Source organism: Aggregatibacter sp., assembly GCF_057314075.1.
In genome coordinates, this window is record NZ_DBHLAR010000011.1 from 171,973 (window position 1) to 216,738 (window position 44,766).

The 44,766-nt window shown below is 42.6% G+C and carries 45 protein-coding genes, 1 pseudogene and 2 riboswitches (1 of these 48 only partly in view); of the genes and pseudogenes, 29 read left to right on the top strand and 17 right to left on the bottom strand.

Going from position 1 to position 44,766, the window contains the following annotated elements; all coding sequences use genetic code 11:
* A protein-coding gene (locus ACO5E4_RS08295) for an amidohydrolase family protein (RefSeq protein ID WP_006719629.1) crosses the window boundary here: on the top strand, positions 1-119 show its 3' end. It extends 871 nt beyond the left edge of the window; the window shows 119 of its 990 coding nt (coding positions 872-990); its start codon lies off the left edge, out of view; its stop codon occupies positions 117-119.
* 60 nt (positions 120-179) lie between these two features.
* On the opposite strand, the gene mazG is transcribed toward ACO5E4_RS08295, so the two are convergent.
* Entirely contained in the window at positions 180-980 is an 801-nt protein-coding gene (gene mazG, locus ACO5E4_RS08300; RefSeq protein ID WP_485862709.1) for a nucleoside triphosphate pyrophosphohydrolase, read from the bottom strand.
* Positions 981-1,139: 159 nt separating this feature from the next.
* Between mazG and uspA the strand changes: the two genes are divergently transcribed.
* The 9 genes and pseudogenes from uspA (at position 1,140) to ruvX (ending at position 8,419) form a co-directional block, all read left to right on the top strand.
* Entirely contained in the window at positions 1,140-1,565 is a 426-nt protein-coding gene (uspA, locus tag ACO5E4_RS08305; RefSeq protein WP_485862710.1) for a universal stress protein UspA, read from the top strand.
* Positions 1,566-1,778: 213 nt separating this feature from the next.
* Positions 1,779-4,403, top strand: a complete 2,625-nt coding sequence (gene alaS, locus ACO5E4_RS08310) for an alanine--tRNA ligase (RefSeq protein WP_485862711.1) — start codon at positions 1,779-1,781, stop codon at positions 4,401-4,403.
* A 139-nt stretch (positions 4,404-4,542) separates the two neighbouring features.
* Positions 4,543-4,728, top strand: coding sequence for a carbon storage regulator CsrA (gene csrA / locus ACO5E4_RS08315; RefSeq protein ID WP_021615192.1), 186 nt, complete (start codon positions 4,543-4,545; stop codon positions 4,726-4,728).
* Positions 4,729-4,823: 95 nt separating this feature from the next.
* Positions 4,824-5,091, top strand: a pseudogene (locus ACO5E4_RS08320) (phosphomannomutase CpsG); the annotation flags it as partial.
* A gap of 165 nt (positions 5,092-5,256) precedes the next feature.
* Positions 5,257-6,144, top strand: a complete 888-nt coding sequence (gene galU, locus ACO5E4_RS08325; RefSeq protein ID WP_454904929.1) for a UTP--glucose-1-phosphate uridylyltransferase GalU — start codon at positions 5,257-5,259, stop codon at positions 6,142-6,144.
* A gap of 150 nt (positions 6,145-6,294) precedes the next feature.
* Positions 6,295-6,612: a met regulon transcriptional regulator MetJ gene (gene metJ, locus ACO5E4_RS08330; RefSeq protein WP_109433200.1), complete on the top strand. Its 318-nt coding sequence runs from the start codon at positions 6,295-6,297 to the stop codon at positions 6,610-6,612.
* A gap of 80 nt (positions 6,613-6,692) precedes the next feature.
* Positions 6,693-7,427: a 16S rRNA (uracil(1498)-N(3))-methyltransferase gene (gene rsmE / locus ACO5E4_RS08335; protein WP_485862712.1), complete on the top strand. Its 735-nt coding sequence runs from the start codon at positions 6,693-6,695 to the stop codon at positions 7,425-7,427.
* A gap of 15 nt (positions 7,428-7,442) precedes the next feature.
* On the top strand, positions 7,443-8,000 hold the full coding sequence (locus ACO5E4_RS08340) for a YqgE/AlgH family protein (RefSeq protein ID WP_454904951.1): 558 nt from the start codon (positions 7,443-7,445) through the stop codon (positions 7,998-8,000).
* Entirely contained in the window at positions 8,000-8,419 is a 420-nt protein-coding gene (gene ruvX / locus ACO5E4_RS08345) for a Holliday junction resolvase RuvX (protein WP_314954655.1), read from the top strand. Before ACO5E4_RS08340 ends, ruvX begins: the two co-directional genes overlap by 1 nt.
* 101 nt (positions 8,420-8,520) lie before the next feature.
* On the opposite strand, the gene eno is transcribed toward ruvX, so the two are convergent.
* The 3 genes from eno to pyrG form a co-directional block, all read right to left on the bottom strand.
* Positions 8,521-9,831, bottom strand: coding sequence for a phosphopyruvate hydratase (gene eno / locus ACO5E4_RS08350; protein WP_485862713.1), 1,311 nt, complete (start codon positions 9,829-9,831; stop codon positions 8,521-8,523).
* A 201-nt stretch (positions 9,832-10,032) separates the two neighbouring features.
* Positions 10,033-10,695, bottom strand: a complete 663-nt coding sequence (gene thiE, locus ACO5E4_RS08355) for a thiamine phosphate synthase (protein WP_485862714.1) — start codon at positions 10,693-10,695, stop codon at positions 10,033-10,035.
* Positions 10,696-10,753: 58 nt separating this feature from the next.
* Positions 10,754-10,853, bottom strand: a riboswitch (TPP riboswitch).
* A gap of 142 nt (positions 10,854-10,995) precedes the next feature.
* Positions 10,996-12,630 (bottom strand): glutamine hydrolyzing CTP synthase, encoded by a 1,635-nt coding sequence (gene pyrG / locus ACO5E4_RS08360; RefSeq protein ID WP_314954649.1) that lies wholly within the window; start codon positions 12,628-12,630, stop codon positions 10,996-10,998.
* 227 nt (positions 12,631-12,857) lie between these two features.
* Here pyrG and brnQ point away from each other — a divergent pair, with 227 nt between their 5' ends.
* On the top strand, positions 12,858-14,156 hold the full coding sequence (gene brnQ, locus ACO5E4_RS08365; protein WP_485862715.1) for a branched-chain amino acid transport system II carrier protein: 1,299 nt from the start codon (positions 12,858-12,860) through the stop codon (positions 14,154-14,156).
* Positions 14,157-14,206: 50 nt separating this feature from the next.
* Here brnQ and nfuA read toward each other — a convergent pair whose 3' ends face one another.
* Together nfuA and ACO5E4_RS08375 are read right to left on the bottom strand one after the other, a co-directional pair.
* A complete protein-coding gene (nfuA, locus tag ACO5E4_RS08370) occupies positions 14,207-14,791 on the bottom strand; it encodes a Fe-S biogenesis protein NfuA (RefSeq protein ID WP_109128801.1) in 585 nt (194 codons plus the stop codon).
* Positions 14,792-14,900: 109 nt separating this feature from the next.
* Complete coding sequence (locus tag ACO5E4_RS08375; protein ID WP_485862716.1) at positions 14,901-15,587, bottom strand: phosphoribosyltransferase family protein; 687 nt, start codon at positions 15,585-15,587, stop codon at positions 14,901-14,903.
* Positions 15,588-15,742: 155 nt separating this feature from the next.
* Here ACO5E4_RS08375 and ACO5E4_RS08380 point away from each other — a divergent pair, with 155 nt between their 5' ends.
* Positions 15,743-16,558, top strand: a complete 816-nt coding sequence (locus ACO5E4_RS08380; RefSeq protein WP_314954641.1) for a Cof-type HAD-IIB family hydrolase — start codon at positions 15,743-15,745, stop codon at positions 16,556-16,558.
* 34 nt (positions 16,559-16,592) lie between these two features.
* Here the strand turns inward: ACO5E4_RS08380 and purN are convergent, their stop codons facing one another.
* Positions 16,593-17,231: a phosphoribosylglycinamide formyltransferase gene (purN, locus tag ACO5E4_RS08385; RefSeq protein WP_485862717.1), complete on the bottom strand. Its 639-nt coding sequence runs from the start codon at positions 17,229-17,231 to the stop codon at positions 16,593-16,595.
* The gene (purM, locus tag ACO5E4_RS08390; protein WP_485862718.1) at positions 17,231-18,271 is read right to left on the bottom strand and encodes a phosphoribosylformylglycinamidine cyclo-ligase; all 1,041 of its coding nucleotides are present in this window, start codon (positions 18,269-18,271) and stop codon (positions 17,231-17,233) included. Before purM ends, purN begins: the two co-directional genes overlap by 1 nt.
* 184 nt (positions 18,272-18,455) lie before the next feature.
* Between purM and ACO5E4_RS08395 the strand changes: the two genes are divergently transcribed.
* On the top strand, positions 18,456-18,956 hold the full coding sequence (locus ACO5E4_RS08395; RefSeq protein ID WP_485862719.1) for a surface-adhesin E family protein: 501 nt from the start codon (positions 18,456-18,458) through the stop codon (positions 18,954-18,956).
* A 106-nt stretch (positions 18,957-19,062) separates the two neighbouring features.
* Here ACO5E4_RS08395 and clpB read toward each other — a convergent pair whose 3' ends face one another.
* Positions 19,063-21,633 carry an ATP-dependent chaperone ClpB gene (gene clpB / locus ACO5E4_RS08400; protein WP_485862720.1) on the bottom strand — a complete coding sequence of 857 codons (2,571 nt, stop codon included), beginning with the start codon at positions 21,631-21,633 and terminating at the stop codon, positions 19,063-19,065.
* A gap of 245 nt (positions 21,634-21,878) precedes the next feature.
* On the opposite strand from clpB, the gene ACO5E4_RS08405 reads away from it, so the two are divergent.
* A complete protein-coding gene (locus ACO5E4_RS08405) occupies positions 21,879-22,493 on the top strand; it encodes a ComEA family DNA-binding protein (RefSeq protein ID WP_485862721.1) in 615 nt (204 codons plus the stop codon).
* A 59-nt stretch (positions 22,494-22,552) separates the two neighbouring features.
* Here ACO5E4_RS08405 and asd read toward each other — a convergent pair whose 3' ends face one another.
* Complete coding sequence (gene asd, locus ACO5E4_RS08410) at positions 22,553-23,665, bottom strand: aspartate-semialdehyde dehydrogenase (RefSeq protein WP_485862722.1); 1,113 nt, start codon at positions 23,663-23,665, stop codon at positions 22,553-22,555.
* A 252-nt stretch (positions 23,666-23,917) separates the two neighbouring features.
* On the opposite strand from asd, the gene pyrR reads away from it, so the two are divergent.
* The 9 genes from pyrR (at position 23,918) to ACO5E4_RS08455 (ending at position 32,544) form a co-directional block, all read left to right on the top strand.
* A complete protein-coding gene (gene pyrR, locus ACO5E4_RS08415) occupies positions 23,918-24,454 on the top strand; it encodes a bifunctional pyr operon transcriptional regulator/uracil phosphoribosyltransferase PyrR (RefSeq protein ID WP_314954712.1) in 537 nt (178 codons plus the stop codon).
* Positions 24,455-24,524: 70 nt separating this feature from the next.
* Positions 24,525-25,448, top strand: coding sequence for a peptidylprolyl isomerase (locus ACO5E4_RS08420; protein WP_485862723.1), 924 nt, complete (start codon positions 24,525-24,527; stop codon positions 25,446-25,448).
* A 78-nt stretch (positions 25,449-25,526) separates the two neighbouring features.
* Positions 25,527-26,390 (top strand): 16S rRNA (adenine(1518)-N(6)/adenine(1519)-N(6))-dimethyltransferase RsmA, encoded by an 864-nt coding sequence (gene rsmA / locus ACO5E4_RS08425; RefSeq protein WP_485862724.1) that lies wholly within the window; start codon positions 25,527-25,529, stop codon positions 26,388-26,390.
* A gap of 15 nt (positions 26,391-26,405) precedes the next feature.
* Positions 26,406-27,233 carry a bis(5'-nucleosyl)-tetraphosphatase (symmetrical) ApaH gene (gene apaH / locus ACO5E4_RS08430; RefSeq protein WP_485862725.1) on the top strand — a complete coding sequence of 276 codons (828 nt, stop codon included), beginning with the start codon at positions 26,406-26,408 and terminating at the stop codon, positions 27,231-27,233.
* An 8-nt stretch (positions 27,234-27,241) separates the two neighbouring features.
* Positions 27,242-27,874 (top strand): glucose-6-phosphate 1-dehydrogenase family protein, encoded by a 633-nt coding sequence (locus ACO5E4_RS08435; RefSeq protein WP_485862726.1) that lies wholly within the window; start codon positions 27,242-27,244, stop codon positions 27,872-27,874.
* 117 nt (positions 27,875-27,991) lie between these two features.
* The gene (gene leuS, locus ACO5E4_RS08440; protein ID WP_485862727.1) at positions 27,992-30,580 is read left to right on the top strand and encodes a leucine--tRNA ligase; all 2,589 of its coding nucleotides are present in this window, start codon (positions 27,992-27,994) and stop codon (positions 30,578-30,580) included.
* Between the two features lie 60 nt (positions 30,581-30,640).
* Positions 30,641-31,144, top strand: coding sequence for an LPS-assembly lipoprotein LptE (locus ACO5E4_RS08445; protein WP_485862728.1), 504 nt, complete (start codon positions 30,641-30,643; stop codon positions 31,142-31,144).
* The gene (gene holA, locus ACO5E4_RS08450; RefSeq protein WP_485862729.1) at positions 31,144-32,190 is read left to right on the top strand and encodes a DNA polymerase III subunit delta; all 1,047 of its coding nucleotides are present in this window, start codon (positions 31,144-31,146) and stop codon (positions 32,188-32,190) included. The genes ACO5E4_RS08445 and holA overlap by 1 nt, the downstream gene beginning before the upstream one ends.
* Positions 32,191-32,283: 93 nt before the next feature.
* On the top strand, positions 32,284-32,544 hold the full coding sequence (locus ACO5E4_RS08455; RefSeq protein WP_212510031.1) for a DUF5339 domain-containing protein: 261 nt from the start codon (positions 32,284-32,286) through the stop codon (positions 32,542-32,544).
* 60 nt (positions 32,545-32,604) lie between these two features.
* Here ACO5E4_RS08455 and mutT read toward each other — a convergent pair whose 3' ends face one another.
* From mutT to secM, 3 genes are all read right to left on the bottom strand, one after another.
* Positions 32,605-33,003 (bottom strand): 8-oxo-dGTP diphosphatase MutT, encoded by a 399-nt coding sequence (mutT, locus tag ACO5E4_RS08460; RefSeq protein WP_032998008.1) that lies wholly within the window; start codon positions 33,001-33,003, stop codon positions 32,605-32,607.
* 86 nt (positions 33,004-33,089) lie between these two features.
* On the bottom strand, positions 33,090-35,798 hold the full coding sequence (gene secA, locus ACO5E4_RS08465; protein ID WP_485862730.1) for a preprotein translocase subunit SecA: 2,709 nt from the start codon (positions 35,796-35,798) through the stop codon (positions 33,090-33,092).
* 77 nt (positions 35,799-35,875) lie between these two features.
* The gene (gene secM, locus ACO5E4_RS08470; RefSeq protein ID WP_109128815.1) at positions 35,876-36,193 is read right to left on the bottom strand and encodes a secA translation cis-regulator SecM; all 318 of its coding nucleotides are present in this window, start codon (positions 36,191-36,193) and stop codon (positions 35,876-35,878) included.
* A 91-nt stretch (positions 36,194-36,284) separates the two neighbouring features.
* Here secM and ACO5E4_RS08475 point away from each other — a divergent pair, with 91 nt between their 5' ends.
* Both ACO5E4_RS08475 and ACO5E4_RS08480 read left to right on the top strand, forming a co-directional pair.
* Positions 36,285-36,596, top strand: a complete 312-nt coding sequence (locus ACO5E4_RS08475; RefSeq protein ID WP_485862731.1) for a DciA family protein — start codon at positions 36,285-36,287, stop codon at positions 36,594-36,596.
* 39 nt (positions 36,597-36,635) lie between these two features.
* Positions 36,636-37,043: a MerR family transcriptional regulator gene (locus ACO5E4_RS08480; RefSeq protein WP_485862732.1), complete on the top strand. Its 408-nt coding sequence runs from the start codon at positions 36,636-36,638 to the stop codon at positions 37,041-37,043.
* Positions 37,044-37,107: 64 nt separating this feature from the next.
* Here ACO5E4_RS08480 and ACO5E4_RS08485 read toward each other — a convergent pair whose 3' ends face one another.
* From ACO5E4_RS08485 to nadR, 3 genes are all read right to left on the bottom strand, one after another.
* Positions 37,108-38,331: an aromatic amino acid transporter gene (locus tag ACO5E4_RS08485; protein WP_485862733.1), complete on the bottom strand. Its 1,224-nt coding sequence runs from the start codon at positions 38,329-38,331 to the stop codon at positions 37,108-37,110.
* A gap of 111 nt (positions 38,332-38,442) precedes the next feature.
* Positions 38,443-39,129, bottom strand: a complete 687-nt coding sequence (locus ACO5E4_RS08490) for a metallophosphoesterase family protein (protein WP_454906739.1) — start codon at positions 39,127-39,129, stop codon at positions 38,443-38,445.
* 12 nt (positions 39,130-39,141) lie between these two features.
* Positions 39,142-40,413: a multifunctional transcriptional regulator/nicotinamide-nucleotide adenylyltransferase/ribosylnicotinamide kinase NadR gene (gene nadR / locus ACO5E4_RS08495; RefSeq protein ID WP_109859745.1), complete on the bottom strand. Its 1,272-nt coding sequence runs from the start codon at positions 40,411-40,413 to the stop codon at positions 39,142-39,144.
* Positions 40,414-40,648: 235 nt separating this feature from the next.
* A riboswitch (FMN riboswitch) is annotated at positions 40,649-40,796 on the top strand.
* A 108-nt stretch (positions 40,797-40,904) separates the two neighbouring features.
* Here nadR and ribB point away from each other — a divergent pair.
* Positions 40,905-41,549 carry a 3,4-dihydroxy-2-butanone-4-phosphate synthase gene (gene ribB, locus ACO5E4_RS08500; RefSeq protein ID WP_212510024.1) on the top strand — a complete coding sequence of 215 codons (645 nt, stop codon included), beginning with the start codon at positions 40,905-40,907 and terminating at the stop codon, positions 41,547-41,549.
* 69 nt (positions 41,550-41,618) lie between these two features.
* Here ribB and tusA read toward each other — a convergent pair whose 3' ends face one another.
* Complete coding sequence (tusA, locus tag ACO5E4_RS08505; protein WP_485862734.1) at positions 41,619-41,858, bottom strand: sulfurtransferase TusA; 240 nt, start codon at positions 41,856-41,858, stop codon at positions 41,619-41,621.
* An 86-nt stretch (positions 41,859-41,944) separates the two neighbouring features.
* Between tusA and ACO5E4_RS08510 the strand changes: the two genes are divergently transcribed.
* The 3 genes from ACO5E4_RS08510 to hemG are packed head-to-tail and all read left to right on the top strand — an operon-like array spanning position 41,945 to position 44,541.
* The gene (locus ACO5E4_RS08510) at positions 41,945-42,553 is read left to right on the top strand and encodes a YigZ family protein (RefSeq protein WP_485862735.1); all 609 of its coding nucleotides are present in this window, start codon (positions 41,945-41,947) and stop codon (positions 42,551-42,553) included.
* A gap of 12 nt (positions 42,554-42,565) precedes the next feature.
* Entirely contained in the window at positions 42,566-44,029 is a 1,464-nt protein-coding gene (locus ACO5E4_RS08515; RefSeq protein WP_485862736.1) for a TrkH family potassium uptake protein, read from the top strand.
* Entirely contained in the window at positions 44,029-44,541 is a 513-nt protein-coding gene (hemG, locus tag ACO5E4_RS08520) for a menaquinone-dependent protoporphyrinogen IX dehydrogenase (RefSeq protein ID WP_485862737.1), read from the top strand. The genes ACO5E4_RS08515 and hemG overlap by 1 nt, the downstream gene beginning before the upstream one ends.
* The last annotated feature ends 225 nt before the right edge of the window (positions 44,542-44,766 follow it).

Below are 44,766 nucleotides of genomic sequence, written 5' to 3' on the forward strand. Positions count from 1 at the left end.
GTGAAGGCGATATGTGGCAAGAATTAAGCTTACTTGCTGCAGGTTGTCGTTTCCCGGATTTAGATGCTATGGTGAATATTGCCAGTATCAACGGTCGTAAAGTTTTGGGATTGGATTAACTCTCTGAGTTCATATCAAAAATACCGAGCAATTGCTCGGTATTTTTGATTAAAGTGCGGTTATTTTTGGTGGAGTTTTTCTTCTTTCTTCACTTCATCCCAAAGCACATCCATTTCCATTAAGCTTGTGTCTTCAATGCGACGGTTTCGTTGTGTTAACTTTTCTTCGACCTTACGGAAGCGTTGTTCAAACTTTTGGTTGGCTTTGCGCAGGCTTTCTTCTGCTTGACAGTGTAAATGACGACTGAGATTTACTGTTGCAAAGAGCAAATCGCCCATCTCTTCTTCAATTTTTGCCTGGTCTTGTGGCTGACGTGTGAGTTCTTGTTTGACCTCTTGTAATTCCTCTTCTACCTTGGAAAAGACCGGCGCGATGTTATCCCAATCGAATCCGATTTTTGAGCAGCGTTTTTGTAATTTTTCCGCCCGCATTAAGGCGGGAAAAGACCGTGGAATATTATCTAAAATCGAAGTATGTCCAAGGGTCTTGCGTTCTTCAGCTTTCATCGCATTCCAATTCTGTAAAGCCTCTTGCTCATTTTTAGCGTGTTTATCCCCAAACACATGAGGGTGTCGCCGAACAATTTTCTCGGCTACGTTTTGTACGACGTGGTCAAACGTAAATTTATTTTCTTCCGTCGCAAGTTGACTCAGAAATACCACTTGGAGCAATAAATCGCCCAATTCTTCTTTTAGATTTTCAACATCATTTTTTTCAATCGCTTCAATGACTTCATAAGTTTCTTCTTTTAAACAAGAAATCATGGAATGGTAATTTTGTTTAATATCCCAAGGACAGCCATTTACAGGATCACGTAATTGGGCAATTAATTTTAAGAAATCATTTATTGAATAGGTCATATTTTTTGAAAAGTTAAGGAGAAAAGAGGACAAAATAATAACATAAAAGACATTTAGGATCTTTTTCCTAAAATGTGATCTTGCACATATTTTTTCTTGAAGTCTAGTGATACTATACTAATGAAAATTAATTAACCTTGATCAGATAAGGAGTCGATTATGTATAAACATGTATTAGTTGCAGTAGATCTTTCAGAAGAAAGTCCAATTCTCTTGAAAAAAGCCGTGAGTGTTGCAAAACGCCATGATGCAAAGTTATCTATTATTCATGTTGATGTAAATTTTTCGGATCTTTATACAGGGCTGATTGATGTAAATATGGTGTCGATGCAAGATCGTATTTCCAGTGAAACGCAACAGGCATTATTGCAATTAGCTGAGCAGGCAGATTACCCAATTAATGAGAAACTCAGTGGTAGCGGGGATTTAGGTCAAGTATTGACAGATGCTATCGAAAAATATGATGTCGATTTATTAGTAACAGGACACCATCAAGATTTCTGGAGTAAATTGATGTCTTCTACTCGTCAGGTGATGAATTCAATTACCATTGATATGCTCGTAGTTCCTCTTCGTGAAGAATGATCGCAAAGCGTAGCCAGTTATTAAAAATATTATAAAAAACCGACCGCACTTTCACGAGTTCAGAGCGTAAGTGCGGTTTTATTTTCTTTACTATTAGGAAAATAAAGTTTGCGGTATAAAAAGTTTTTTTATAAATTTTAAAAATATGTAACAATACAAAGTTACTCCGTGAATTGACGGTATTTAATAAGATTTAAAAGCTAAGGCGTGTACATGAAAACAACAGCACAAATTCGACAGTCATACCTTGATTTTTTCCATAGTAAGGGGCATCAAGTTGTAGCAAGTAGTTCTTTGGTTCCAGATAATGATCCGACGTTATTATTTACCAATGCCGGGATGAACCAATTTAAAAATGTTTTTTTAGGACTAGAAAAACGCCCTTATACCCGAGCAACCACTGCACAACGTTGTGTGCGTGCCGGGGGGAAACATAACGATTTAGAAAATGTGGGCTATACCGCAAGACACCATACTTTCTTTGAAATGTTAGGGAACTTCAGTTTCGGTGATTATTTTAAACATGATGCCATTCATTACGGTTGGGAGTTTTTGACTTCTCCACAGTGGCTAGGGTTACCAAAAGAAAAATTATGGGTAACCGTGTACGAAACCGATGATGAAGCCTATAACATTTGGCATCGGGAAATCGGTATTCCGGCAGAACGCATTATTCGTATCGGTGATAACAAAGGTGCGCCTTATGCTTCGGATAACTTCTGGCAAATGGGTGATACCGGTCCTTGTGGTCCTTGTACGGAGATTTTCTACGATCATGGCGATCATATTTGGGGTGGACCTCCTGGCTCTCCTGAAGAAGATGGTGACCGTTATATTGAAATTTGGAACATCGTGTTCATGCAATTTAACCGCCATGCTGACGGTACCATGGAGAAACTTCCAAAACCGTCTGTGGATACCGGTATGGGCTTGGAACGAATCAGTGCGGTATTGCAACACGTTAACTCCAACTATGATATTGATATTTTTAAAACCTTAATTGCCAAAGTGGCAGAGTTAACCGGTGAGAAAGATTTAGCCAATAAATCATTACGTGTTATTGCCGACCATATTCGTTCTTGCGCTTATTTAATTGCTGATGGTGTTGTACCTTCTAATGAAGGTCGTGGTTATGTGCTTCGCCGTATTATTCGTCGCGCCGTACGTCATGGGCATTTACTCGGTGCAACAGAAGCATTCTTCTATAAACTCGTCCCAACACTGATTGATGTGATGGCAGAAGCCGGTAAAGAAGTGAAAAAAAATCAAGCGACAGTGGAAAAATTCTTGCGCTTAGAAGAAGAACAATTTGCTCGCACATTAGAACGTGGTTTGACCTTGTTGGATGACGCGTTGGCCAATGTAAAAGAGAATGTCCTGTCCGGTGAAGTGGCGTTCAAGTTATATGATACCTATGGTTTCCCACTGGATTTAACCGCAGATGTTTGCCGTGAGCGTGGCATTGTGATTGATGAAGAGGGCTTTGAGCGTGAAATGGAATTGCAACGAGTTCGCGCACAATCGGCAAGTCAATTTGGTATGGACTATAACAGCGTTATCCGTGTTGATGGGACAACCCGTTTTGAAGGATATACCGAGTCAGAAACACTGGCAAAAGTGACCGCACTTTTCCATGAAGGAAATCCGGTGGAATCGATTTCAGCAGGTCAAAGTGCTGTGGTTATTTTGGATAATACGCCGTTCTATGCAGAATCCGGTGGTCAAATTGGTGATATCGGTCGTTTAGAAGGCAATGGTTTTTGTTTTGACGTAAAAGACACCCAAAAATATGGTCAAGTGTTTGGTCATATTGGTGAGCTTACCCAGGGTAGTTTATCTGTTGGGCAGTCTGTAAATGCAGTGGTTGACGATGTTCGCCGTCAACGTATTTCGTTAAATCACTCTGCAACACATTTGTTGCATGCTGCATTACGTCAAGTATTAGGTGAACATGTCGCACAAAAAGGCTCACTTGTTTCCGATACGTTGTTACGTTTTGACTTTGCTCAACATGAAGCCATTAGCAAAGCACAGTTAGCTGAAGTTGAACGTATTGTGAACCAGCAAGTAAGAGCCAATAATCCAATCCAAACCGACATTATGGAGTTGGAAGCCGCAAAAGCAAAAGGGGCGATGGCGTTATTCGGCGAGAAGTATTCCGAACAGGTTCGTGTCTTAACGATGGGTGATTTCTCTATTGAGTTGTGTGGTGGTATTCATGCAAAACGCACGGGAGATATTGGATTATTTAAAATCGTAACAGAAACCGCTGTGGCAGCAGGTATTCGCCGTATTGAAGCGATTACCGGTGAAACGGCGATTGAATGGTTACAACATCAACAAACTTTATTGAATCAAAGCGCTGAATTACTGAAATCTGATGTGAATTCTATTGTGGATAAGATTTCTCTGTTGCAAGATAAATGTAAGAAAGTTGAGAAAGAGTTACACACGTTAAAAGAGAAAGCTGCACTTCAAGCCGGTAATGAGTTGGCGCAAAGTGCGGTCGAAATTAATGGTGTTTCTGTGATTGTGCAGCAGCTTGATGGTATCGAAGCGAAGTCTTTACGTGCAATGGTAGATAGCCTGAAAAATCAATTAGGCTCTGCTGTCGTGGTGTTTGCTTCCGCGTTGGATGAAAAAGTTAACTTAATTGTTGGCGTAACGCAGGATCTAACAGCCAAAGTGAAAGCCGGTGAGCTCGTGAATTTAATGGCTCAACAAGTCGGTGGTAAAGGCGGTGGTCGACCTGATATGGCGATGGCCGGTGGTACTGAACCGCAAAATATCAACAAAGCATTATCTGTTTGCTCTGATTGGTTAAAAGCAAATTTATAATCTTTGTTTCCTGTTAATTAATTGTCGGCACTTATGATGTCATGAGTGCCAAAGTACAAAGTATTGTTTAATGTTTGATAGGGATGTTGGAAGCAAAATAGGGAAGTTGGAAATAAACTATAAAAGGTGAGGAGTTTATATGCTGATCTTAACCCGTAAAGTTGGCGAGAGCTTGCTCATCGGCGATGATGTTTCTATCACGATTCTTAATATACGAGGCAACCAAGTAAAAATTGGTGTGCAAGCCCCGAAGGATGTTTCTGTTCATAGAGAAGAAATTTACCAGCGTATTCATCAAACTAAGGATGAAAACAAAGTATCGTAATTTTTATTTTATGGGCAGTTGAAGTCAGTCGGTGATAAGTCAATTGACTTGCCAAGAGCTTGCGGCATCTATGTTTGTTCAAGTGAACTTCATAGGATATTGTTTATTGTATAGGTCGTGTATGTGGGTGGTTTTTTAGGCTCAAAATTATTGTCGTTGCCGGTGATGTTCGTTTAACGAGCGAAGAACTAAAAAATACGGTGACAAATGGATTATTGAATTCCGGTGTTAATGTAATTGATTTTGGTGAAACGGGGACAGAGGAAGTCTATTTTGCTACATCATTTTGAAAAAACAATGGCGGTATTAAACTGACTATAAAACAACAATCCGACTGAGTATATCGGACTTAAATGCGTGAAGCGTCATGCGTTAATCGTAGTTTAGAAGTATTATTTTCATAAGGTAAATTAACCTCAACTTGCAAACGAAAGATACGCTTTATTTCACCAGTAGAAATTCATAAAAAACTTACCGCACTTTTTTGAAGTGGAAAGGTGCGGTCTTTTTATATTAAGGAAAATAAATATGAAAGCAATTATTCCTGTGGCCGGCTTAGGCACACGTATGTTGCCTGCAACAAAGGCAATTCCAAAGGAAATGTTAACGCTGGTGGATAAACCACTTATTCAGTATGTTGTTAATGAATGTGTTGCTGCAGGTATTAAAGAAATTGTATTGGTTACCCACTCTTCTAAAAATGCTATAGAAAACCATTTTGATACCTCTTTCGAGTTGGAAACCATGTTAGAAAAACGGGTAAAACGCCAGCTCTTAGAAGAAGTTCGTTCTATTGTACCAAAAGATGTCACCATTATGCATGTTCGCCAAGGGAATGCAAAAGGCTTGGGGCATGCGGTATTATGTGGTCGTCCGTTAGTCGGAGATGAGTCTTTTGCGGTGATCTTACCGGATGTGTTATTGGCGGAATTTTCGGCTAATCAGAAAAAAGAAAACCTCGCGGCCATGTTAAAACGCTTTAATCAAACCAAAGCCAGTCAAATCATGGTAAGTCCTGTCGCACCTGAAGCGGTAAGTAGCTACGGTATTGCCGACTGTGGTGGCATTGAAATTCCGCCGGGTGAAAGTGCAAAAATTAATAGTATTGTGGAAAAACCAAGTGTTGAGGAAGCGCCATCTAACTTAGCGGTTGTGGGGCGTTATGTTTTCTCTGCAGCAATTTGGGATTTATTGGAAAGAACACCGATTGGCGTTGGTGATGAAATTCAATTAACCGATGCGATTGATATGTTAATTGAAAAAGAAACGGTGGAAGCATTCCATATGACCGGTATTTCCTATGATTGTGGCGATAAAATTGGGTATATGAAAGCGTTCGTAGAATATGGCTTACATCACAATAAACTGGGTGGCGAATTTAAATCTTATTTAAAAGATTTAGTGAAAATGTTTTAATTATTATTGAATAAAAGGCATCAATAAGATGCCTTTATTTTTTATATTTTTACTGCTAGAAATCTAGCAGTCTTCACGGCTAGATTGTTATTTTTATTATTTTTTATTAGAATATCTGGGCAATTAATAAGGTTATTTTAGGAATCAATTATGGCGGATTGGAACGGACAATATATCAGTCCTTATGCGGAGCACGGTAAAAAAAGCGAACAAGTTAAAAAAATTACAGTATCTATCCCGATTAAAGTGCTTGAAATTTTGACCAATGAACGTACCCGTCGCCAAATTCGTAATTTGCGTCACGCGACCAACAGTGAACTGTTATGTGAAGCGTTTTTACATGCTTTTACCGGTCAACCTTTACCAACGGATGAAGATTTGTTAAAGGAACGTAGTGACGAAATTCCAGAAGAAGCAAAAGCGATTATGCGTGAGTTAGGTATTGATCCTACACAGTGGGAATATTAATTTTTCATTTCGTATTTTACGTTTTGCCATCCGCTTTTCTGCTATGATAGAACAAATTATTTTTACTTATTTGTTCTATTATGCGAATACCTCGAATTTACCATCCCACTTCTCTTAATTCACTCACCTCTTGCACACTTTCTGAAGATGGTGCTAACCATGTTGGTCGTGTTTTGCGTATGCAACCGGGCGATCAACTTGAACTTTTCGATGGCAGTAACCATATCTATCAAGCTGTCATCAATGCGGTAATGAAAAAATCCGTTGATGTCGATATTTTGAGTCGTCAGTTAGATGATCGTGAAAGTCCACTTGCGATCCATTTAGGACAAGTGATTTCCCGCGGGGAACGCATGGAATTTACGATTCAGAAATCCGTTGAACTGGGGGTAAATGTCATTACGCCTTTGTGGTCAGAACGTTGCGGTGTGAAATTAGACGGTGAACGCATGGAGAAAAAAATTCAGCAATGGCAAAAAATTGCCATTGCCGCTTGTGAACAGTGTGGGCGGAATACCATTCCGGAAATTCGTCCGTTAATGAAGTTACAACAGTGGTGTGCCGAACCGGATGATGCACTCAAATTAAATTTACATCCAAGAGCCAGTTATTCCATTCGCACTCTGCCGGCAATCCCTAAGGCGGGGGTTCGCTTGTTAATCGGTTCGGAAGGCGGTTTATCCCCACAAGAAATTGCACAAACCGAGGAACATGGTTTTGTGGAAGTATTATTAGGAAAACGTGTATTACGCACTGAAACCGCAGCGATGGCGGCAATTACCGCCTTGCAGGTGTGTTTTGGTGATTTAGGATAGAGAAAACGAAATATGATGGATTTACAAGATCATCTCTTGATTGCCATGCCCAATTTAGATGACAGTTATTTTTACCGCTCGGTTATTTATATCTGTGAACATAATGAAAAAGGTTCTATGGGATTGGTGTTAAATCAACCGACAGATTTAAGTATTGCGGAGTTGGGCGCTAAAATGAATTTCATGATGGTTAGCAACCGCACTTATAGTGATAAGTTGGTACTTGCCGGCGGGCCGGTCAATGTTGATCGTGGTTTTATTTTGCACACCAACACCCATGAACCTTTTGATCACAGTTATCGGGTGAACGACAATCTCATGCTCACCACTTCTGCTGATGTCGTGGATACTTTTGGTACATTATTAGAGCCGGAAAAATACTTGGTCACACTTGGTTGTGCAAGTTGGGAACCACATCAGCTAGAGCGGGAAATTATGAATAATTCTTGGTTGGTTGTGCCGGCGACGGAACAAATTCTGTTTGATTTGCCATATGATCAGCGTTGGTTCGCAGCCAATCAGTTGCTTGGCATTGATGGGCATAACTTTGTTAGTCAAGTTGGGCATTGTTAATGGGCATTACCGTTTTGGCGTTTGATTTCGGCACAAAAAGCATTGGCTGCGCGGTTGGTCAAAGCATCACTGGTACGGCGCAGTCTTTGCCAGCGTTTAAAGCGCAAGATGGCATTCCCAATTGGGACGCCATTGGCAAAACCATTAAAGAATGGCAACCGGCTCGAATTGTCGTCGGTTTGCCACTGAATATGGATGGCTCCGAACAAGAGCTGACCTTACGCGCCAAAAAATTCGCCAATCGCCTACAAGGGCGCTTTAACTTGCCGGTGGAGTTACAAGATGAACGCCTCACTACCACGGAAGCCCGTAGCGAAATTTTTGGGCGCGGTGGTTATCGTGCTTTGAATAAAAGCAAAGTGGATGGCATTTCCGCCTGTTTAATATTGGAAAGTTGGTTTGAGCAATACGGTGAATAAATTACTTTAAAAAAATACATAAAAAATCACCGCACTTTTTATCTTTCAACAAAAAGTGCGGTGTTTTTTTAGCGCGTTTTAATAACTGCGACGGTTATGAATTAAGCTTGACCTTTAACCGCTTTTAAACCTAAGAACGGAGCCGGTGTACCCGCGCGTTCTAATGCTTCTTCAATACGGATTAATTGGTTGTATTTCGCAATACGGTCAGAACGGCTCATAGAACCGGTTTTGATTTGACCTGCTGCGGTACCCACTGCTAAATCAGCAATAGTCGCATCTTCAGTTTCACCGGAACGGTGAGAGATCACAGCGGTATAACCTGCATCTTTCGCCATTTTAATCGCAGCCAAGGTTTCGGTTAAAGAACCGATTTGGTTGAATTTGATTAAGATGGAGTTTGCGATACCTTTTTCGATACCTTCTTTTAAGATTTTGGTGTTGGTTACGAATAAGTCATCACCCACTAATTGAATGCGATCGCCCAATACTTTAGTTTGGTAGGCGAAGCCTTCCCAGTCAGATTCATCTTGACCGTCTTCGATAGACACGATTGGGTATTGTTTGGTTAATTCTTCAAGATAGTGTGTGAATTCTTGAGATGTGAATGAACGGCCTTCGCCTTTTAATTCATATTTACCGGTTTCTTTGTTGTAGAACTCAGAAGAGGCGCAGTCCATGGCTAAAGTCACGTCTTTACCTAATACATAACCTGCTTTTTCTACTGCTTCTTTGATACAGGCTAATGCGTCAGCATTAGAGGCTAGGTTTGGTGCGAAACCACCTTCATCACCAACCGCTGTGCTCATGCCTTTAGATTTTAAGACTTTCGCAAGGTTGTGGAATACTTCAGCACCGATACGAAGGGCTTCACGTAAGGTTTTTGCGCCAACCGGTTGGATCATGAATTCTTGGATATCAACGTTGTTGTCGGCGTGTTCACCACCGTTGATGATGTTCATCATTGGTAATGGCATAGAGTAAACGCCTGGCGTACCGTTAAGTTCTGCGATGTAAGCGTAAAGTGGTAAACCTTTAGACGCTGCGGCTGCTTTTGCGTTTGCTAAGGATACCGCTAAGATAGCGTTTGCACCGAAGTTAGATTTGTTCTCCGTGCCGTCTAAATCGATCATGATTTGGTCGATTTCCGCTTGATTAGACGCCTCTTTACCAAGAATGGCTTCAGCAATCGGGCCGTTTACTGCGGCAACCGCTTTCAATACACCTTTACCTAAGAAACGAGATTTGTCGCCGTCACGTAATTCTAAGGCTTCACGAGAACCGGTCGATGCACCTGATGGCGCCGCAGCAAGACCGACGAATCCGCCTTCTAAATGCACTTCGGCTTCCACTGTTGGGTTACCACGAGAGTCGATAATTTCGCGACCAATGACTTTAACGATTTTTGCCATTTTATTTTCCTCATTAAGTTAATTAAAACGGGTTAGTTTGCTCTAAAAACGTCGGTATCATAAAGCTATTTTGTTCTTTTGTCTTGCAAAAACTACTGACAAATTGATTTTACGCCATGTTTTCCGTCATCTTAAGTGCGGTTCAATTTTAAGATAAATTTTTCGCGCTATTTCACCATCAATGTAAACGAAAATGCGCCATTATTCGGCAAAATATTGCAGTAAATTTTTCACCGCACTTTGCCAGTCTTGTGCCTTGGTGACGGCAGAAATCACAGCAATGCTGCCCACTCCGGTGGGTAAAATATCAGGAAAATGCGAAGCACAAATACCCCCGATGGCGACGGTCGGTATCTTACCTACGTTTTTCACCTGTGCCGCTAAATTGGCAATGCCTTGAGGCGATGAAGGCATCGCTTTGGTTTGCGTTGGGAAAATATGCCCGAGGGCAATATAGGACGGACGCAACGGTAACACCAGATCGACTTCTTCCTGGTTGTGGGTGGAAACACCGAGACGCAGTCCCGCTTGTTGGATGGCGTTTAAATCGGCCGTGAGTAGATCCTCTTGCCCAAGATGGACGCCGTAAGCCTGATACTTAATTGCCAACTGCCAAAAATCATCTACAAATAACCGTACTTGATGCTGTTTGGCTAAGGCAATGCAGCGGGCGATTTCCTCTTCTGCTTGTTCCGCTGAGCGATCTTTAATGCGAATTTGCAAGGTTTTCACTCCGGCGTGAATGAGCCGTTCAACCCATTCATAACTGTCCAAGATAACATACAATCCCAACTTAAATTCAGTGGGCGCAAAAGGGGCGTTGGGTGGGGTTATTTCTGATAAATGAGACACGGCTTCCGACATGGTAATCTCCGATAAGGTGAAGAAAAAGTGGCTTGTGTAGAAGGCGTGATGAAATGCAAACTGGTGGTAACTTGTTCCCTACGTGGGGATTAACCCACAGGTTCCACGGATCTCGCGTTCATTGCGATCTCAGCCTTCCGGCACTCCGACAAGAGGGTTTCAATATAGTGAAAGGCAAGAGTCATAACAAGGGGATAAGCCATTTTTTGTGAAGTGGATCACGGAGAGTAAACAAAAAGTGCGGTCAAAAATCTAAGAGTTTTTCTGACCGCACTTTTATTTCAATTTTTCAGAAAGCCGTTAGTCGGATTTTTTCTGATTGGTTTTTGCCGCTTTCACAAAGCCTTCGAATAATGGATGCCCATCACGTGGCGTGGAGGTGAATTCCGGGTGGAATTGGCAAGCAACAAACCAAGGGTGATTAGGCACTTCAATAATTTCCACCAGTTTTTTATCGGCGGATAAACCGGTCACTTTCAAGCCGGCTTTTTCGATTTGTGGAAGCAAGACATTATTAACTTCGTAACGGTGACGATGACGCTCTTCGATAGTTTCAGCACCATATAATTTGCGTGCTAAACTGCCTTCTACTAAATGGCATTTTTGTGCGCCAAGACGCATGGTGCCACCTAAATCAGATTCATCGCTGCGGACTTCCGTATTGCCTTCTGCATTTTGCCATTCGGTAATTAATCCCACCACAGGTTGTTCACAAGTGCGGTCAAATTCGGAAGAGTTTGCATGGCTCATGCCGGCAACATTACGAGCAAATTCGATTAACGCCACTTGCATGCCTAAGCAAATGCCTAAATACGGAATGTTGTTTTCACGGGCATATTGGGCAGTCAGAATTTTGCCTTCAACACCGCGATAGCCGAAGCCACCCGGCACTAAAATACCGTCTAAACCTTTTAAGATGTCTACGCCTTTGGTTTCCACATCCTGTGAGTCGATGTATTTGATGTTGACGTTCAAGCGATTTTTCAAACCGGCGTGTTTTAACGCTTCGTTTACGGATTTATAGGCATCAGGCAATTCGGTGTATTTACCTACCATCCCAATGGTGACATCGCCTGTCGGGTTGGCTTGTTGATACAACACTTGTTCCCATTCAGATAAATCGGCTTCCGGACAAGTTAAGTGGAAACGATTGCAAATAAAATCATCCAATCCTTGAGATTTCAAGAGTGCCGGAATTTGGTAAATGGAAGACACATCTTTCAATGAAATCACGGCGCGTTCCGGCACGTTACAGAATAACGCGATTTTCGCGCGTTCATTCGGTGGAATCATGCGGTCGGAACGGCAAATTAGCACATCCGGTTGAATCCCGATGGACAACAATTCTTTCACGGAATGTTGCGTCGGTTTGGTTTTGACTTCGCCGGCGGTCGGAATATAAGGAACAAGCGTTAAATGCATGAAAATCGTGCGTTCACGTCCCACTTGTACGGCAAGTTGGCGCAAGGCTTCCAAGAACGGGAGGGATTCGATATCGCCCACGGTGCCACCTACTTCTACGATGGCCACATCATGCCCTGCGGCGCCATCAATCACGCGCGCTTTAATTTCGTTGGTAATGTGTGGAATCACTTGAATGGTCGCGCCGAGATAGTCACCGCGACGCTCTTTGCGTAACACTTCGGAATAGATTTTACCGGTCGTGAAGTTGTTACGCTTGGTCATTTTGGTGCGAATAAAACGCTCATAATGGCCTAAATCTAAATCGGTTTCTGCACCGTCTTGGGTCACGAAAACTTCACCGTGCTGGGTTGGGCTCATGGTGCCCGGATCGACGTTGATATAAGGGTCAAGTTTCATAATCGTGACGTTTAAACCACGCGCTTCTAAGATTGCCGCAAGTGATGCCGCTGCAATGCCTTTACCAAGCGAAGAAACTACGCCGCCTGTGACGAAAATATAATTGGTAGCCATAAGAAACCTATTTGTTGCTATTGGGATGGATGGAAAATTAGGATAAATATAATCTATCAAGACGGGAGCGTAGTTTACAACAAAGGCAGAATGAACTCAATTGCCGGGCTTGCGGATTTGACAGAAAGTGCGGTGGAAAAATATCACACTTTTTTATGTTTTATTACGAAATTCGCCATTTTTGGTGTAAAATCCGCCGAATTTTTATAACAAAAGAGAAATTTATTATGTTTTCACGTAAAGATATTATTGTTTTGGGTATGATGATTTTTGCCCTGTTTTTAGGGGCGGGAAACATTATTTTTCCACCGATGGAAGGTTACACTGCGGGACAACATTGGGCGACAGCGGCATTAGGTTTTGTAGTGACTGGCGTGTTAATGCCATTTATCACCTTAGTGTTAGTGTCTGTTTTAGGACGTGGCGAAGAACTCACTCGCGACCTACCCAAATGGGTGGAAGTTTTGTTTTTAGCCACCTTATATTTAGTTATCGGTTCTACGTTTGCGATGCCACGAATTACCAACGTAGCCTATGAAATGGCGTTAGTGCCGTTAGAGATTGTCACAGATACACCGACAAATCACCTGATTTTTGCCGTGGTCTTTAACATTATTGCTATGTTATTCATGCTAAAACCAAACACCATTATTTCCAGCGTGGGCAAATTTATGACCCCGGCCTTATTGGTGTTACTGGTCGTAGTGACCGTGACAGTCTTTATGTCTCCCTTGTCTGACATTGCTGCACCAAGCAAAAGTTATGCGGACAGCTCAGCGTTGACCACCGGTTTAATTAGTGGTTATCAAACCATGGATGTCTTGGCGGCAATTGCTTTCGGCGGCATTGTTGCCCGTGCGTTAAGTGCGAAAAACATCACTGAACCGAAAAAAATCATGCGTTACACTATTTCTGCCGGCTGCATTTCAGTGGTTTTATTAGCCGCACTTTATTTTTCTCTTTTCTATCTTGGTGCGACCAGTGACCAAGTGGCGCAAGGCGCAAGTAACGGTGGTCAAATTTTCTCTCGTTATGTAAACGTGTTATTTGGCAAAGAAGGTTCTTGGATCATGTCCGGTATCATCTTCTTGGCAAGCTTAACCACCTTAGTGGGGGTGACCAGTGCTTGTGCCTACTACTTCGCCAAATTCTCTAACCGCTTGCCGTATTCTTTCTGGGTGGTGGTGTTTACTATCATGACGACCATCATTTCCGAAAACGGTTTAACGAAATTATTACAAGTCACCATTCCGGCATTGTTATTAATTTACCCGGTAGCAATCATGTTGGTGGTATTGCAGTTCGTCCGTGCTAAATTACCATGCGTGCAATTAACCTATAACACTACGATTGCAGTCACCGTGTGTTTTAGTCTGTGCGACAGTTTAAATAACGTGGGACTCTTGTCTGACGGCATGAAACAATTCCTTGGCAATTTCCCCTTATATGATAATGGTTTGGCATGGTTAGTTCCTTCGTTAGGCGTGTTGTTCTTGACTATGTTGCTTGGAAAAAAAGCAAAATAGTTTCCAAAGACAATAAAAAAACCACCTTTTCGGTGGTTTTTTATTTGGGCTTAATAATAAGAATGTTCGCCGCGTTGGTGTTCTGTCACATCTTTCGCGCCTTTTAATTCATCCGGGAAGAGGCTGATTAATTGTTTTTCTACGCCATCTTTTAAGGTGACATCCACCATGGAGCAACCGTTACAACCACCACCGAATTGCAGAATGGCGTAGCCGTCATCGGTGATTTCCAATAACGTGATTTTGCCACCGTGACTTGCCAATTGCGGGTTGATTTGGGTTTGAATGACATATTCCACACGTTCGATTAATGGTGCGTCATCTGCCACTTTACGCATTTTGGCGTTTGGTGCTTTTAAGGTGAGTTGTGCACCTAATTCTTCCGTGACATAGTCGATTTCTGCGTCTTCCAAAAATGGCAGACTGATGTCATCCACAAAGGCAGAAAAGGTGTCGTATTTAAATTCGGTATCGCTAGCTTCCACAGAATTTGGTGGACAATAAGACACACCACATTCGGCACTTGGCGTGCCCGGGTTGACGACGAAAATACGAATGTTGGTGCCTTCTTCTTGCTGATCTAATAAACGGCGGAAATGTGCTTGTGCTTCCGCTGAAATGGTAATTTGTTGCATAACGCTCCCACAATAAAACCTAATTAAATTTGTCGGATATGATACGCTTCATGTGGTTTTTTTTCTACCTTTTGGTGTAATAAAAAATGCCGCTGCCTTATCGTACGTTTTATGCTCGCGCCAGCCCCCACACTTGAATATGTGTCACATTAGCTTTGCGTAATAGCTTGGCGATTTCGTTTAATGTAGCGCCGGTGGTGATCACATCGTCTATTAAGGCAACGTGACGATAAGGAAAATCTTTGGCTTTAGCGGAAAGTTGAAAAGCATTTTTGAGATTTTGTCGTCGATCTTTGGCACTAAGGCCTCGTTGGGTCGGTGTGCGTTTGGTACGAGTAATTAAGTTGTTTTTGACGGGAATGTTGATCCATTGGCTCAGTTGACGCGCCAATAAATCTGCTTGGTTATATCCCCGTTGCCATTGCCGAACATGATGTAACGGTACGGGTAGGAGCACCTCAGGCAAAGGCAGTTGATGATTTCGTCGAGCTTCGCGGATGGCCAAATACAGCAGGCGCGCTAAAGTGCGGTCGAGTTGAAATTGTTTTTGAAATTTAAACCGATGAATCAGCGTGGAAAGTGGTTCGTTGTAACGCCCGATAATCACCATGCGATCCCACGCCGGTTCCTGCTGCAAACAGTTGCCGCAGTGCAAGGCGTTTTCCATCAGTTCTGAACCACAGCAACCGCAATAAGGAAAACGTCGAATCATTCGATTACAACGGCTGCATAAGCCATGTTTGGCAAGTTTAAGAGGCGCATGGCAATGCATGCAGCTGGATCGGAAAACGTTCATGAAAGCGACCGTACTTAATGAAGAAAACCGGCACATCATAAAGTGCGTCGCTTTTTTTCGTTGCTTTTTTGCCCGATTTTAGGATCTGCCTCGCAAAAATGCTAAAATCAGGCAACATTTCCGCCAAATGTTGAATTTAAAGAGAAGAGAAAAGCATGACAATCCCGAATTATCGCGACCAAATTAAAGTAGTCTTTTTTGATATCGATGACACGTTGTTTATGAAACAACGTGATTTTCTGCCGGCAACGGTGCCTGTGTTTATGCGTAAATTGAAAGAAAACGGCATTATTCCTGCCATTGCCACAGGGCGTACCCGCTGTGCTTTTCCGCATAAATTGAATCAGGTGATTGAGCAGGAAGGCATTGATTTATTTGTGACCATGAACGGGCAGATGGCAAGTTATCGTGGGCAAGTCATTGAGAAACACGTGATTCCAACAGAAAAAATTCGCCGTTTGGTGCATTTTTTTGAGCAACATAATATGCCTTATGCGTTTGTGTCGGATCATACGGTCGCGGTTTCGGAGCGGAATTCAGTGGTACAGTTCGCGATGGATCCGATCTTGAAAGATTACATTGTGGATAAAGCTTTTTTTGAAGGAAACGATATTGGGCAAGTGTTGCCGTTTTATCGCGCGGAACAGGATGAGTTGGTGCGGAATTCAGGCGTATTGGATGGCTTGCGTGTGGTGCGTTGGCATGAAGACTCTGTGGATTTATTTGACGCGGAAGGCTCCAAAGCACGTGGCATTCAAGCGGTGGTCAAACATTTGGGACTACAGATGGATAATGTGATGGCGTTCGGTGATCAATTAAACGATTTCGAAATGTTAAGCACCGTGGGCGTAGGGGTTGCCATGGGCAACGGCCATGAAAAACTCAAAGCGATCGCGGATCATGTGGCGGAACCGCTTGATCAAGACGGCATTTATCGATTCCTCATCAAAGCCGGATTAATTGATGAATAAAAATAACGCGCTGAAAAGCGCGTTTTTTATATCTTTAGTCAATCGCATAACCTTGCGGTGGTAAGCGGTTGCCGTCTAAATAGGCGTGGTTGTCGGTAAAAGTGAGGCGCCCTTCTACAAACCATTTAATTGCCAAGGGATAAAAGCGAATTTCCTGTTCTTTGACCCGTTGTTCAATATCCGCAATGGCGTCTTCGGCAAAAATGGGCACTTTGGCTTGTAACACAATGGCGCCGCCATCTACTTCTTCATTTACAAAATGAATGGTCATACCATGCTCTGTTTCACCGGCTTCGATGGCTCGTTGGTAGGTATGCAGCCCGGGATATTTGGGCAATAAAGAAGGGTGAATGTTGAGAATTTTTCCCGCAAAACGTTGGGTAAATTCTTCCGTAAGGATTTTCATATAGCCGGCAAGTACAATTAAATCCGCACCGAGATTGTCGATTTCATCTGCGATATGGCGATCCATGGCAAGATTGTCGGCATAGTCACTACGTAAAAAAGTGCGGTGAAAAATACCCGCACTTTTTGCCCGCTGTAGCCCAAAGGCATCCGCTTGATTGCTGAACACGCCAACGACTTCACCGTCAATATAGCGCGATTCACAAGCATCAATAATCGCCTGTAAATTCGCGCCATAACCGGAAATAAGAACAACGATTTTTTTCATTAACGAATAACAACTTGCGGTTCGTTTTCATCAGTGAGATGTTGGATATCCCCGATGACCCAAGCGGTTTCCCCAGCCTGTTGTAGCAGACCTAATGCGGTTTCTACGTCTTCTTGTGGCAATGCAATCACCATACCCACGCCGCAGTTAAAAGTGCGGTACATTTCGTAGTCGGTGATATTGCCTTGTTGTTGCAACCAATCAAACACTGCAGGCCATTGCCAGCTGTTTTCATTGATCACCGCTTTGACGCTGTTTGGTAATACGCGCGGGATATTTTCCCAGAAACCACCACCGGTTAAGTGAGCGATAGCGTGAACATCCACGTGTTTGATTAATTGCAAAATGGATTTTACGTAGATTTTTGTCGGTGCCAGCACATGATCGGCTAATGGACGGCCTTCTAACTGTGCTTCGGCTGGATTTACGCCGGCAACATCAATCACTTTCCGAATTAAAGAGTAGCCATTGGAATGTGGACCGCTAGAAGCGAGGGCGATTAACGCATCGCCAACTTTGACTTGACTGCCATCAATGATTTCGGATTTTTCCACCACACCGACGCAGAAACCGGCAAGGTCGTAATCGCCTTCGTGGTACATTCCCGGCATTTCAGCCGTTTCGCCGCCCACTAAAGCACAGCCGGATTGTTCACAACCGTTTGCAATGCCTTTAATGACGTTGGCGGCCACATCCACATCTAATTTGCCGGTGGCATAATAATCCAGGAAGAACAATGGTTCGGCACCTTGTACCACCAAATCGTTTACACACATTGCCACCAAATCGATACCGATACTGTCATGACGATTTAAATCAATGGCTAAACGCAATTTTGTGCCGACACCGTCAGTGCCTGATACCAAAATCGGCTCTTTATATTTAGACGGAATGGCACAAAGTGCGCCGAAACCGCCTAAACCGCCCATGACCTCAGGACGAGTGGTGCGTTTCACTTCCGGTTTAATGCGTTCAACTAATTCGTTACCTGCATGAATATCCACGCCGGCATCTTTATAACTTAAGGATTGTGTACTCACGATGGCTTCCCGTTAATGATGACTAAATTAATTAGGGCTCCATTGTACACGCTTACGCAAACGTTTGCGATAAGTATAAAGGATTTTTCTCCAAAAGCCGGCTTTCAATTAGCTATTGAATAAGAATTGTGCCAAAATGAAAGACATAGGAATATTGCCCTTGGGCGTGAATAAGGAGTCTGATATGAAAAAAACGTTTGTATTTTTAACCGCACTTTTATTGGCTGCTTGCTCTTTCTCGCCTTCCACCAAGCCTGTGTTAAATCCTCAAGCCAATGCAGAAGTGCAGGGCGATGTGCCACTTGTTCCACCAAAAGAGACGAAAAACGGTTTTTTACAACTTGTGCCGGGTATTTTTTATTATGTGGATACTAATTCCGTTTGGGTGGATAACAAGGATAAACGTCTGATTCATTTTGATGTGGTGATTAACTTGGATAAAGGGTTATATGTATTCAAAGATCATCCGACGCTTTATGCCAAATCCATGCGCCAATATAAAATTTTAAATTGTGAGAGCCACTATTTCACTCACGTGCGCAGCGATTTCTACGCTGATTTTTGGGGTGACGGTATTCGCACCGCGCCGAAACGCCAATCTCAACATACTATCGCGTTACAGCCACAATCTTCCCTTTATACTTTAGGGCAAGTGATGTGTGCGAACATGTACCGTCGGAAATAAGAAAAGAAAAAGTGCGGTGGATTTTGGCCGCACTTTCTGTCATCGAGATAACAAAAAAGCCATTTAGCATTTACTAAATGGCTTTTGTTTTTAGCGTATTTGGGGCTTATTGTTTAGCCACAATTTTTCCGTCAACGTAATCGACGCTAATCGGTTTTTCCGGTAACAAACTGCCGGAAAGGATTTGTTGCGCTAACGGGTTCTCAATTTCTTGCTGAATCGCACGTTTTAACGGACGCGCGCCGTAAATCGGGTCATAGCCGATTTCGCTGATGAAATCGAGGGTGCTATCCGTAAAGTGCAACACATAGCCACGACTTTCCATGCGATTGATTAAGCGTTTTAACTGAATTTCCGCAATGGCGCGAATGTTGTCTTTATGCAACGGATGGAACACCACAGTTTCGTCAATTCGGTTAATAAATTCCGGACGGAAATGTTGGCTCACCACGGACATCACCAAGGCTTTCATTTCATCGTAGCTTTCGGTTTGATTACCTTGAATCAAATCAGAACCTAAGTTAGAGGTCATGATCACCACCGTATTGCGGAAATCCACGGTTCTGCCTTGTCCGTCGGTTAAACGGCCGTCATCTAACACTTGCAATAAAATGTTGAACACATCATTGTGTGCTTTTTCCACTTCGTCGAGCAAAATCACAGAATATGGACGGCGACGTACGGCTTCGGTTAAATAACCGCCTTCTTCATAACCCACATAGCCCGGAGGTGCACCAACCAAGCGAGACACGCTGTGTTTTTCCATGAATTCGGACATATCGATACGCACCATGGCGTCTTCGCTATCAAACAAGAATTTCGCCAAGGTTTTGCACAATTCGGTTTTACCCACGCCGGTTGGTCCTAAGAACAAGAAGGAACCAATCGGACGATTTGGATCGGAAAGACCGGCACGACTACGACGAATCGCATTCGCCACAGCGTCCACGGCTTCATTTTGTCCGATAACACGTTTGTGCAATTCTTCTTCCATGCGCAAGAGTTTTTCTTTTTCGCCTTCCATCATTTTGGAAACCGGAATGCCGGTGGCACGGGAAAGCACTTCCGCAATTTCCTCGTCAGTCACACGATAACGCAACAGGCTCATTTCTTTGCCTTCCGCACCTTCTGCTGCCGCTAATTGTTTTTCTAATTCCGGAATTTTGCCATATTGTAATTCGGACATTTTGTTCAAATCACCGGCACGGCGGGCTTGTTCCATTTGCGTACGGGCGTTTTCCAATTCCGCTTTAATGTGTTGCGCACCGGAAAGCGCCGCTTTTTCGGATTTCCACACCTCTTCTAATTCAGCATATTCCCGTTCTTTTTCCGCCAATTCTTTTTCTAACATTTCCAAGCGTTTGCGGCTGGCATCATCATCTTCTTTTTGTAACGCCTGTTGTTCCAATTTGAGTTGGATAATACGGCGATCTAAGCGATCTAACGGCTGTGGTTTGGAGTCAATTTCCATCCGAATGCTGGAAGCCGCTTCATCGATTAAGTCGATGGCTTTATCCGGCAACTGGCGATCGGAAATGTAACGATGGGACAAGGTTGCCGCCGCCACAATAGCCGGGTCAGTAATTTGTACGTGGTGGTGGATTTCATAACGCTCTTTCAAACCACGCAAAATAGCAATGGTGTCTTCCACGCTCGGTTCATCCACAAACACTTTTTGGAAACGACGTTCAAGTGCGGCGTCTTTTTCAATGTATTGGCGATATTCATCTAATGTGGTCGCACCGACACAATGTAATTCACCACGCGCCAAACTTGGTTTTAACAAGTTGCCCGCATCCATGGCGCCATCGGTTTTACCCGCACCCACCATGGTGTGAATTTCATCGATGAACAAAATGACGCGACCTTCTTCTTTGGCAAGTTCATTTAACACGGCTTTTAAGCGTTCTTCAAATTCACCGCGATATTTTGCTCCGGCGATTAACGCGCCCATATCAAGGGAAAGCACGCGTTTATTTTTCAAACCTTCCGGCACTTCGCCGTTCACAATACGCTGCGCCAACCCTTCCACAATGGCGGTTTTACCCACGCCTGGTTCACCGATAAGCACCGGGTTGTTTTTGGTGCGGCGTTGCAATACTTGAATGGTGCGGCGAATTTCTTCATCACGCCCAATCACCGGATCCAACTTCCCGCTTTCCGCGCGGGCAGTTAAGTCGATAGTATATTTTTCTAAGGCTTGGCGGCTTTCTTCCGCATTTTGATCATTCACGTTTTGTCCTCCACGAATATGATCGATGGCTTGTAAAATTTGTTCTTTTTTCGCACCGCACTTTTTCAGTATCTCGCTGACGGCGCCTTTTTCTTCCAAGGCAGCAAGTAAAAAGAGTTCGGAGGAAATAAATTTATCCTGCCGTTGTTGCGCTAATTTGTCGCATAAATTCAACAGGTTAAGCAACTGACGGGAAAGTTGTACATCACCGCCATTGCCGGAGACTTGCGGAAGTTTGGCAAGTTCGTTGTTGAGTTCGTTACGCAATGCGGCAACATTCACGCCATTTGCGGTTAAAATCGGCGCCACTGAACCGTCTTGTTGATTTAACAAGGCGCTTAATAAATGCACCGGTTCAATAAATTGATTATTCTTGCCAATCGCTAAAGATTGCGCTTCAGCAATGGCTTGTTGGAATTTAGTGGTAAATTTTTCAATATTCATAAGTATTTCCTTCTTCGTTCCATGGATGTTCTGTTGAACATTTGTTCGCCAAATTTAAATAAGATCGTTTTGAGGGATTTCAAGAGAAAAAATGAAAAATTTAGTTTTGCCGATTAATTTTTTAGATTTGATAGGTTTTATTTGTTTGAACTTTTAGTACATCTTTTGCTCTAACAAAAGCGTTTATCATAGAAAAGTGCGGTGTTTTTTCGCCGTCTTTTTATTTAGTAAAAAAGGAAGAAAACATGAAATCATTAAAATCTTTGTTGGCGTTAGCGGTTGCTATTGCTGTTTCCTCTACTGCATTGGCGGAAGAAAGTGTTTTATCTGAAATGAAAGAAGGCGCAAAATCTGCATGGCAAACTGTGAAAGAAGACAGTAAAGCGGCTGGCACTAAAATAAAGAATGGTGCAGTGAAAGTAAAAGAGACAACGAAAGAAAAATTCGGTGAAGCCAAGGATGCAACCAAAGAGAAATTTAGTGAAGCTAAAGATGCAACAAAAGAAAAGTTGACTGAGGCGAAAGAGGTTACTCAAGAAAAAGTTGCAGAAGGTAAGAAAGCGATAAAAGACAAATTACGCAATGACAAACCGGCACAGGTGGAAGATAAATCTACCGCGAAAGAAAAAAGTGCGGTGGAAAATAAAGCCAAAATGACGCAAAGTAAAAAAGTGGATATTAATACAGCAGATGCGGCGACATTAGAAAGTTTGTCCGGTATTGGTGAAGCGAAGGCTAAAGCGATCATTGAATATCGCGAGAAAAACGGCAAGTTTAAAAATCTCAATGATTTATCCAACGTGCCTGGTATTGGCGATGCGACGTTAGAAAAAATGAAATCCCATGTGCGTTTTAATTAATTTTCCAAGATAAAAAGAAGGGCTGTATTGAACAGCCCTTTGTTTTTAGAAAATAGAGATTATTTTACTAATTGCACTAAAATACGGCGAATTGGTTCTGCTGCGCCCCATAATAATTGGTCGCCGACAGTGAATGCTGCCAAATATTCCGGCCCTAAGTTGAGTTTGCGTAAACGTCCTACCGGAACGCTTAATGTGCCGGTGACCTTGGTTGGTGTGAGTTCACGCAAGGTACTTTCTTTATCGTTTGGAATGACTTTCACCCACTCGTTGTGTGATGCCAAAATTTGCTCGATTTCTGCCAGTGGGATGTCGCGTTTTAATTTGATGGTGAATGCTTGGCTATGGCAACGTAATGCACCGATGCGCACACATAAACCATCTACCGGAATTGGATTGTCGCTTAACCCTAAAATCTTATTGGTTTCCGCATAGCCTTTCCATTCTTCTTTGGTTTGACCACTTTCTAATAATTTGTCGATCCAAGGGATTAAGCTGCCTGCGAGAGGTGCACCAAAATTATCAATAGGGAAATTCTGATCACGCATTTTCGCGGTAACTGCGCGTTCAATATCTAAAATAGAGGAATTCGGATCTGCTAATAAGCCTGTGACTTCACCGTTTAATTCGCCCATTTGCACGAGTAATTCACGCATGTTTTTCGCACCGGCACCACTGGCAGCCTGGTAAGTCGCAACGGAAATCCATTCTACTAAATCTTTCTCGAATAAACCGCCTAATGCCATTAGCATTAAACTTACGGTACAGTTACCTCCCACATAGGTTTTTACACCGTTTTTCAAGCCTTCGCTGATGACGTGCTGGTTTACCGGATCCAATACGATTATCGCATCTTTTTCCATACGTAGTGCAGATGCTGCATCGACCCAGTAGCCATTCCAACCGGTAGATTTTAATTTTGGATAAACTTCGTTGGTGTAATCGCCGCCTTGGCAGGTGACGATAATGTCGAGTTTTTTCAGTTCTTCAATATCGAATGCATTTTTTAAGGTGCCTGCGTTTTTGCCACCGAAAGTTGGTGCAGGCTGTCCTGCTTGGGAAGTGGTAAAGAAAACCGGATTGATATTTGCAAAATCATTTTCTTGCTGCATGCGATCCATTAAAACGGAACCGACCATTCCGCGCCAACCGATAAAACCAACGTTTTTCATAAGTTTGTCCTTCTAAATAAGATTGAAAATATGTTGTGTAAGCGCTTAATTAATAGCAAGAGAACGCAAATAAAAGCAAGTGTTTTTCCGATATTTTTTAACTTTTTAAAATAATCCCAAAACTGACCGCACTTTTTCTTTTATTTATCTTAATGTTAAGGTCAAAAAACGGGGAATTGATATGAGCAAAGCGATTGAATTTATGCTATGTTAAATATCATTTTTATTGTTTTAATGGGCGGCTTTAAGTTTATGGAAAAAATCATTATTGATGAAAATCAGTTTTTTAGAACGATTTCCCGTATTTCGCATGAGATCATTGAAAAACATCAGACGTTAGATAATTTAGTGATTGTCGGTATCAAACGGCGGGGCGCGGAAATTGCGGCGTTAATTAAACATAAAATTAAAGAATTAACTCAAGTTGAACTCCCATCTTTTGATTTGGATATCACCTTTTATCGCGATGATCTTGAGCCAACCCAAGAAGAGCAGGTGCCGATTTATAGTGGCGCTTCCGATTTTATTAATATCCAACATAAAGAAGTGATTTTGGTGGACGATGTGCTGTTTACCGGTCGCACGATTCGAGCTGCATTGGATGCGTTAGTGGATTTTGGGCGGGCAGCAAAAGTGGAATTGGTGATTTTTGTGGATAGAGGGCATCGTGAATTGCCGATTCGTGCCGATTATGTAGGGAAAAACGTACCAACCAGTCGTAGTGAAAATATTCAGGTGCGCACCATGAAGTTTGACCAATGTTATGAAGTCGCGTTATTAACGAAATAAATTTGTGAACCTTTATTAAAATTGATAATCTAACCAACAATTTCAACCCTATAACGGAATATTAACGAAGATGAATTTGAAGTCTGTTTTGTTTGTCGCACTTGGTTTTTTGGCATTTATTGCAAATGCGCAAGCTGAGGAAAAAGTGGTTGCGACAGTAAACGGCGTTCCTGTGTTGGAAAGCCAAGTAAAAAGTGCTTTAACTAAGAAAAATAATCGCCAAGCAGCTTTAGATAAAGTGATTGATGATATTTTGGTTGCGCAGGCAGTAAAAGAATCCGGTGTCTCTGTTAACAATGCGCAAGTGGATCAAATTATTGAAGGCATCGCAGCGCAAAACGGTTTAACGTTCGGTCAGTTACTCGATGCCCTTGATTATCAAGGCATTAGTTATGCGGCATATCGTCAACAAATTGCGCAACAACTGATGATGTCGGAAGTACGTAATCGCGCAATTAGCCAAAGCGTTGATGTCTCTCGTGAACAAGTTGAAGCGTTAGCGAAAAAAATGTTGGCGGAAGCTAAGGCAAAAGGCAACGTGGCGAGACTGACGGATACCCAATACGAAGTGCGTCATATTTTGTTAAAACTCAACCCGTTGTTAAACGATGCACAGGCCAAAGCGCAGCTTGAACAAATCCGTGCGGATATTCTTGCTGGCAAAACAACGTTTGCTGATGCCGCATTAAAATATTCAAAAGATTATTTATCTGGTGCTAACGGCGGTAGCTTAGGTTATGCTTTCCCGGAAATGTACGTGGGGCCGTTTAATAAAGCAGTACGTACAACAAAACAAGGCGTGATTAGTGCGCCGTTTAAAACCGAATTCGGCTGGCATATTTTGGAAGTGACCAATACCCGTCAGGCGGACCGTACAGAAGATGCTTATCGTCAAAAAGCCTACGAGCAAATCGTCAATCAGCAATTGCAAGATTCCGCACGCGACTGGGTACAAGCATTGCGTAAACGAGCCAACATTAAATATATAAATTAACGGAAATCCCGACCCAATGGTCGGGATTTTGCTTTATAATACACCGCACTTTTCGTTATTTTTATAAGATCTTATTCAATGAATTCAAAAAAGCATTTAGGCCATACGGCGCGTAAACGGTTCGGGCAAAATTTCTTGCACGACAATAATGTAATTCAAAATATCGTGGCGGCAATTTACCCGCAAGCTAACCAATTTTTAGTGGAAATCGGTCCTGGGTTAGGCGCATTGACAGAGCCGGTTGCGGAGCAGGTAGATCGCTTGACCGTATTGGAGCTTGACCGCGATTTGGCGGAACGTTTACGTCACCACCCGTTTTTACATCAAAAACTCAATGTCATCGAAACCGATGCTATGCAGTTTGATTTTTCTACGCTTTATGAACAAGAACATTTAGCAGAGAAAAACCAAAAACTGCGCGTGTTCGGTAACTTGCCGTATAACATTTCTACGCCGCTAATGTTCCATTTGTTTAAATATCACAACATCATTCAAGACATGCACTTCATGTTGCAAAAAGAAGTGGTGAAACGCCTATGTGCTGCCCCAAACAGTAAGGCTTACGGAAGATTGACCATCATGGCGCAATATTTCTGCCAAGTCATGCCTGTGTTGGAAGTGCCACCAAGTGCCTTTAAACCTGCGCCAAAAGTGGATTCTGCGGTGGTTCGCTTAATCCCGCATGCCACACTGCCGCATCCGGTGAAAGATTTATATTGGCTTAATCGCGTCTGTTCTCAGGCATTTAATCAACGCCGCAAAACGTTGCGTAATGCCTTGTCCGGCTTATTTTTACCGGAAAATCTGACCGCACTTAACATCGATTTAAATGCACGTGCGGAAAATCTTAGCATTGCGGATTATGCCCGTTTAGCGAACTGGTTGGCGGATAACCCGCCGGCAGAGGTGAGCAAAGAGGATGTGGTGGAGTCGGAAGAATAAAAAGAGCGGTCAAAAATGGCGACATATTTAGTAGGCGACCTACAAGGTTGTTATGACGAATTGCAGATGTTATTGGAGCGAGTGAAATTCGACCCAACACAAGATACACTTTATTTAACCGGTGATTTGGTGGCACGCGGTGATAAATCGCTAGAATGTCTGCGTTTTGTTAAATCCTTGGGAACTGCCGCTTACACCATCTTAGGTAATCATGATTTACATTTAATTTCCACCGCACTTGGCATTAAAAAAATCAAACCTCGTGATCGTGTTGCACCGATTTTTGCAGCCCCCGATTTTTTTGAATTAATTCATTGGTTACGTCAACAACCTTTGTTGATTCACCACGAACAACTGAATTTCGTCATGACGCACGCCGGTATCTCGCCCGATTGGGATTTAGCAACCGCCAAAGCCTGCGCCAATGAAGTGGAGAATGTGCTGCGCCATGGCAATTATCGCTATCTCATTGAAAATATGTATTCAGAACAGCCTGATTGTTGGTCGCCAAATTTAAAAGGACTGGATCGTCTGCGTTACATTATTAATGCTTTTACCCGTATGCGTTTTTGCTATCGGGATCATCGTCTCGATTTTGCGTGTAAACAGCCCATCAAGGATGCGCCGAAGAACCTTGCCCCCTGGTTTGCTTTAGACAATCCGCTGTATCAAACCGAAAATATTGTTTTTGGTCATTGGGCGAGCTTAGTGGATGAAATCACGCCACCGAATATTTATGCCCTCGATACCGGCTGTGTTTGGAATAATCGCCTCACTCTGTTGCGCTGGGAAGATAAGCGCTATTTCACCCAAAGTGCGGTCAAAAATTACAGTGATTTTTAGGAAGAATTATGAATTTCATTAATGCCGATGCGTGCGATCTCTTTAACATTCCCTTCTTCCAATTTGCCCAAATGAAAAAGTTTTGTCCCGAAGATATTCCGCATATTAAGGCGGATTACAAAGCTCATTGGGATCGGTGGAAAGCCACCATTTTGCAGGTGGCTACAGAACTCGGTACGCCCTTTGCCAAGCCGCATATTGAAAGTTGGACGAACGGTTGGCAAGTACGAGGCCATTTCTTTGCCTATTTTAAATATGAATATAACCTCAATTCCGCCGCGATTTTGTCGGTGTTACTGAATCGTCGTCGTTTATCGGTGAGTTTAGATTGGCATTGTTATCGCGCTGATCGGTCACAAATTAACGTGCAGCAATATAACCAATGGCTCGAGCATGTTGATTTTGCTCGCTTTGCCGAATTCGATATTTGGCGTGGTGATGAAAGCGAATACGATGATTTCCGTAAAGTCAGCCAGTTGAGCCCAAAAGACTTAACTTTGCGTTCTGAGGCTGATTTTTGGTGCATTGGGCGAAATGTAGAAAAAGCGGAATTGGATAAATTAGATGTGACGCAATTTATTGTGGAAAGCATTCGTGATTTATTGCCATTATATGAGGCTTGCCACCAAGTTAAGCCGTAAAAAATATCCGAAATTCCCACCGCACTTCCTGTTATTTTTCCCCATTTTACGCTATTCTATGGCGTATTTTCTCAGTTAAAACCCGCTAAAGTGCGGTCTATTTTAAGGTGATTTTTTATGCAAGAACAATATCGTCCTGATTTGCTTGAGCCGGAAGTGCAAAAATTCTGGCAGGACAATAAAACTTTCAAAGCGGTACAAGATAACAACAAAGAAAAATATTACTGTCTTTCCATGTTGCCCTATCCATCCGGTCGTTTGCACATGGGACATGTGCGTAATTACACCATCGGTGATGTGGTTTCCCGTTATCAACGCATGATTGGTAAAAACGTGTTACAACCAATGGGATGGGATGCGTTTGGTTTGCCTGCGGAAGGCGCTGCGGTGAAAAATAATACTGCACCGGCAAAATGGACTTACGAAAATATTGAATACATGAAAAACCAGTTACAACTGCTCGGCTTCAGTTATGACTGGGATCGCGAAGTAACCACCTGCCGTCCGGAATATTATAAATGGGAACAATGGTTCTTTACCGAGTTATACAAAAAAGGCTTGGTGTATAAGAAAACCTCTACGGTGAACTGGTGCCCGAACGATAAAACCGTCTTGGCAAACGAACAGGTGCATGAAGGTTGTTGCTGGCGCTGTGATACGCCGGTGGAACAAAAAGAAATTCCACAATGGTTTATTAAAATTACCGACTATGCCGAGCAATTATTGAATTGCTTGGATGACTTGCCACAATGGCCGGATCAAGTCAAAACCATGCAACGTAACTGGATCGGTCGTTCTGAAGGCGTGGAAATCACCTTTGATATTAAAGACACCAACGAAAAATTAGCGGTTTATACCACCCGCCCGGACACGTTCTACGGCGTGAGTTATGTCGCTGTTGCAGCAGCTCATCCATTGGCGACACTTGCTGCGCAAAATAATCCTGAATTAGCAGAGTTCATTCAAGAAGCGAAAAACACTAAAGTTGCGGAAGCGGACATCGCCACCATGGAGAAAAAAGGTATGGCTACCGGTTTGTATGCGGTACATCCGTTAACCGGTGAGCAAGTGCCTGTGTGGGTGGCGAACTTTGTGTTAATGCATTACGGTACCGGCGCGGTAATGGCCGTGCCGGCACACGATCAGCGCGACTATGAATTCGCACAAAAATACGGTTTGGCAGTGAAACAAGTGATCGAACCGATGAACGGTGAAGAAATTGATTTAACCAAACAAGCCTTTACCGAACACGGCAAACTGATTCATTCCGCTGAGTTTAATGGCTTGCCATTTGATGCGGCATTTAATGGCATTGCCGACAAATTAGAAAAATTAGGCGTGGGCAAACGCCAAGTGAATTACCGTTTACGCGACTGGGGCGTTTCCCGTCAACGTTATTGGGGCGCGCCGATTCCAATGTTAACCTTGGAAAATGGCGATGTGGTACCGGTGCCAATGGAAGATTTACCCATCATTCTGCCGGAAGATGTAGTGATGAACGGTGTGAATAGCCCGATTAAAGCGGATCCTGAATGGGCGAAAACGACTTATCAAGGCAAGCCGGCGTTAAAAGAAACCGACACCTTCGATACCTTTATGGAATCCTCTTGGTATTACGCCCGTTACACTTGCCCGGAATATCAACAAGGCATGTTAAACAGCGAAGAAGCGAACTACTGGTTGCCTGTGGATCAATATATCGGCGGTATTGAGCATGCGACCATGCATTTATTGTATTTCCGCTTCTTCCATAAATTATTGCGTGATGCAGGCTTGGTGACCAGTGATGAACCGGCAAATAAATTGTTATGCCAAGGTATGGTGTTAGCGGATGCGTTCTATTATACCAGCCCGACTAACGAACGTATTTGGGTGTCACCGACTAAAGTGACTTTAGAGCGTGATGACAAAGGTCGTATTGTGAAAGCGGTGGATGACGAAGGTCATGAGTTGGTGCACGCCGGTATGACGAAAATGTCGAAATCCAAAAATAACGGTATTGACCCGCAAGAAATGGTGGAAAAATACGGCGCGGACACTGTGCGCTTGTTCATGATGTTTGCCTCTCCTGCAGAAATGACCTTGGAATGGCAAGAATCCGGTGTTGAAGGCGCGAAACGTTTCTTAGCGCGTGTATGGAATTTGGTGTTTGAATACAGCAAAAATCCAACAAAAACAGCCGTCAATCCGACCGCACTTTCTAGCGCTCAAAAAGCGTTACGTCGTGATGTCCACAAAACCATTGCGAAAGTAAGCGATGACATTGGTCGTCGTCAAACGTTCAATACGGCGATCGCGGCAATCATGGAATTAATGAATAAACTCACCCGCGCGCCGTTAGATGATGAGCAAGATCGTGCTGTGATGGCAGAAGCCTTGAGCGCAGTTGTGCGTATGCTTTATCCAATTACGCCACACATTTGTTTCCGTTTATGGAAAGAACTGGGCAATCAAGACATTATCGACTTTGCCCCTTGGGTGGAAGCGGATCCTGAGGCAATGATTGAAGATGAAAAATTGATTGTGGTTCAAGTGAACGGAAAAGTGCGTGGTAAAGTCACTGTTGCTGCAGATGCAGACGAAGAAAGTGTGAAAGCGATCGCCTTTGCCGATGAAAACGTCAAACGTTTTACCGACGGAACGCAAATCGTTAAGGTGATTTATGTTGCCGGCAAGTTGCTTAATGTTGTGGTAAAACCGCAGTAATCTAATCAAAAAAGTGACCGTACTTAATGCAAAGTGCGGTCGATTTTTAAGGTGATTTTTATGTTTAAACAGCTCAAATCCTTACTTCTTACTGCCAGTGTTTTGGCTTTATCCGCTTGCGGATTTCATTTCCAAAACGGTGAATTGATTCCGCAAGAATTGCAAACCTTACACTTGGAAAGTAGCGATCCTTATAGTGACATGGCGGTGTCGATGCGTCGTCAATTACAGTTGAATAATGTTAATTTGGTGGAAGCTAAGGCGGGTGTGCCGGTTTTACGTTTGAATAAAATTACGACATCTGAGCACGTGGTTTCTATTTTTAAGCAAGGTCGTGAAGCCGAAAAACTCTTAGTTTTAGACGTGGAAGCCAGTGTGAAATTGCCAAATAAAGAGGCTTTCCCAATTTCGACTAAAGTGAATCGTACGTTCTTTGATTATTCTCGAGCAGCCTTGGCGAAATCTTCGGAAAAAGAGGTTATTTGGCAAGACATGCGCGAGCAAGCAGCACGTCAGTTAATAAATAAAATGGTTGCCTTGCAACATCAAATCCAACCGAAATAATGAACCGTTTATTTCCTGAGCAACTTATCCCTTCGTTAGAGCGCAAATTAGCTGCGCTCTATTTTTTAGTGGGGGAAGATCCGTTATTAATTGAAGAAAGCCTGGATGCTATTCAACAAGCGGCAACGAAAGCGTTATTTGATGAAAAAATCCAGTTGGAAATTAATGCCTCTACCGACTGGAATGATTTGTTCGAGCGGGTGCAATCCATGGGCTTATTTTTCAATAAGCAGATTATCATATTAGATTTACCTGAAAATTTGACCGCACTTTTACAAAAAAATCTGTCGGAGTTTATCTCTTTACTGACGCCTGATGTGTTGCCGGTGCTGCGTTTTACCAAGTTGACCAAAACCACGGAAAAACAAGCGTGGTTTGTGGCGGCTAACCAATATGAACCGCAAGCTGTCGTCATTAATTGCCAAACGCCAAATGCGGAGCAGTTGCCTCGTTGGGTGACAAATCGGGCAAAATCATTGGGCTTAAGCATTGATCAGGAAGCGGTACAGTTGCTTTGTTATAGCTATGAAAATAATCTCTTAGCGCTCAAACAAACGCTGCAATTACTGGATTTGTTGTATCCTGATCGTAAATTGACGTTTGCTCGTGTTAATAGCGTGGTGGAGCAGTCCTCGGTATTTACCCCGTTTCAATGGGGGGATGCCATGCTGGCAGGGAAAGCAAGTCGTGCTTGTCGGATTTTAAATGGTTTGAAAGACGAGGATATTCAGCCCATTGTTTTATTACGCACGTTGCAGCGGGATTTAATGACGTTATTGGAACTTAGCAAAACTGAGCAACGGCCATCGCTTGATTCGTTATTACCTACCTCCCAGCTGCGTGAACACTTTGATCGTTTAAAAGTGTGGCAGAACCGTCGAGTATTGTTTACGCAAGCGGTCCAACGTTTAACTTACCGTAAACTTTATCTTTTCTGTCAACAGCTTGCGGAAGTTGAGCGTAGTGTAAAACAAGAATTTAATGATGATGTTTGGCTGCAACTGGAAGTGTTATCCATTGAGTTTTGTGCTACTCATAATGCCTAATGCTTATTATTGTTTCTCTTTTATCGCTAAAATTCGTATAATAGGTCGTCGCCTGACTTGAGGCGATATTTTCAAACCATTATGGAGAAAAAAATGAAAAAAGTATTAGTTGCAGTATTATTATCTGGTTTTGCAATGTCCGCATCTGCTGGTTTATCTAAAAGCTGTGAAACATATTTTGCTGAAATCGACTCTTTTGTGAGTGCAGTACCTGCAGCACAACAAGCGATGATGAAACAACAATATGAAGCAAGCAAACAACAATTATCTGCTTTACCAGAAGCTGCACAAGAGCAAGCTTGCTCCCAAGCAACTGAACAATTAAAACAAGCTAAAGCAGCAATGGGCAAATAATCCGGCTTTTTGTTTTTTTCAAAGACCCGACATATGTTGGGTCTTTTTTATGGGCGAGAGTTAGGATTCGGCTAATAAACGTTGAATGAGTTTGGCATTTGCCGGAGGGAATTGACCGGCATCCAGTTCGTTTTGTGCCAACCAGAAACCTTCTTGTCCCTCACGCCCAAAGGGCTCGCCAACCCATTCTTCTACCAGATAAAAAAAGAAAGAAATCACTTTAGTTGGATATTCAAATTCAAAACGCTCAAACAGCTGCGCATTGAGTACCACAATACCGATTTCTTCTTCTAGTTCCCGTTTTAATGCCTGTTCCGGTGTTTCGCCTTTATCAACTTTACCGCCAGGAAACTCTAGGGACTGGGCAAAGTCTTGTCCTTCCAGGCGTTGGGTTAAATAAATTTGACCGAATTCGTTACGAATAATCCCGGCTGCAACCTGTACAAGCGGTTTCCTCATTTTTCCATCCTTTACTGAATATTCATGAAAAAAAAGTGCGGTTAAAAATTTTATTGTTTTCTAACCGCACTTTTATTTATTTCCAATTAATGTTTGGCACGACTGCCGTGGCAATGTTTGTATTTTTTACCGGAACCACATGGACAAGGTTCATTACGGCCGATTTTATGGTGTTCTTCCACTGTATTTTGAGCGCTTTGTTCATCCTGTGATTCTTCATTGTGATACTGCATTGCTGCCGCCTCGCGTTGCGCCAATTCTTGACGTAAACGTTCTGCTTCTTCCATTTCCTCTTGTGTGCGAACTTGGACGCGACTTAAGGTGGTGACCACGCTTAATTTCAAGGCATCCAACATTTCGGTAAACATTTGGAAAGACTCTTTTTTGTACTCTTGTTTCGGATCTTTTTGTGCATAACCGCGTAAATGAATACCACGGCGTAGGTGATCCATCGCAGATAAATGTTCTTTCCAAAGTTCATCTAGAGTTTGCAACATTACGCCTTTTTCAAAATTGCGCATGGTTTGTGCACCGGCCAATTCTTCTTTGCGTTTATATTCATCAGTAGCCGCTTGAATAATACGCTCACGCAAGGTTTCTTCATGCAGATGATTGTCTTCATCCAGCCACTTGCTGATAGGTAAATCCAGCGCGAAATCTTGTTTTAAACGTTGTTCCAATGCCGGCACATCCCATTGTTCTTCCAGTGATTGTGGTGGAATGTATTGATCGATAATGCTGTTGAATACGTCCTGACGAATCACATCGATAGTTTCAGAAATATCGTCATTTTCTAACAATTCATTGCGTTGTTCATAAATCGCATGACGTTGGTCGTTTGCCACATCATCAAATTCGAGTAAGTTTTTGCGTCCATCAAAGTTGTGCGCTTCGACTTTTGCCTGTGCAGAGGCAATCACTTTAGCTAATAATTTAGACTCCATGGCCTCGCCAGGTTGACTGAAGGCTTTGCGCATCATGTTAAGTTTGCCTTCATTGAGGTAAATACGCATTAACGCATCGTCTAGGGATAAATAGAAACGGGAAGAACCTGGGTCCCCTTGACGACCGGAACGACCGCGCAATTGGTTGTCGATGCGACGGGATTCGTGGCGTTCAGTACCGATAATGTGCAAGCCACCGGCTTGTTTTACAATGTTATGGCGTTCTTGCCATGCGGCTTTGATCGCCTCGATTTGTTCCGGCGTTGGATTTTCCAGTTTATCCACTTCCGCTTTCCAGTTACCTCCCAACACGATATCTGTACCACGCCCCGCCATGTTGGTGGCGATAGTGACGGCTCCCGGATACCCTGCATTCGCGACGATTTCCGCTTCTTGTGCGTGGAACTTGGCGTTCAACACATTATGCTTAATGCCGGCTTTATTCAACGCATTGGAGAGTAATTCGGATTTTTCAATGGAGATTGTTCCCACTAACACCGGTTGGTTACGTGCCACACAATCTTTTATGTCCTCAATAATGGCGTTGAATTTGTATTCTTCTGTTTCAAACATCACATCAGTGCGATCGTCACGGATCATTGGACGATTGGTCGGAATGACCACGGTTTCTAAGCCGTAAATTTTTTGGAATTCAAAGGCTTCCGTATCCGCCGTACCGGTCATCCCCGCTAATTTCTCGTATAAACGGAAGTAGTTTTGGTAAGTGATAGAGGCGACAGTTTGGTTTTCGCTTTGAATGCGAACCCCTTCTTTGGCTTCGATGGCTTGGTGTAAGCCGTCCGACCAACGACGACCTGCCATCGTACGACCGGTGTGTTCATCTACGATAACAATCTCGCCATCTTTTACAATGTAATCCACATCACGTTCAAATAAGGTATGAGCGCGAAGTGCCGCCATAACGTGGTGTAACAAAGAAATTTTAGACGGTGAATAAAGGGATTCGGTGTCTTTCATGAACCCATGTTCAATTAACCATTGTTCACATTTTTCTTGCCCACGTTCGGTCAAATAAGCTTGTTTGGTTTTTAAATCCAACGTGTAATCGCCGGTACCTTGATATTCTTCGGTATCTTCTTTGTCTTGTTTAATTAAGACAGGAATCAATTTGTCGATAGCAATATACAGTTCGGAGCTGTCTTCTGCCTGACCGGAAATGATTAACGGTGTACGCGCTTCGTCGATTAAGATGGAGTCCACTTCGTCCACTAATGCATAGTAGAGATCTTTTTGAAAACGCTCTTGCGGGGCGTGCGCCAAGTTGTCACGCAAATAGTCAAAACCTAGTTCGCTGTTGGTGGCATAAGTAATGTCTGCGGCGTATGCTGCGCGTTTTTCTTCCGGTGACATACCCGGCACGTTTACGCCAACAGTCATCCCCAAAAATTCAAATAATGGACGATTAGTTTCCGCATCGCGGCGGGCAAGATAGTCATTCACGGTAACCACATGCACGGCTTTGCCCGGTAATGCGTTCAAATAGCATGGCAATGTCGCAGTTAAGGTTTTCCCTTCACCGGTACGCATTTCCGCGATACAGCGACTGTTAAGCACCATACCACCGATAAGTTGAACGTCGAAATGACGCATACCAAGCACACGTTTACTGGCTTCACGCACAGTAGCAAATGCTTCCGGCATTAAACTTTCCAAGGTTGCGCCTTGTGCTAAGCGCTCACGGAATTCCGCCGTTTTGGCTTTGAGTTGTTCATCGCTTAACGCTTCGTATTCCGGTTCAAGTTTATTAATTTTGACGACGATTTTATTGAGGCGGCGCAAAACACGGTCGTTACGGCTGCCAAAAATTTTGGTTGCAATAGTTCTAAGCATAATTCTTTCTTTTTTAAAAACAGATAAATGAAATCGTTTAATGATATTAAACGATGGCGTAAATGAGATAGTCGAGGTTAAATCAATGCAGGCCCGGCGCGAATTGGTGCGTTAGGCATAAAAGGCGAACGCGTAAAGTGCGGTTCGTTTTGCGAGAAAATTTCAACCGCGGGTAATACATGTTGCGGTTGGTATTGTTGCTGGCGGGTTTGTTGTAATAAAGACACCGCCGTTAAAATTTGAGGCGCATTTTGCTGTTGCGTATTTTGATAGTTTTCATTACCAACAGCGGCAGGATAATTCAGTTCCTGTGTAGCGGGCAAAACAAAAATCGCCAGCATGCCGAGGAGCAGTCGCGACCAAAAATTGTGTTTGCTTTTGTTGGAAATAATCATAGGGATTTCACTATCAAAAAATTGTCGGTATTGTAGCGGAATTTCGCTACAATGTCATAAATATTAGGGCAGAGAAGCGGAAAACAAGGCAATGCGTTATCAAAAACCGATCAACATTCACACCTTATTGCAAGATTCGCCATTAGCGAAAATGATGCAAAAAGGTGTTCGACTAAATGCATTAAATCAGCAAATGAAAGCGTTCTTTCCCGCGGAATTTGCCGGGCTGTATCGTATTGCCAATATTGAACAACAGAGTTTGCGTATTGAGGTGGCCAATGCTATGGTTCGCCAAAGTTTTTTGTTTCGCCAACAGGCATTATTGGGCGTTATTCAGCAGCATTTGCCGGAAATTACCGAATTAATTTTTTACATTAACCCTGAATTTCGTTCTGAGTCATAAAAGTGCGGTGTCTTTTTCAAGTATTTTTACGGAGATGAGATGAAAATAGGGAAGTTAGCCAAAGCAGTTGGCTGTAGTGTGGATGCCATTCGATTTTATGAACAAAAAGGCATCATGCCACGCCCGTTGCGTTCTGCAGGTGGTTTCCGTTTATACACGGACGAACATTTGCAGCGCTTGTCATTTATTTGTTATTGCCGATCTTTGGATATTTCCCTAGAAGAAATCAAATTGCTCTTGAGTTTGGACACTGCATCGGAACAACAAAAAACAGAAATTAATCAATTACTCGATCGGCATATTCAAGATATCGCCAAGCATATTCACCGATTACAGCATTTGCGCATGAATTTGTTACAGTTAAAACAGCAATGTGGTGAGTCTGAGCAGCAGAATTTACTGCAGATCTTGCAACGTAGCCATGCGAAATTCAGACCGATAAAATAATTTGAAACGCCATAAAAAAGCACCGCACTTAGTAAAAAGTGCGGTGCTTTTTTTATTTATTTTTTTAGCCGATAACTTGCGGGAGAACACCGGCTTGAATCAGGAATGGGATAACGATGATTAAAATCCCAATAAGCAAAGCGACAACCAGTGCGAAGTTTCCACCGGCAACGCGATAAGGTAAATTTTTATGTTGTTTTCTTGTGCGCCATGCTAATCCGATAGGCAAAATCAAACAGTAGAAAGCACACAGTAAACCGGCATAACCTAATGCCGCCAAGAACCCATTTGGATAGAACAGGGCGAACAGCAACGGCGGAATAAAGGTGGTGATGGTTAAGCTGATTCTGTTTGCCGGCATTTTGGCACGTTTGAATAAATCGTTGAGCCCTTCAAATAAACCTAATGCCACGCCCAAGAAAGAGGTGATTAAGGCAAGAGAGTAAAAGACGCTTAATACATTACTCAAACTGCCGGTCAGGGCTTTAGTGGCGTTGATTAAGCCGGTGAGCGTTGGGTTGTCTTTTAACACGGCAACAAATTCACGTTGGCTTAAAATGCCGTGAGTCGCAAGCTGCCATAATAAGTAGGCAACTAATGGAATGGATGTGCCAATAATAATCGCGTTTTTAAAACGTTTTACATCGCCGTCTAAGTAGCTATTGATGCTGCCCATGACGACATGGAAACCGAAAGAGGTAAAGAAAATCGGTGCGGCGGATAAAATCAACGCATAATCCAATGGTTTTTCCATGAGGTTTTCAAGGCTGATGCGTGGCAACATCATGGCTAATACAAGAATGAAGATGATGATTTTACCGGAAAAGAGTAAACGGGTAATGCCATCAACGCCGCTAGTACCAATAACCACGAAGGCACCAAGAAGCACAGTGAAAGCAAGAATCGAGATTTTTAGCGTGTTGTCATTTGAACCGAATAAATCTGTCGGTAATACGTTAGCTAATAATGAGCCACCGCCGGTCATATAGGCAGCCGATAAGGCGTAAAGGAGAACAAACAAAGAGACCGTAGAAATGACGCGCCCTGGCATGCCGAAGTATTTTTCTGCTAAGGTGGCGACACCGTCATCTTTACGTTGTGCGGTTTGATACACTTCCACGAACAACAATCCGCTGTAAGCGAGAAGTAACCAAAGCCCGAACAACAAGGCGGCAGTAAAGCCGAAGCCTATTCCGGCAGAGGTTAATGGCATGGCTAACATGCCGGCGCCAATAGAGGTTCCTGCGATAATTAAGGCACTGCCTAATGTTTTATTTTTTAACAACATAAAAAATCCTAAAAAGTAAACGAGTAGGTGACATAAAATAACCCTATACGACCTATAAATAAATAGCTTTTATACAAAGTGCGGTCAGATTTTTGGGTGTTTTTAATAGCATTATAAATTTCGATCATCGACACCGATATAAAGGTAGTTCCCTTGCTCATCACACAGGCTGCGAAATCCTACGTTGATAATTTGATAACCTTGTTGTACCGGCGTTGCATATTGAAAATTTTCGTGGTGATGGCCGTGATAAATTTGTTTGACGCCCATTTTCTCGGCAAGTTGATTGATAACGGCAAAACCTGATGGATGCGGTTTTGGCGCTTCATGACAAATCAAAATGTCGGCTTGCTGTTGCTCTAATACTTCAATATCTGAAGGGAAAATCGAGGTGCGGTGACGTAATGGCACACCACCGCGCCATATTTTTTCTTGTGAACAATATTGGCAATAGTGAATCGGATCAAAGAAAAGCGGTTTATTCGGAGGCATCCAGATTTGTCCGCGAAACACGCCACCAAGTCCGGCAATGCGCTTTCCTTGAATTTCTTGTACCCGACCGTGCAGGCTGCGCGTATGCCATTCTGTTCCCCAGAGGGATTCAAAGGCCGCAACGGTTTTACTATCATGGTTGCCGTGAATAAACCAAAGATCTGCATATTGCGCCAGTTTCTCCAATGGTTCCGGGGTGGTGAGTTGTAAATCGCCAAGAATGACCAATGCCACATCCTTTTGTGCTTTTATAAATGGATAAAGGTGGTCAAAACTGCCATGGGGATCGCCTGCAAATAAAATCATATTCTCTCTAATTTAAAAAATGGAATGCCCATGCTCACTATTGAGTTCGGGGAGTTCTTCTTCATTGAGTATCTTTTCAACGATGGCTTTGACTTGATTGTAACGGTCTAAATAACTCGGTGATTCAATTTCAATGTAAGGCACTTTGTATTTATCTAACAATTTTTTGAGTAAATGTTGAAAACGTTGTCGTTGTTTCTGGCTGCCTAAACTGCGTAAACCATCGTCCACCCATTGGGTATTATTGTTTAGCAAAATGGTCACATCAAAAGGGTATTCTTTAATCATGGAATCCAAAAATGGATGCGCTTTACCTTCATACTGAATACAAAATGCCTGTGTTGTAATAAAGTCCGTATCAATAATTGCCACTTTATGTGCATGACGCACAGCATAGTCAATGTAGCGTTGATGTCCTAATGCCATTTGCGGATAGTCGGAATATTGCATCGCTTGTTCATCACCGCCCAGTTGTTCAAAGACGAATTCGCGACCATATTCCCACGCCGACGTGGTGTTAAATACGGTGGCAAGTTTGCTCACCAATACGCTTTTTCCGCTGCTTTCGCCGCCCAAAATTGCAATGGTTTTAGAGAAGAATGGGCGTACTTCTTTCGGAATGAATTTCCAATAATGGAACGGTTTGTTGCGAATTTTTGTAGCGGAAATATTAAAAAATTCTCGTTCAGGATCGACCAAAGAAACTTCTAGATTTAAATACTTTTCATAAGGGGCTTTGTCTTGAATTTCGCTACTGAATACGATGCTAGGTTCAAATCCTTTTTCTTTAAATAATTCCTTCACGCGTTCAGCCCAAGCCGGCCAACCATTTGGATAACTTGGTAAACCATCTTCAATTAAGTGATGAATGAAAATTTGATTCTTTTGATACTTAAAAATTTGTTGCATCCAACGCAAGCGATCTTGCACTGTTGGCATGCGCTTCATTTTGCTGTCATAAAATAGTTTTAAATCGCGCTCTGTGTCGCTACACACAATAACATGTACTTCATCGACCTTACTGAACGCTTCATAAATCATATTAATATGGCCGGTATGCACGGGATAAAACTTACCGAAAATAACACCGACTTTTTTATGGTTAGGTTCCGTAATTTGTAGTACACGATGGATCGCACTGAGTTTATTGGCGCTAGGGTTTTTAATTTTTCCACTTACTAACTGATTGAAATAAGCGCGGGTGATATTGGCGCGTTGGCAAATATCATTGACCTTGAGGTTTAGTTGTTTACGTTTTTCTTGTAAATAATAAAAAGCGGACATACTCATCTCCTTATGAAAGAAAGCATGGGCAAAAGTGCGGTCGAGATTTATCGTGTTTTTACGCAAGTAGTTTAATGATGAAGATGCGTGAATACAGGAATATGTTGTATAACATGCACTATTTTTGAGGAATCTAGCATAGATGCCTCAATTTGGTGGATGATTTGCGCTATTGTATGCAAATCAGCTCTAAATAAAAACATTTTTTCTTCATTTGCTTTGCGCTATACTGTGCCCGCATTCTCAGGGCAGGGCGAAATTCCCTACCGGTGGTAAATATGTTTAAACATAAAGCCCACGAGCGTTTGCCTTTATAGGCAAAGTCAGCAGATTTGGTGTAATTCCAAAGCCGACAGTAAAAGTCTGGATGAAAGAGAATTTTAGCGACTTAATTTATTAGGTTGCTCTTGTTGTTATATGCGATTTGTATTGGCAGCACTCCCTCATCAGCCCTGGTTCTGGTATCTCAAGTTTTAACGAAGGAATTTACTATGAATCAGTCATTATTATCCCAATTCGGCACCGCAGAAGAACGCGTTATTAACGCAATCAATACCTTTAAACAAGGACATGGCGTGCTTGTTCTTGATGATGAAGATCGTGAAAATGAAGGCGATCTGATTTTCCCGGCAGAAACCATTACTCCCGAACAAATGACGATGTTAATTCGTTATGGTAGCGGCATTGTGTGTTTATGTATTACGGATGAATTGTGCCAACAATTAGCCTTGCCACCAATGGTGTCTGATAACACCAGTGTGAATAAGACGGCGTTTACGGTGACGATTGAAGCGGCGAAAGGCGTGTCCACCGGTGTTTCTGCAGCAGATCGTGTGACAACGATTAAAACAGCGATTGCCGATGGCGCAAAACCGGCAGATTTACACCGTCCGGGCCATGTGTTTCCATTACGTGCGGCAAATGGTGGTCTGCTGGAACGTCGCGGACATACAGAAGCGTCAGTTGAATTAGCGCGTCTTGCCGGTTTTAAACCTGCCGGGGTGATTTGTGAAATCACAAATGATGATGGCACGATGGCAAGAGCACCACAGATTGTGGAATTTGCGAAAAAGTTCGGCTACGCGGTGGTGACAATTGAAGATTTAGTTGAGTATAAATTACAACAAAAATTGTGATGAATCTTTGATGGAAAGTGCGGTGGGTTTTAGAAACGTTTTTAAAACCCACCGCACTTTTGTTTTGGGTTATTTTCCTTTTTTCACCCAATAGCGATAAGGTATTTGATCTGTTTCGCTATGTAGCAACGTATGATCCATGAATTGGCAGAAACTAGGAATATCACGAGTTGTTGCCGGATCATCGGCAAGCATTAACAGTATGTCGCCTTCTTGTAAATGGCGAATGTGTTTGCGTATCAACATGACCGGTTCCGGGCAACGTAAGCCAATAGTATCAAGTGTTTGAGTGATTTTGATATTATCCATCTTTGCTATTTATTAGGAAAAATTACGGGATATAATACAGAAAGTATGATACAAAATCAGCAAAATTCCTTAAGCGCATCAAACGTATGATTGAATACCGAATTCCAAAAAGTGCGGTAGATTTTTCCGAAGAAATTAAAAAAAGCCGCTTTATTACTTATTTGCAACATACGGAAGGCTTAGAGCAAGCAAAAGCGTTTTGGGCGGAAATTAAGGCATTGCATCCAAGTGCGCGTCATTGGTGTTGGGCCGCTGTTGCCGGTAGTCCAAATGATTCTCAACAATTTGGTTTTTCTGATGGCGAACCGAGCGGTACGGCCGGAAAACCAATGTTAGCCGCGTTGCAAGGGAGTGGATTGGGTGAAATCAGTGCGGTGACGGTGCGTTATTATGGCGGTATTTTGTTGGGCACCGGCGGATTGGTTCGCGCTTATAGTAGTGGGGTTCAACAAGCATTAAAATTGTTGGAAACTGACACGAAAGTGAACTATGCACATTATGAAGTGCGGTGCGATTATCCACAGATTAGCGGACTGCAGGCGTTATGTGAGCACCATGCTGTGTTGATTTTGGAACAAGATTTTCAGGCGCAGGTTACGTTACGTTTGGCGATTCGCCTGGATAAATTCATATTTTTTCAGCAAGCGTTAACGGAACGATTCGCAGGGCAGTTAGGTTTAGTAAAAATAGAATAAGAGAGATTTTTAGTGCATTTTTTATCCATTTTACGCATCGTCGGGATTTTAGTGATGTGCTTTTCCTGCACCATGTTATTGCCTGCATTTGTCGCGTTATTATACGGTGATGGCGGCGGTAAAGCCTTTATTCAATCCTTTGTGATGAGTGCGATTGCCGGTGCGATTCTTTGGTGGGTCTGTCATGAACATAAGGAAGAATTGCGCTCGCGGGAAGGTTTTTTAATTGTTGTGGCTTTTTGGGTTGTTATGGGAAGCCTCGGTGCCATTCCTTTTATTCTCTCTGATAATCCTGATTTAACCGTATCTTCCGCCTTTTTTGAAGCTTTCTCCGGTTTAACTACCACGGGCGCAACAAATATTGTTGGGTTAGATAATCTGCCGAAAGCAATTTTGTTCTATCGCCAGTTATTACAATGGCTTGGTGGGATGGGGATCATTGTATTAGCAGTGGCGATCATTCCTTTATTGGGAATCGGTGGTATGTCTCTTTATCGGGCGGAAATTTCTGGTCCACTCAAAGAAAATAAAATGCGACCACGTATTGCCGAGACTGCTAAAGCATTGTGGCTTATTTATGCTTCTTTAACTCTACTTTGTGCCTTTGCTTACTGGCTTGCAGGCATGTCAACTTTTGATGCGATTAGCCACAGTTTCTCTACCGTTTCTATCGGTGGTTTTTCGACACATGATAGCAGTATGGCGTATTTTAATAGCCCGGCCATCAATCTTATCACGATTGCTTTTTTACTGATTTCTGCTTGTAACTATGCGTTGCATTTCAATGCTTTTTCTAATCTTGGTAAAAAAAATATTTTTGTTGGCTATTTTCGCGATCCGGAATTTCGTTTCTTCATGTTTATTCAGATTGCTTTAGTGGCGATCTGCTTTTTTATATTGTTAACCAATCATCATTTTGATGGAGCTTTGAAGAATTTTGAACAAGCTGCCTTCCAATCCGTATCGATTTCAACAACAGCGGGTTACACCACATCAAGTTTTGAACAATGGCCATTATTTTTGCCTATTCTGCTTTTATTTACTTCTTCTATTGGCGGATGCGCAGGTTCTACAGGTGGTGGTTTAAAGGTTATACGAATTTTGGTTCTTTCATTACAAGGAAAACGTGAACTTAAACGATTAGTTCATCCTAATTTAGTATACCCTGTCAAACTGGGTAAACGGGTTCTTGATGAGCGGGTGATACAAAGTATTTGGGCATTCTTTTCTGCCTATTTACTGGTTTTTTTGGTGTGCTTACTGGGAGTTATCAGTTGTGGTGTTGAAACGTTTGATGCGTTTAACGCGGTTATTGCCTGTTTAAATAACCTCGGACCAGGGCTTGGTTCGGTGAGTAGCAATTTCGTCAGTATTCCCGATAGCGCCAAATGGATCCTCACTTTAACTATGGTTTGTGGACGCTTGGAAATTTTTTCACTATTAGTCTTATTTACACCGGCATTTTGGAAATCCTAATGAAAACACTTATCTTATATTCCACTCGTGATGGACAAACTAAAAAAATAGCCAACTACATTGCAGGAATTATTCACGAAAATGTTGATGTGAAGTCAATTACTGATATGTATGACTTGGCTAATTATGATCGCATTATTATCGGGGCCTCGATCCGTTATGGGCATTTTAATAAAGCGCTTTATAAGATGTTGGAAAAACACACCGCACTTTTGAACCAAAAAAATACAGCTTTCTTCGGGGTAAATCTGACTGCACGAAAACCTGAAAAGTCAACACCAGAGACGAACGTTTATGTACGTAAATTTTTACAGCGTATTACCTGGAAGCCGACAATGACAGCCGTATTTGCCGGTGCGCTATTTTATCCACGCTACAGTTTCTTTGATCGTATTATGATTCAGTTCATTATGCGAATTACGGGAGGCGAAACAGATCCGACGAAAGAGATTGAATATACGGACTGGCAAAAAGTGCGGTTATTTTCTGAGGCATTTTTGCATCTTAAATAAGCGAATTGTGTTTTTTCTAATCTATCGATAAGAAAATGCAAAAAAATTGCTTGATCCATTTATCTTGAACCCTATAATACGCCTCCGCACCGCAAGGGAGAAAAATAAATAAATTTTTCTTGACGATAAATGGAAACTTTACTTATAATTCGCAACCTTGCTTATGCAAATGTTCTTTAACAATCAATCAGACAAACTGTGTGGGCACTTGAAGATTTGGTTTTA

Coding starts and splice junctions, on each gene's coding strand:
- brnQ (WP_485862715.1), top strand. CDS start 12,858: ATGTTTTCACGTAAAGATATTATTGTTTTGGGTATGATGATTTTTGCC.
- ACO5E4_RS08475 (WP_485862731.1), top strand. CDS start 36,285: ATGCGTTATCAAAAACCGATCAACATTCACACCTTATTGCAAGATTCG.
- mutT (WP_032998008.1), bottom strand. CDS start 33,003: ATGAGGAAACCGCTTGTACAGGTTGCAGCCGGGATTATTCGTAACGAA.
- rsmA (WP_485862724.1), top strand. CDS start 25,527: ATGAATTCAAAAAAGCATTTAGGCCATACGGCGCGTAAACGGTTCGGG.
- holA (WP_485862729.1), top strand. CDS start 31,144: ATGAACCGTTTATTTCCTGAGCAACTTATCCCTTCGTTAGAGCGCAAA.
- asd (WP_485862722.1), bottom strand. CDS start 23,665: ATGAAAAACGTTGGTTTTATCGGTTGGCGCGGAATGGTCGGTTCCGTT.
- ACO5E4_RS08510 (WP_485862735.1), top strand. CDS start 41,945: ATGATTGAATACCGAATTCCAAAAAGTGCGGTAGATTTTTCCGAAGAA.
- mazG (WP_485862709.1), bottom strand. CDS start 980: ATGACCTATTCAATAAATGATTTCTTAAAATTAATTGCCCAATTACGT.
- ACO5E4_RS08435 (WP_485862726.1), top strand. CDS start 27,242: ATGAATTTCATTAATGCCGATGCGTGCGATCTCTTTAACATTCCCTTC.
- ACO5E4_RS08420 (WP_485862723.1), top strand. CDS start 24,525: ATGAATTTGAAGTCTGTTTTGTTTGTCGCACTTGGTTTTTTGGCATTT.
- thiE (WP_485862714.1), bottom strand. CDS start 10,695: ATGTCGGAAGCCGTGTCTCATTTATCAGAAATAACCCCACCCAACGCC.
- ACO5E4_RS08395 (WP_485862719.1), top strand. CDS start 18,456: ATGAAAAAAACGTTTGTATTTTTAACCGCACTTTTATTGGCTGCTTGC.
- ACO5E4_RS08445 (WP_485862728.1), top strand. CDS start 30,641: ATGTTTAAACAGCTCAAATCCTTACTTCTTACTGCCAGTGTTTTGGCT.
- ACO5E4_RS08480 (WP_485862732.1), top strand. CDS start 36,636: ATGAAAATAGGGAAGTTAGCCAAAGCAGTTGGCTGTAGTGTGGATGCC.
- ACO5E4_RS08340 (WP_454904951.1), top strand. CDS start 7,443: ATGGATTTACAAGATCATCTCTTGATTGCCATGCCCAATTTAGATGAC.
- pyrG (WP_314954649.1), bottom strand. CDS start 12,630: ATGGCTACCAATTATATTTTCGTCACAGGCGGCGTAGTTTCTTCGCTT.
- ACO5E4_RS08380 (WP_314954641.1), top strand. CDS start 15,743: ATGACAATCCCGAATTATCGCGACCAAATTAAAGTAGTCTTTTTTGAT.
- ruvX (WP_314954655.1), top strand. CDS start 8,000: ATGGGCATTACCGTTTTGGCGTTTGATTTCGGCACAAAAAGCATTGGC.
- ribB (WP_212510024.1), top strand. CDS start 40,905: ATGAATCAGTCATTATTATCCCAATTCGGCACCGCAGAAGAACGCGTT.
- uspA (WP_485862710.1), top strand. CDS start 1,140: ATGTATAAACATGTATTAGTTGCAGTAGATCTTTCAGAAGAAAGTCCA.
- hemG (WP_485862737.1), top strand. CDS start 44,029: ATGAAAACACTTATCTTATATTCCACTCGTGATGGACAAACTAAAAAA.
- alaS (WP_485862711.1), top strand. CDS start 1,779: ATGAAAACAACAGCACAAATTCGACAGTCATACCTTGATTTTTTCCAT.
- secM (WP_109128815.1), bottom strand. CDS start 36,193: ATGATTATTTCCAACAAAAGCAAACACAATTTTTGGTCGCGACTGCTC.
- ACO5E4_RS08405 (WP_485862721.1), top strand. CDS start 21,879: ATGAAATCATTAAAATCTTTGTTGGCGTTAGCGGTTGCTATTGCTGTT.
- metJ (WP_109433200.1), top strand. CDS start 6,295: ATGGCGGATTGGAACGGACAATATATCAGTCCTTATGCGGAGCACGGT.
- csrA (WP_021615192.1), top strand. CDS start 4,543: ATGCTGATCTTAACCCGTAAAGTTGGCGAGAGCTTGCTCATCGGCGAT.
- leuS (WP_485862727.1), top strand. CDS start 27,992: ATGCAAGAACAATATCGTCCTGATTTGCTTGAGCCGGAAGTGCAAAAA.
- ACO5E4_RS08375 (WP_485862716.1), bottom strand. CDS start 15,587: ATGAACGTTTTCCGATCCAGCTGCATGCATTGCCATGCGCCTCTTAAA.
- eno (WP_485862713.1), bottom strand. CDS start 9,831: ATGGCAAAAATCGTTAAAGTCATTGGTCGCGAAATTATCGACTCTCGT.
- clpB (WP_485862720.1), bottom strand. CDS start 21,633: ATGAATATTGAAAAATTTACCACTAAATTCCAACAAGCCATTGCTGAA.
- ACO5E4_RS08485 (WP_485862733.1), bottom strand. CDS start 38,331: ATGTTGTTAAAAAATAAAACATTAGGCAGTGCCTTAATTATCGCAGGA.
- ACO5E4_RS08455 (WP_212510031.1), top strand. CDS start 32,284: ATGAAAAAAGTATTAGTTGCAGTATTATTATCTGGTTTTGCAATGTCC.
- nadR (WP_109859745.1), bottom strand. CDS start 40,413: ATGTCCGCTTTTTATTATTTACAAGAAAAACGTAAACAACTAAACCTC.
- galU (WP_454904929.1), top strand. CDS start 5,257: ATGAAAGCAATTATTCCTGTGGCCGGCTTAGGCACACGTATGTTGCCT.
- tusA (WP_485862734.1), bottom strand. CDS start 41,858: ATGGATAATATCAAAATCACTCAAACACTTGATACTATTGGCTTACGT.
- purN (WP_485862717.1), bottom strand. CDS start 17,231: ATGAAAAAAATCGTTGTTCTTATTTCCGGTTATGGCGCGAATTTACAG.
- nfuA (WP_109128801.1), bottom strand. CDS start 14,791: ATGCAACAAATTACCATTTCAGCGGAAGCACAAGCACATTTCCGCCGT.
- pyrR (WP_314954712.1), top strand. CDS start 23,918: ATGGAAAAAATCATTATTGATGAAAATCAGTTTTTTAGAACGATTTCC.
- ACO5E4_RS08490 (WP_454906739.1), bottom strand. CDS start 39,129: ATGATTTTATTTGCAGGCGATCCCCATGGCAGTTTTGACCACCTTTAT.
- apaH (WP_485862725.1), top strand. CDS start 26,406: ATGGCGACATATTTAGTAGGCGACCTACAAGGTTGTTATGACGAATTG.
- secA (WP_485862730.1), bottom strand. CDS start 35,798: ATGCTTAGAACTATTGCAACCAAAATTTTTGGCAGCCGTAACGACCGT.
- rsmE (WP_485862712.1), top strand. CDS start 6,693: ATGCGAATACCTCGAATTTACCATCCCACTTCTCTTAATTCACTCACC.